General features: G+C 47.4%; 44 protein-coding genes. 32 read left to right on the top strand and 12 right to left on the bottom strand.

The window, feature by feature from the left end; translation table 11 throughout:
- Window positions 1-128: 128 nt before the first annotated feature.
- The 5 genes from Q0224_RS01030 to Q0224_RS01010 form a co-directional block, all read right to left on the bottom strand.
- A complete protein-coding gene (locus Q0224_RS01030) occupies window positions 129-1,406 on the bottom strand; it encodes a M20/M25/M40 family metallo-hydrolase (RefSeq protein ID WP_297948317.1) in 1,278 nt (425 codons plus the stop codon).
- Window positions 1,407-1,688: 282 nt separating this feature from the next.
- Complete coding sequence (locus Q0224_RS01025; RefSeq protein WP_005871832.1) at window positions 1,689-1,949, bottom strand: cation transporter; 261 nt, start codon at window positions 1,947-1,949, stop codon at window positions 1,689-1,691.
- The gene (locus Q0224_RS01020) at window positions 1,942-2,343 is read right to left on the bottom strand and encodes an aryl sulfotransferase (protein WP_297948315.1); all 402 of its coding nucleotides are present in this window, start codon (window positions 2,341-2,343) and stop codon (window positions 1,942-1,944) included. The genes Q0224_RS01025 and Q0224_RS01020 overlap by 8 nt, the downstream gene beginning before the upstream one ends.
- Window positions 2,344-2,742: 399 nt before the next feature.
- Window positions 2,743-3,813, bottom strand: coding sequence for a transglutaminase-like domain-containing protein (locus Q0224_RS01015; RefSeq protein WP_297948312.1), 1,071 nt, complete (start codon window positions 3,811-3,813; stop codon window positions 2,743-2,745).
- Window positions 3,814-4,148: 335 nt separating this feature from the next.
- The gene (locus Q0224_RS01010; RefSeq protein ID WP_297948309.1) at window positions 4,149-5,204 is read right to left on the bottom strand and encodes a transglutaminase-like domain-containing protein; all 1,056 of its coding nucleotides are present in this window, start codon (window positions 5,202-5,204) and stop codon (window positions 4,149-4,151) included.
- 107 nt (window positions 5,205-5,311) lie between these two features.
- On the opposite strand from Q0224_RS01010, the gene cmoB reads away from it, so the two are divergent.
- Window positions 5,312-6,205 carry a tRNA 5-methoxyuridine(34)/uridine 5-oxyacetic acid(34) synthase CmoB gene (gene cmoB / locus Q0224_RS01005; protein ID WP_297948306.1) on the top strand — a complete coding sequence of 298 codons (894 nt, stop codon included), beginning with the start codon at window positions 5,312-5,314 and terminating at the stop codon, window positions 6,203-6,205.
- Between the two features lie 562 nt (window positions 6,206-6,767).
- Here the strand turns inward: cmoB and Q0224_RS01000 are convergent.
- Entirely contained in the window at window positions 6,768-7,367 is a 600-nt protein-coding gene (locus tag Q0224_RS01000) for an MBL fold metallo-hydrolase (RefSeq protein WP_297948304.1), read from the bottom strand.
- A gap of 95 nt (window positions 7,368-7,462) precedes the next feature.
- On the opposite strand from Q0224_RS01000, the gene nadE reads away from it, so the two are divergent.
- The 13 genes from nadE to cmoA all read left to right on the top strand — a co-directional run bounded on the left by nadE (window position 7,463) and on the right by cmoA (window position 21,262).
- Entirely contained in the window at window positions 7,463-8,266 is an 804-nt protein-coding gene (gene nadE, locus Q0224_RS00995; protein WP_297948301.1) for an NAD(+) synthase, read from the top strand.
- Window positions 8,267-8,276: 10 nt separating this feature from the next.
- Window positions 8,277-9,413 carry a DegT/DnrJ/EryC1/StrS aminotransferase family protein gene (locus Q0224_RS00990; RefSeq protein ID WP_297948298.1) on the top strand — a complete coding sequence of 379 codons (1,137 nt, stop codon included), beginning with the start codon at window positions 8,277-8,279 and terminating at the stop codon, window positions 9,411-9,413.
- Window positions 9,406-10,473, top strand: coding sequence for a tetraacyldisaccharide 4'-kinase (locus tag Q0224_RS00985; protein WP_297948296.1), 1,068 nt, complete (start codon window positions 9,406-9,408; stop codon window positions 10,471-10,473). Before Q0224_RS00990 ends, Q0224_RS00985 begins: the two co-directional genes overlap by 8 nt.
- 18 nt (window positions 10,474-10,491) lie before the next feature.
- On the top strand, window positions 10,492-11,349 hold the full coding sequence (gene argB / locus Q0224_RS00980; protein ID WP_297948293.1) for an acetylglutamate kinase: 858 nt from the start codon (window positions 10,492-10,494) through the stop codon (window positions 11,347-11,349).
- 120 nt (window positions 11,350-11,469) lie between these two features.
- Entirely contained in the window at window positions 11,470-13,047 is a 1,578-nt protein-coding gene (gene thrC / locus Q0224_RS00975) for a threonine synthase (protein ID WP_297948291.1), read from the top strand.
- A complete protein-coding gene (gene kdsB / locus Q0224_RS00970) occupies window positions 13,044-13,766 on the top strand; it encodes a 3-deoxy-manno-octulosonate cytidylyltransferase (protein WP_297948288.1) in 723 nt (240 codons plus the stop codon). The genes thrC and kdsB overlap by 4 nt, the downstream gene beginning before the upstream one ends.
- Window positions 13,756-13,911 (top strand): hypothetical protein, encoded by a 156-nt coding sequence (locus Q0224_RS00965; RefSeq protein ID WP_297948285.1) that lies wholly within the window; start codon window positions 13,756-13,758, stop codon window positions 13,909-13,911. The genes kdsB and Q0224_RS00965 overlap by 11 nt, the downstream gene beginning before the upstream one ends.
- Window positions 13,908-15,914: an NAD-dependent DNA ligase LigA gene (gene ligA, locus Q0224_RS00960; protein ID WP_297948284.1), complete on the top strand. Its 2,007-nt coding sequence runs from the start codon at window positions 13,908-13,910 to the stop codon at window positions 15,912-15,914. Before Q0224_RS00965 ends, ligA begins: the two co-directional genes overlap by 4 nt.
- Entirely contained in the window at window positions 15,911-16,498 is a 588-nt protein-coding gene (locus Q0224_RS00955; protein ID WP_297948281.1) for a hypothetical protein, read from the top strand. Before ligA ends, Q0224_RS00955 begins: the two co-directional genes overlap by 4 nt.
- On the top strand, window positions 16,495-17,715 hold the full coding sequence (locus tag Q0224_RS00950) for an SAM-dependent methyltransferase (protein WP_297948278.1): 1,221 nt from the start codon (window positions 16,495-16,497) through the stop codon (window positions 17,713-17,715). Before Q0224_RS00955 ends, Q0224_RS00950 begins: the two co-directional genes overlap by 4 nt.
- Window positions 17,705-18,220: a lipocalin family protein gene (locus Q0224_RS00945; protein WP_297948274.1), complete on the top strand. Its 516-nt coding sequence runs from the start codon at window positions 17,705-17,707 to the stop codon at window positions 18,218-18,220. Before Q0224_RS00950 ends, Q0224_RS00945 begins: the two co-directional genes overlap by 11 nt.
- The gene (locus tag Q0224_RS00940; RefSeq protein WP_297948271.1) at window positions 18,220-19,620 is read left to right on the top strand and encodes a riboflavin kinase; all 1,401 of its coding nucleotides are present in this window, start codon (window positions 18,220-18,222) and stop codon (window positions 19,618-19,620) included. The genes Q0224_RS00945 and Q0224_RS00940 overlap by 1 nt, the downstream gene beginning before the upstream one ends.
- Window positions 19,621-20,557: 937 nt before the next feature.
- Entirely contained in the window at window positions 20,558-21,262 is a 705-nt protein-coding gene (gene cmoA, locus Q0224_RS00935) for a carboxy-S-adenosyl-L-methionine synthase CmoA (protein ID WP_297948268.1), read from the top strand.
- A gap of 316 nt (window positions 21,263-21,578) precedes the next feature.
- Here cmoA and Q0224_RS00930 read toward each other — a convergent pair whose 3' ends face one another.
- Together Q0224_RS00930 and rpsO are read right to left on the bottom strand one after the other, a co-directional pair.
- Window positions 21,579-22,331: a hypothetical protein gene (locus Q0224_RS00930; protein ID WP_297948265.1), complete on the bottom strand. Its 753-nt coding sequence runs from the start codon at window positions 22,329-22,331 to the stop codon at window positions 21,579-21,581.
- A gap of 480 nt (window positions 22,332-22,811) precedes the next feature.
- Window positions 22,812-23,084 carry a 30S ribosomal protein S15 gene (gene rpsO / locus Q0224_RS00925; protein ID WP_005871877.1) on the bottom strand — a complete coding sequence of 91 codons (273 nt, stop codon included), beginning with the start codon at window positions 23,082-23,084 and terminating at the stop codon, window positions 22,812-22,814.
- A gap of 104 nt (window positions 23,085-23,188) precedes the next feature.
- Here rpsO and Q0224_RS00920 point away from each other — a divergent pair, with 104 nt between their 5' ends.
- From Q0224_RS00920 to dctP, 4 genes are all read left to right on the top strand, one after another.
- Complete coding sequence (locus Q0224_RS00920) at window positions 23,189-23,602, top strand: Rrf2 family transcriptional regulator (RefSeq protein ID WP_297948262.1); 414 nt, start codon at window positions 23,189-23,191, stop codon at window positions 23,600-23,602.
- Window positions 23,599-24,651, top strand: coding sequence for a DHH family phosphoesterase (locus Q0224_RS00915; protein ID WP_297948259.1), 1,053 nt, complete (start codon window positions 23,599-23,601; stop codon window positions 24,649-24,651). The genes Q0224_RS00920 and Q0224_RS00915 overlap by 4 nt, the downstream gene beginning before the upstream one ends.
- Window positions 24,641-24,883 carry a hypothetical protein gene (locus tag Q0224_RS00910; RefSeq protein ID WP_297948256.1) on the top strand — a complete coding sequence of 81 codons (243 nt, stop codon included), beginning with the start codon at window positions 24,641-24,643 and terminating at the stop codon, window positions 24,881-24,883. The genes Q0224_RS00915 and Q0224_RS00910 overlap by 11 nt, the downstream gene beginning before the upstream one ends.
- A 1,073-nt stretch (window positions 24,884-25,956) precedes the next feature.
- Complete coding sequence (gene dctP, locus Q0224_RS00905; protein ID WP_297948253.1) at window positions 25,957-27,150, top strand: TRAP transporter substrate-binding protein; 1,194 nt, start codon at window positions 25,957-25,959, stop codon at window positions 27,148-27,150.
- A 971-nt stretch (window positions 27,151-28,121) separates the two neighbouring features.
- On the opposite strand, the gene Q0224_RS10935 is transcribed toward dctP, so the two are convergent.
- The gene (locus Q0224_RS10935) at window positions 28,122-30,389 is read right to left on the bottom strand and encodes a molybdopterin-dependent oxidoreductase (RefSeq protein WP_366939492.1); all 2,268 of its coding nucleotides are present in this window, start codon (window positions 30,387-30,389) and stop codon (window positions 28,122-28,124) included.
- 394 nt (window positions 30,390-30,783) lie between these two features.
- Here Q0224_RS10935 and Q0224_RS00890 point away from each other — a divergent pair, with 394 nt between their 5' ends.
- The 11 genes from Q0224_RS00890 to Q0224_RS00840 are packed head-to-tail and all read left to right on the top strand — an operon-like array spanning window position 30,784 to window position 41,185.
- A complete protein-coding gene (locus tag Q0224_RS00890; protein ID WP_005871891.1) occupies window positions 30,784-31,383 on the top strand; it encodes a 4Fe-4S dicluster domain-containing protein in 600 nt (199 codons plus the stop codon).
- Window positions 31,380-33,353 (top strand): proton-conducting transporter membrane subunit, encoded by a 1,974-nt coding sequence (locus tag Q0224_RS00885; protein WP_297948250.1) that lies wholly within the window; start codon window positions 31,380-31,382, stop codon window positions 33,351-33,353. Before Q0224_RS00890 ends, Q0224_RS00885 begins: the two co-directional genes overlap by 4 nt.
- Before the next feature lie 10 nt (window positions 33,354-33,363).
- Entirely contained in the window at window positions 33,364-34,302 is a 939-nt protein-coding gene (locus Q0224_RS00880) for an NADH-quinone oxidoreductase subunit H (RefSeq protein WP_291936444.1), read from the top strand.
- A 1-nt stretch (window position 34,303) separates the two neighbouring features.
- Window positions 34,304-34,948, top strand: coding sequence for a hydrogenase 4 membrane subunit (gene hyfE, locus Q0224_RS00875; protein ID WP_291936441.1), 645 nt, complete (start codon window positions 34,304-34,306; stop codon window positions 34,946-34,948).
- Window positions 34,949-34,950: 2 nt separating this feature from the next.
- Complete coding sequence (locus Q0224_RS00870; protein WP_297948247.1) at window positions 34,951-36,432, top strand: hydrogenase 4 subunit F; 1,482 nt, start codon at window positions 34,951-34,953, stop codon at window positions 36,430-36,432.
- Between the two features lie 2 nt (window positions 36,433-36,434).
- Complete coding sequence (locus tag Q0224_RS00865) at window positions 36,435-38,171, top strand: NADH-quinone oxidoreductase subunit C (RefSeq protein WP_005871901.1); 1,737 nt, start codon at window positions 36,435-36,437, stop codon at window positions 38,169-38,171.
- Entirely contained in the window at window positions 38,168-38,707 is a 540-nt protein-coding gene (locus Q0224_RS00860) for a formate hydrogenlyase complex iron-sulfur subunit (RefSeq protein ID WP_177386902.1), read from the top strand. The genes Q0224_RS00865 and Q0224_RS00860 overlap by 4 nt, the downstream gene beginning before the upstream one ends.
- Complete coding sequence (locus Q0224_RS00855; RefSeq protein ID WP_177386901.1) at window positions 38,704-39,528, top strand: NADH-quinone oxidoreductase subunit B family protein; 825 nt, start codon at window positions 38,704-38,706, stop codon at window positions 39,526-39,528. Before Q0224_RS00860 ends, Q0224_RS00855 begins: the two co-directional genes overlap by 4 nt.
- Complete coding sequence (locus Q0224_RS00850) at window positions 39,525-39,869, top strand: formate hydrogenlyase maturation HycH family protein (RefSeq protein WP_005871907.1); 345 nt, start codon at window positions 39,525-39,527, stop codon at window positions 39,867-39,869. Before Q0224_RS00855 ends, Q0224_RS00850 begins: the two co-directional genes overlap by 4 nt.
- On the top strand, window positions 39,869-40,321 hold the full coding sequence (locus tag Q0224_RS00845; RefSeq protein WP_297948245.1) for a hydrogenase 3 maturation endopeptidase HyCI: 453 nt from the start codon (window positions 39,869-39,871) through the stop codon (window positions 40,319-40,321). Before Q0224_RS00850 ends, Q0224_RS00845 begins: the two co-directional genes overlap by 1 nt.
- Window positions 40,322-41,185 (top strand): formate/nitrite transporter family protein, encoded by an 864-nt coding sequence (locus Q0224_RS00840; RefSeq protein WP_005871911.1) that lies wholly within the window; start codon window positions 40,322-40,324, stop codon window positions 41,183-41,185.
- Window positions 41,186-41,661: 476 nt separating this feature from the next.
- On the opposite strand, the gene Q0224_RS00835 is transcribed toward Q0224_RS00840, so the two are convergent.
- The gene (locus tag Q0224_RS00835; protein WP_005871915.1) at window positions 41,662-42,300 is read right to left on the bottom strand and encodes a Crp/Fnr family transcriptional regulator; all 639 of its coding nucleotides are present in this window, start codon (window positions 42,298-42,300) and stop codon (window positions 41,662-41,664) included.
- A 353-nt stretch (window positions 42,301-42,653) separates the two neighbouring features.
- Here Q0224_RS00835 and Q0224_RS00830 point away from each other — a divergent pair, with 353 nt between their 5' ends.
- From Q0224_RS00830 to Q0224_RS00820, 3 genes are all read left to right on the top strand, one after another.
- Window positions 42,654-43,484 (top strand): class I SAM-dependent methyltransferase, encoded by an 831-nt coding sequence (locus Q0224_RS00830; protein WP_297948242.1) that lies wholly within the window; start codon window positions 42,654-42,656, stop codon window positions 43,482-43,484.
- 229 nt (window positions 43,485-43,713) lie between these two features.
- A complete protein-coding gene (locus Q0224_RS00825; RefSeq protein WP_297948239.1) occupies window positions 43,714-45,126 on the top strand; it encodes a sodium:alanine symporter family protein in 1,413 nt (470 codons plus the stop codon).
- Between the two features lie 146 nt (window positions 45,127-45,272).
- Window positions 45,273-45,959, top strand: a complete 687-nt coding sequence (locus Q0224_RS00820) for an MOSC domain-containing protein (protein ID WP_297948236.1) — start codon at window positions 45,273-45,275, stop codon at window positions 45,957-45,959.
- A gap of 553 nt (window positions 45,960-46,512) precedes the next feature.
- Here Q0224_RS00820 and Q0224_RS00815 read toward each other — a convergent pair.
- Both Q0224_RS00815 and Q0224_RS00810 read right to left on the bottom strand, forming a co-directional pair.
- On the bottom strand, window positions 46,513-47,079 hold the full coding sequence (locus Q0224_RS00815) for a hypothetical protein (RefSeq protein WP_297948233.1): 567 nt from the start codon (window positions 47,077-47,079) through the stop codon (window positions 46,513-46,515).
- Between the two features lie 215 nt (window positions 47,080-47,294).
- A complete protein-coding gene (locus Q0224_RS00810; protein WP_297948230.1) occupies window positions 47,295-47,669 on the bottom strand; it encodes a RidA family protein in 375 nt (124 codons plus the stop codon).
- Window positions 47,670-48,003 lie beyond the last annotated feature (334 nt).

Below are 48,003 nucleotides of genomic sequence, written 5' to 3'. Positions count from 1 at the left end.
GAAATTTTAAGTCAAGGCTAGACAAGTAGTCTGCCGCAGACTTAAAATTTCAAACTCATTCAAAACCAGCGTAGCGACACCGCAGGCGGGGTTTCTGTAAAGACGCTCAAAAGACAAGCCGTTCCGAGCTACTGAAGCCTAGCGATTATATTTCTTACGACTTCCGCCACCATCTCCACCGACGCTATCTCGCAGTGCTCGTTTACGGAGTGAGGCGAGTGGATGTTTGGGCCTATGGAGCAGGCTTGCAGCTCGGGTTGTTTTGCGACCAGCACGCCGCACTCAAGGCCTGCGTGCACGGCGGCAAATTTCGCCTGCGGCTTTTGTTTTTGCAGTTCCTCAAGCACCAGATGGGCAAAGTCGCTGATGCACGGCGCCCAGTTCGCCGAGCGGTCGGCTATTCTAACCTCAAAGCCCAGCGCGCTAGCTAGCGTAGCGGTCTCAAAGCCCAAATTTTCTAGCCCCTCTCGCTTCATCGCGCGAGCGAAAAAGTCAAACTCGATCACTTCACCCTTCTGCTTGACGGTCGAGAGATTTATGCTTTCGTTTACCATGCCAAGCTGCGTGTCGTAGCTGCGCACACCCTGGGCAAAGGAGTTAATTAGCGCCAAAATTTTGCCGCTGTTTACCAGTACGTCCGCTTCGCCCTCGCCGAGGCTCTTTACCCACGCCAGGCCGCGCTGCTTCGGCTCATGCGCGCACAGCGCCTTACATACGGCATTTGCGGGGATCGAGTTGCTCCTCTCGCCAAAATCCAAGCTTATGAGCTCACAGCCCTCCTCGGCGAGGAATTTCGCCAGCAGCTTCGTTGCATTTGGGATATTTTTATGTATCTCGTTGCCCGAGTGCCCGCCGCTAAGCCCGGTGACGCCGATCTCGTAAATTTTACCGCTCTTTTTGACGCTCGCGGCGCCGATTTTTGCGCTTACGTTTATGCCTCCGGCGCATCCTAGCGTCACGCGGTCATCCTCTTCGCTGTCTAAATTTAGCAAATTTGGAGATAGAATTTTACCCTTAAAGGCATTTGCGCCCACGAGCCCTACCTCTTCGTCGTTGGTAAATAGGCACTCTAGGTTCGCAAACTCCCGCATCGCGCCCATCATCATCGCCACGCCGATGCCATCATCAGCGCCCAGAGTTGAGTTTTTCGCCCTTAGGATGCCGTCCTCTTCGATGAGCTGCAAATTCGGCGCCGCGCCCACGCAAACCATGTCGTAGTGGCTTTGCAGGCAAATTTTAGGCTCGCCCTTTACGGCGTGGATGTTACCAGCCTCATCGACGTTTACGCTAAAGCCCTGAGAGCGCGCAAAATCCGCCAAAAACTCCCTCATCTGCTCCGTTTCGCAGCTGCAGTGAGGTATCTCGCACAGCTTCTTAAAATCATTCATAACCTCGTTTTTTTGCATGTTTACTCCTTTTGAATTTATTTATATCCGCGCGTTATTGCGACACACCCGTTAAATTTAAAAGCGACCGCGCTCGCTTAAGCGCTTACGAAATTCTGATAAATTTAAACGCGACCGCGCCGGCATAGCGCTTCCGCAAAATACGCGCAGACTTTATCGATTGCACTAGCTTACGCTGCAGGCAAGCCCCGCAAAATGAAATTTTATGCAAAGTCGCATGAATTTTACCGAAATTTAGCAAGAATTTTATTTAAAATTTAGTCAGAATTTTGCCGGGGATTTTTATTTTACGATTACACCTTCATAGCCCGTTTTAGCGATTGCCTCAAGCATCGCGGTCTCGTTTGCATCATCCTTTGCCGCGACGGTCGCGGTTTTGCTCTGCTGTGAAACCTTCGCGCTTATCACGCCTGGCGTTTGCAAAAGCGCCTTTCGCACGATCGTAGTGCAGAGCGGGCAGTGGATTTTTTCCACGTAAATTTTAACCTCTTTGTCGGCAAAAAGTGCCGTAAATCCAAGCATCAAAAACAAAATTTTACGCATAAAGCCCTCCTAAAATTTCGGGATATGTAAGCATAAATGCAAGCAAGGCTCCTAAGAGCGCGTAGATTAGGATCCACTTTTTGCGCCTGCTTTGCAGCGAGCATGCGCGCGGCTTTTTGAAAAAGAAAAATGCAGAAAGCGCGAAGCAAAAAAGCGCTAGCACAGAGAGTGGCGCGCGGTAACCTTCCAGCGCCTCCGCGCCTGAAAAAATGGAAAAGCTCGCGCCGAAAATCAAAAATAAAAGCGCGGGCAGGCAGCAAAACGTCGCCGCAACCGCGCTAAAAATCGCGGCGAATATCAGCCACAGACTGCGCGTGCTGAAGCGATTTTTGCCAGGATATTCTCGCTTTTGCGTCAAGGTTTCTTGCGCGGGATTTTCTAGTTCGGTTTTCAAATTTTACCTTTAAGTATAATCTTAATAATCTTGTCGCACCCTCGTCAGCTTTAGACGTGGAATTTTATCTGCAAATTTTACCGCTACCAAATTTCGCACAGAGTGGCAAAGAGGCGAAATTTTAAATTCCGCAAGCCGTAAATTTCAAAATTTTGCGCGCCGAAAAATTTCAAAATTTTATTCATCTTGGAATTTTAAAATTTCGCCGCTCACAAAATTCTAAAAAATTTTAAAATTCCACGCCAAATAAAGCGCGGAATTTTTTGCCGATGCAGGCGCGGTAGCGCGCAGATTAGGCGCATTTTTATACATTCGCTTTAAAACCGCCTAGCCGAAAGTCCCTCTACATGCCCACTCAAAAAGCCCAAGCTGGCGTGCCGCATAGCAAAATGCGCGCCGCTACAGCTCCTTCGATCTGTAATCGTAGCTGAAATCTTTCGGCGAGTAATAATTAAGCGTGTTGCCGTCCACTTCGCCGTAAGGATAGCCGAAATTATTGATCGGAAACTGCGCCGGGCGTGGGCTTAGCGTAAAGTCTCTGCCGTAGTTAAAGCCGATCCAGCACATCTCCCAGTTGCCGAATAAATATTCGCGGATTTTAGCGAGCTTGCTATCGTCATTGCTTAGCTTCTCGCCCAATCGTACCTTTGTAACGTCTGCGGGATCGACCGGGATCCAGCCGTGGCCTTTTAGATAAAATTCCGCTCTGCAGTGCTGTGCGCCCGAGATATGGCTGACGCCGTCTTTAGGCGCGACGCCCATTTGAGCGCTAAATCTCGACGCGCCGACGCGGATACCAAACATCTCTCTTGCGGCGATGCCTTGCGCGCGGCAAAGTGCAACGAAAACACTATTTATGTCGGTGCATTTGCCGCTTAGCTTGCCGCTACTTAAAATTTGCTTCACGTCCCCTAACCCGCAGCCTAGCACACTGTTATCGCGCTGCATAGTGTTCGCCACCCACGTATAAATCGCGCGCGCCTTTTCCAAATCGCCCTTTATGCCGCCTGCGATCTCGTCTGATTTTTGCTTGACGACGCCGTCGATTTGAATCTGCGCACTAGGCTCTAAAAACTTCGCCACCTCGGGGTTAAGCTTTTCGTTCGGATTAAATTTTACCTTGCTAAAGTCGGTGTTACGCTCAAAGGTCTCGACGCTAAATTTAATATTTAGCGTGGGCTTTGCCACACCGACGTAGCCGGCATAGAGCGTCGGAATTTCGCCGTAGTCCACGGACGGATCGTTGAAATTACCGTCAAATTTTACGTCGCTTACTTTTTGATATTCCGTGATAAGAGGAAGCGGTATCCAAAGCCGCGTCTGCTTGCCCTTCTCCAAAATTTCGTGATTTAGCGAGAGCCCGAAAGTTCTCTTTTTGCCAATGACTTTTTCCCCGCCCAAAATGGTACTCGGAGTTGCCATAACGGCGCCTAAAATCGCAGTGTTTCTTAAAAAATCGCGTCTTTGCATGAAATGCCTTCAAAATAAAATGGCTAAGCCTTAGCCCTAATTACGCGTGGATTTTAACCTTTTGCGGCTTTGAAATCGCTAAATTTAAAATTTCACCAGCTTTAAAATTTTAAAATTTCGCTTCAAGATATAGCGCGAAATTTCGCCAAAGCGGGCATGATAGCCCGCAAACTAGGCGCGCAGGCAGTATGTATCGGCGGCGTAGGCTAAACCACGCAAAAAGCGCCGCTGTCGCAAAAGCCAAGCGTGCGTTTCGATGAAACGGTTAAGCTTTGACGAAGCGCGGCAGCTTAGCTTAAGCAAATCGCGGCAGCAAAATGCAAGCCGTCAGAAGGCTAAATTTCTCGCGAAAAATACTCGTAGATAAAATTTTTAGGCGAGTACGGATCTTTCGGCGTGCCGCCCACTTCGCAATACGGATGCGAAAAAATTTCAATCGGAACGTGCGCCGGGCGCGGATTTAGCACGATTTCGCGAGCATAGTTAAAACCCAGCCAGCACGGCTCCCAGTTACCGAAAAGATACTCGCGCACCTGCGCCAGCTTAGAATCATCCTCGCTTAAGCCTTCGCCGAGTCGCACCTTCGTAACGTCCGCGGGATCGACGGGGATCCAGCCATAGCCTTTTAGATAAAATTCCGCTCTACAGTGCTGCGCGCCCGAAATTTCAAGCGCACCGCCACTTAGGGCGCCCATGACACCCATTTCAGGCGAAAATTTCTGCGCTGCGCCCGTGCGGATGCCGTAAATAGCGCGAGCAGGAATGCCAGCTGCCCTGCAGAGCGATACGAACACGCTATTAATATCGGCGCATTTGCCGCTTAGCTTGCCGCTGCTTAAAATTGTCGCTGCATCGCCGCTGCCGCATGCGATCACGCCATTATCGCGGCTCATATTTTTTGCGACCCATTCATAAATCGCGCGCGCCTTTTCCAGATCGCCTTTAAGCGAGCCGGTGATCTCGTCTGATTTTTGTTTCGCAGCGCCTTCTACCGGAATTAGCTTTGATGGCTTTAAAAACTCCTCGATCTCTGGGCTCAAGCGCTCGTTTTCATTAAAACTTACCTTGCTAAAATCGGTATTTCGCTCCGAAATTTCAATATCAAAGCTAAGCTCAAAATAATCATCCTCTTCGCCTACGACACCTTGCTCGCCGTATTTGCCGACGCCTGCTCTTGCCTCTTTATCGGGTGCGAAGCGCGCGTAGTACGTGCTTATATGATCTCCGCAGATAGCAGACTCTTGCGCATTTGAGCGGGCATGATATTCGCCAAGCAACCTCTGATACGGCTCTTGCAGCACTAACGGCAGCCAAAGCCGTACCTCTGCGCCGCTACTTGAAATTTCGTGATTAAACCTGAGACTAAATTTTCTCGTTTTTGCTTCTTGCATTTTTTGCTCCTTTGCTTGAATTGCAAGTCGATTTTATCTCTTTGCGCCTTAAAATGGATAAAATTTTATGTTAAAATGGCGCTAAATTTGAAATTTTAGGATTAAAAATGGATCTGCAAAAAATCAGAGACGAGAACTTTAAAAAGCTGCAAAGCGGGCAAAACCGCGAAATTTTAAGCGCGATCGAGGCGCTACAAATAGGCGAGTGCGACTGCGAGTGCGGCGACGTCGTGCGGGCTAGCTTTAGCGCTAGCGCGGAGCAAAAGAATGAAATTTCGCGTATCACGCGAGCGCTAAAGCCGTGGCGCAAGGGGCCTTTTGCGCTGAATGACCTTTTTATCGACGCCGAGTGGCGAAGCTTCATGAAATTTAACCTGCTGCGGCCGTTTTTAGATCTGCGCGGCAAAACCGTCGCCGACGTGGGCTGCAACAACGGCTACTATATGTTTCGCGCAAGCGAGCTAGCGCCTGCGCGGCTAGTGGGGTTCGATCCCGGCGCGCTATTTTATCTGCAGTTTCGCTTCATCGAGAAATTCCTCCGCAGCGGCGCGAAATTCGAGCTTTTGGGCGTGGAGCATCTGCCGTTTTACGAGCATAAATTCGATACGATCTTCTGCCTCGGCGTCATCTACCATCGCAGCGACCCCGTAAAGATGCTAAAAGATCTGCGCGCCTCGCTAAATACGGGCGGCGAGGTATTTTTAGACACGATGTATATCGAAGGAGCGGGCGATTTCGCGCTGTGTCCGAAAAACAGCTACTCAAAAATTTCAAATATCTACTTCGTCCCGACCGTCGGCGCGCTACAGAATTGGTGCGAGAGGGCGAAATTTAGAGATTTTGAAATTTTGGCTCAAAAGCCCACGGATGCTAGCGAGCAGCGCAAAACGGAGTGGATCGACGGGCAGAGCTTGGAGAATTTCCTAGATCCGCTCGACGGCTCGCGCACGATCGAGGGCTACCCCGCCCCGAGGCGTATCTACGTGCGGCTTCGGACGTGATGCGCGCCTTTGAAACATTTTTCGCGTACCCGTGCACTGATATGCAATGGGATCTACGCCTTTAAAACGCGTAAAATTTTCGCAAAATTTTATCGAATTTATCGGCTCGCGGGGGAAAATTTTACGTTCGGCAGAGCGCGGAATTTAGCTAAATTTAGCGAGCTTGAATTGGATTAGATCGCATTGTAGCTGCTAGGATCGGTATGGCGGCGCAAATTTTAAATTTCGCCTTTTGCGTTACGCTTTGCGTCTTGCATGCGCAGCGGCGCGGAATTTTGCTAAATTTAATCAAGCGGCGGCAAATTTTAAAATTTTATCTGCGCATCTTCGCCAATGCGCGCGTAGTGCGAACGCAGCGTAGAATTTAACGCCCGCGGCCGTAAATAAAGCGGCAAATTTGACGCCTGTAATGCGAACGAAGTTGCATAAATTCCGCTACCTACAAGCAAAGCGGTATAAATTCTAGCGCCCGCGAACAAAGCGGTATAAATTTTTCGGCGCTGAACAGCTTCACGCCACTTCACCGCTTCTCGCATAGCGAGACGCAATTAAATTTAAACTATCAGCGCTCAAAAAGCTGCAAAAAATATTTTAAATTTTGCCTCTCGGCCGCTAGGCTCGTATTTGCTCCATGCCCCGGATATAGCGTAAAATCGCCCTTTATCTGCAAAATTTTATGCAGAGACTCTCTCATCTGCGCACCGCTTGAAAAGGGAAAATCCCACCTGCCGATCGAGCCTTTAAATATGACATCGCCGCTAAAGATCGCGCCGTCCGCTTCGATCATACAGCTGCCCGGCGTGTGCCCGGCGAAGAGGCTAAATTTAACGTTAAAGCCCGCTATTTCAAGGCTTTGCTCCTGCCCTTTTATGAGCACGTCCGCTTCTATGGATTCTGGCATCGTCTCAAAGGGATCCGCCCGCAACATAAAGGCGTCTTCCTCGTGGATATAAATTTTAGCGCCCGCCCTTTGCAGCTTCGCATCGTCATAAACATGATCGAAATGCCCATGCGTATTCAAAACCGCGGCGATCTTTCCCGTATTTTGCATAACCCAATCAAAACTGCCCTCGCCCGGATCGATCACCAGATCGCCCTGCTCGCCCTTTAGAATGTAGCAGTTCGTCGCGTATTCACCGAAAGCTTTTTTTAAAATTTGCATTTAAATCCTCCTTTTAAGCTTAAATTAAAGCCGTAATTTAGCCAAAAATAGTTAAAATTCGCGCAATTTAACGTAAAATTTTAAGGCTAAATATTATGTTTTTGGACGATTTGCTGCCGCAACTGACCGATTTTTTATCGGAGAGACTCGATGAAACGGGCGCGGATGCCTTTGTAGTGGGTATCAGCGGTGGGCTTGACAGCGCCGTGGTTTCTGCGCTTTGTGCACTTACTGAGATCCCCACTTACGGGCTTATCCTACCCAGTGCGGGTTCAAATTTAGAAAATATGGCAGACGGCATCTTTCACTGCGAATCCTTTAATATCCCCTACGAAATCCAAGAGATCGCGCCATTTGTAGAAAATTTTACCGCTTTAAATCCCGGTGCAAGCGCTCTTCGCATCGGAAATTTCGCCGCGCGCGCAAGAATGAGCTTGCTTTATGATTACAGCGCGGCTAAACGCGGCGTAGTCGTAGGCACGAGCAATCTTAGCGAACGGATGCTCGGCTACGGCACGATCTACGGCGATCTAGCCTGCGCGTTTAATCCAATCGGCGAAATTTTAAAAACCGATCTGTTTAAATTCGCAAAAATTTTATGCATAGACGATGCGATCATCAAAAAAGCCCCAAGCGCCGATCTATGGGAAGACCAAAGCGACGAGCGCGAGCTTGGATACAGCTACGAGATTTTAGATAGCGTGCTAAGAGATATTTTTTCGCACGAAACGCTGCGGACGAAATTTCGCTCAGGCGAGCAAATAACCGCAAACGATCTAAAATATCTGCAAAACTCGCGCCACAATCAAGAGCTGGTGAAATTTATCGTCCGTAGAATTCTTAAAAATAATTTTAAGCTTCGCGCGCCCGCGGTCGCCCGCATAGAGCCCGCACACTAAGGAGATATTTATGAAAGAGATACCGTTTTATAAGGCTCAAATCGATAAAAAAGAGGAAGACTTAATCAAAAGCGCCCTCTACAACAGCGATATAAGATATAGCGAAATTTTTGAAGAGGATATTTGTAAATATTTTGGCGTAAAGCACGCCGTATCTACCACGAGCGGCACGACGGCGCTGCATCTGGCGCTTTGTGCAATGGATATTAAGCGCGGAGATAAAATTTTATGCTCCGTAAATTCCTTCCCCAACGTTGCCGAAGTGATCCGCCACTTCGACGCCGAGCCCGTTTTCGTAGATATCGATCCGATAAGCTTTAACATTACGAGCGAAAGCCTTGCTCGCACGATAGATCAGAACCGCCACAAGAAACTAAAATGCGCTTTCATCTCGCACATCGCTGGGCTTGCTGCGGATATAGACGCCATCAGCGAAGTCGCCAAAAGCGAAAATATCATCCTCATCGACGATGCGTGCCGAGCTATGGGCGCTACCTATAAGGGCGCAAAAATCGGAGCGCTTAAAAGCTCGCTCATATCGTGCTTTCAGATCAATCCTCAAGCGCAAGACGCGATCTCTACAGCGGGCTTTTTCGTTACGAACGACGATGAGATCGCAAACGCCGCACAAATTTTAAGAAACGGCGGCATCGTAGGGGACGCCTTTTACAAAGACGGCAATATGTCCTTTACCTACGACGTCGATCGCATCGGTCAAAAATACGATCTTAACGCTATAAATTCCGCCTACGCCATCGCACAGTTTGAAAAAACCGATACCTTTATAAAGCGCCGCAAGCAGATCGCCGCAGCCTACCGCGAACAGCTCGCAAACTGCCCGCACGTGACGCTTCCAAGCGACAGCGAGGAGCATATCTACACTCAATTCATCGTAAAGATCGACAAAAACCGCGACGATTTCGCCAAAGCGCTGATAGCGCGCGGAGTGAGCGTATCGCTGCACTACGTGCCGGTGCATCTGCTAAGCTACTATAAAAGCAAATATAATTACAAGGTCAATGACTTTCCGAATGCGCTTAAAAACTATCAGCAAATTTTATCCCTGCCGATCTACACGGCGCTTAGCGACGACGATGTGAGCTACATCTGCGAGCAGATTAAAGAGATAGCGCAAAATCGTGTTTAAACTCCTAATCGAGCGAAACTTATACGACCCTAGCCCCGCATGGCTTGCGCTCGGAGTGATTTTAGCGCCGTTATCGCTACTTTATACGCTTATCGTCTGCCTAAAAAGGCTCTTTGCTAAGCCGCAAAAATTTAAAATTCCAATAATCAGCGTCGGAAATTTAACCCTCGGCGGAAGCGGCAAAACCCCGCTGGTGCGGGCGCTTTTTAAAGAATTTAACGGGGGGCTCAAAACATGTATCATCCTTCGCGGATACGGACGCAAAAGTAGAGGCTTGCTCGAAGTAGCGCTCGACGGGCGGATACTTTGCGACGTGGGGCAAAGCGGCGATGAGGCGATGGAATACGCGCTGTTTCTGCGCGGCGCAAACGTGATCGTCAGCGAAGATCGCGCCGCAGGGATTTTGCGCGCGCAAACTCTCGGCTTTGAGCTCGTTATCTTGGACGACGGATTTTCTAAATTTAATATCTTTAAATTTGATATCTTGCTGCGCCCGCAAAGCGCGCCAAAGCTGCCCTTTTGCCTGCCATTCGCCGCGTATCGCTACCCGCCGTTTTTTTATAAATTTGCGGATTTCATACCCGCGCCGAGCGATATTTCGCAGGAGTTTAAAATTGTTTCGGCGGCAGATCTGCAAAGTAAGCTAAACGGCACGGATGAAATTTTAAATCTTGCGGATGAGATTTCAAATTCCACCGCGGATGAAATTTCAAATTTGAACCCCACGGCCGCGGATAAAATTTTAAATTCTAAAGAGGCTGGTTTTGAAAAATCCCGCACGATCTTAATCAGCGCTATCGCCAAGCCTTGGCGCTTGCAAGAGTTTTTACCGCTCGCAAAAGCCCACGCATTTTTCCCCGATCATTACGATTTCAAAAAAGAGCAGATTTTAGAGCTGCTAAGGCGCGAGAGCGTGGAGCATATCCTTTGCACGGCGAAAGATTACGTGAAATTGAGGGATTTGAGCGCAGAAATTTCGGTGATTTTGTTAAATTTGAAGCTAAGCGAAAACTTTATCCGCAAAATTCAAAACTACATAAACCAAGCTATGATAAAATAAGGTTTTTAAAGGAATTTTATGATAAAAAAGAGCAAAACCGCCGAAGTCATCATCTCCGCGCTGCCCTATATCCGTAAATTTAGAGATAAAATTTTCGTCGTCAAATACGGCGGCGCGGCGCAAACCGACGATACGCTTAAGCTTGATTTTGCCCGCGATATCGTGCTTTTGCATATGGTGGGTATCAAGATCATCGTCGTGCACGGCGGCGGCAAAAAGATCAATCAGATCCTGGATAAGATCGGCGTGCGCAGCGAGTTTAAGGACGGGCTTCGCATAACAAATAAAGACGCGATCGAAATTACCGAGATGGTGCTAAGCGGCGCGGTAAATAAAGAGATCACGGCGCTTTTGAACCAAAACGGCGCGCCCGCGATCGGCATCAGCGGCAAGGACGGCGGGCTTTTGAAAGCGAAATTCCTCGATGAGAAAAAATACGGCTTCGTAGGCGAGATCACCGAGGTAAACACCAAGCTGATAAACGACCTGCTGCAAAAGGACTATCTGCCGGTGATCGCCCCGCTTGCGGGCGGCGAGACGGACGAAAACGTGAGCTTTAATATCAACGCCGATCTCTGCGCCAGCAGGATTGCAGCCGCGCTAAAAGCGAGCAAGGCGATATTTTTAAGCGACATTGACGGCGTGCTTGATAAAGATGGAAATTTAATCAGCAAGCTTGATGCCGCGCTCATTTCGAAACTCAAAAAGGACGGTACGATCGCAGGCGGCATGATCCCAAAGGTCGATGCGTGCTTGCAGTGCGTGCGAAACGGCGCAAATGCCGCGCATATCATCAACGGCAAAATTCCGCACTCGATCCTGCTTGAGCTTTTTACCGACGGCGGCATAGGAAGTTTGATAAAGGAAGAAATTTAGGCGCGAGCGCGGAGGCGGTAGGCTTAAAGCGGGATGTCGCGAGTCTGCGCAAGCAGTCTAAGCGATCAAATTTAAAGCGCCTAGGCGGGCGTAAATTTTAAAATTTTAAAAAGGAAAAAGATGAAACTGGTTTGTACGAGAGATTTTTCGCAAAAAGCGGATCTTAGCTACGCGCTGCTAAATCCGAGCGCGAGCGGCGGCGGGCTTTTCAGCCCCGAGCGGCTGCCGCTTTTGAGCGAGGATTTTTTTAAGCAGTGCGAGGAGCTGAGCTACAAACAGATCGCGCTTAAAATCATCGAGAGTTTCGATTTTGACGTAAGCAGCGAGATTTTTGAGAGCGCGCTAAAGCGCTACGATAAATTTGAAAACCCCGCCTGCCCCGTCCAGATCAAAAAACTAAGCGAAAACGCCTATATTTTGGAGCTTTACCACGGCCCGACGCTCGCGTTTAAGGATATGGCGCTACAGCCCTTCGGCGCGCTTTTAAAGAGCATCGCAAAATCCAGGAATGAAAAATTTTTAATAATGTGCGCCACGAGCGGCGACACGGGGCCTGCGACGCTGGAGGCTTTTGCGGACGACGAAAATATCAAAGCGGTCTGCCTCTACCCGCAGGGAGGCACGAGCGAGATACAGCGCCAGCAAATGGTCAAACAAAGCGCGGCAAATCTTAAAATTTTAGGCGTGCGCGGCAACTTCGACGATACGCAACGCGCGCTAAAATCGCTGCTAGCTGATGATGATTTCAAAAACGAACTCGCGCGGGCGAATTTAAATTTAAGCGCCGCAAACTCGGTAAATTTCGGCAGGATTTTATTTCAAATCATCTACTACCTCTACGCTAGTATCTATTTCTCAAAGCACGGCGTATTGAGCCCCGAGCAAAATTTAAAGCAAAGCGATCAGTGCCAGGCGTGCGGCAAAAATTTAAACGCTTCGGGCAGTAAAAATTTTGGCGCCGCAGCGGATGCAAACAGCGCGCAGAGCGTAAAACAGGGCTCTAAATTTAATACTTTCGACGTCATAGTGCCTAGCGGAAATTTCGGCAACGCGCTGGGAGCGTATTTCGCCAAAAAGATGGGCGCAAAGATCGGCAAAATCAAGATCGCTTCAAACGCGAACAATATCCTGACCGAGCTTTTTACGAGCGGGATCTATGATCTACGAAATCGTGAGCTCATCCGCACGATCAGCCCTGCAATGGATATTTTAGTTAGCTCCAATGTCGAGCGGCTGCTTAGCGATATGTTCGGCGATGCGCGCACGAGCGAGCTGATGCAAAGCCTGGCGCGAGATAAATTTTATCAGCTTAGCGCGAGCGAGCTTGCGAAGCTGCGCGAGGTCTTCGAGGCGGATTTTTGCGACGATGCGCAGTGCGCTAAATTTATCAAGCAAGAAAGCAGCCGCGGCGTGCTGATCGACCCGCACACGGCGACCTGCTTCAAGCTGCTTGACGAAAGCCGCCTAAATCTCGTTATCTCGACCGCAAAATGGATCAAATTTACGCCGTCGATGATCGGCGCGATCAAAGGCAGGGCTTGTGAGGACGAGCGAGCCGATATGATCGCGCTTTCGAAGGAATTTCGCAGCGACATTCCGCCGCAGATCTCGCGCCTTTTTAGCGCGCCACAGGTACACTCAAGCGTCGTGGAGCAAAGCGAGATCAAAAATGCCATAATGGAGTGGATCAAAAAATGATAGTAATCCCCGCGCGCCTTGCTTCGACGCGCTTTAAAAATAAAATTTTATGTGAGTTTGACGGCGTGCCGATGTTTATCAAAACGGCTCAAAATGCCGCCAAAGCGGATCGCGTGCTAATAGCCGTGGATGAGCCGCAAATTTTAAAGATCGCGCAAGATTACGGCTTTGACGCCGTTCTTACCGCGCGCGAGCATCAAAGCGGCACCGATCGCATCGCTGAAGCGGTCGCAAACGCAGCGCTTGCGGAGAACGAGATCATCATCAATATCCAAGCCGACGAGCCCTTTTTCGAGAGCGAAAATTTAATTAAATTTAAAGATTTCGCCAACGCCATGATCGCGCAAAATGGCGCATTTATGGCAAGCTGCTACAAATACATAAGCCAGCAGGCGGCAGAGGATCCGAATTTAGTCAAGCTGGTGCTCGATAACGCAGGCTTTGCGATCTATTTTTCGCGCTCGCTCATCCCCTACCCGCGCGCGGCATGCGAGTGCTACCTCGGACACATCGGCATCTACGCATACAGCGTGCGAAATTTAAAGCGGTTTTGCGCCCTGCCCGCCTCAGCGCTGGAAGATACCGAAAAACTCGAGCAGCTTCGCGCCATAAGCGCGGGCGAGAAGATCGCGATGCTAGGTATCGAAACTGCGAGCATCGGCATCGACACGCCGGCTGATTACGAGCGCGCGCTAAAGGAGTTCGGCAATGGAATTTAAAATTTACTCGTTATGCACCGCAGCGTTTGGGGCGTGGGGGGCCGCCGCGGAGCGTAAAATTCTAGCGCAACGTAAAATTTTAGCGGAATGCGGAATTTTAACGGCGCGCGGAATTTTAAAATTTAAAGATGCGAGCGCAAGATGAATTACGATGAATACAGATCCGCCGTAGATACGCTAAATGCGTGGGCGCGGGCATATTACACCGACGATAAGCCGATCGCAAGCGACGAGGAGTACGACGAGCTTTATTCGCAAGCGGAGAAATTCGAGGAGCAAAACCCCGAGCTCGCGCTGCCGTACTCGCCCACAAGGCGCATCGGAGGCGCGATCAGCGAGGGCTTTTCCAAACTCGCTCACGGCGCGCAGATGTGGTCGATGGAGGATATTTTCGACGACGCGGACCTTTTGGCGTGGCTAGCTCGCGGCGAGAAGGGCGGCGCGCAGTTTTACGTCGAGCCGAAATTTGACGGCGCGAGCTTAAATTTGACCTACGAAGGCGGCGTGCTGATAAGCGCGGCGACGCGCGGCGACGGGCTTATAGGCGAGGACGTAACGCAAAACGCAAGAGCGATCAAATCGGTGCCGCTTCAGATCCCATACGAGGGAAGGATCGAGATCCGCGGCGAGACGCTGATCGCAAAGAGCGATTTTGACGCGCTAAACGACGAGCGCGCCGCAAACGGCGAGAGCTTGTTTTCAAACCCGCGCAACGCCGCCGCAGGCAGCCTGAGGCAGCTGGATAGCGCGATCGTAGCGAAGCGGAAGTTAAAATTTATCCCGTGGGGGGTCGGCGAGCATTCGTTAAGCTTTGCGCTGCACTCGCAGATAATGGAGTTCGTGCGCAGTCTCGGCTTTTTGCGCGACGAGTTTTGCCGTATCTGCACGGGCGTAAGCGAGATCAGGAGCGCATACGAGGCGCTGCATAACATGCGCGCGAGCAAAGATCTTATGCTAGACGGCATGGTAATCCGCGTAAATGAACTTTCAAAGTGCGCACAGATGGGCTATACGGTGAAATTTCCGCGCTTTATGGTCGCGTACAAATTCCCCGCGGTCGAAAAGGTAACGCGGCTGCGCGAGATCAATCTGCAGGTCGGCCGCACCGGCGCAGTCACCCCCGTAGCCGTCGTAGATAGCGTAAATATCGACGGCGCGAACGTTTCAAACGCGACGCTTCATAATTTCGACGAGATCGCGCGGCTAGGGCTGATGAAAAACGATTTCGTAGGCATCATTCGCAGCGGCGACGTGATCCCGAAGATCACGAGCGTTTATAAACAGCGCAGAGACGGCACACAGAGCGAAATTTCGCGCCCGGATCGCTGCCCGGTTTGCGGCGAAAGGCTGCTTGACGAAGGCGCGCTCATAAAGTGTCAAAACCTCGATTGCAAGGCGCGCGTGATAGGCTCGCTGATCTATTTCTGCTCCAAAAAATGCATGAATATCGAAGGGCTAAGCGATGCAACGATCACGCAACTTTTTGAAAGCGGTAAAATTTCAAAGATCGGCGACATTTACGCCCTCGGCGCGCAGGATTTGGCGGATCTTGAGGGCTTTGCGGATAAAAAAATTTCAAATCTTTTGAGCGCGATAAATGCGAGCAAAAACGCGCCGCTTGAGCGCTTCATCGCTTCTTTGGGGATCGAGCACATCGGCGAGGTGGCCGCGCGCAAGATCGCCGCGGCATTCGGGCAGGATTGGCTGGATGCGAGCGAGGATGAAATTCTGCGGCTGGAGGGCTTTGGAGAGGCGATGGCAAGGAGCCTAGCGGAGTTTTGCAAGATAAATCGCGAAAAAATTCTAAATCTAAGCGAAATCATCACGCCGCGCGCGCCCGAGATGCAGACCACTAAAAGCGCTTTCACGGACCGCAGCGTCGTCATCACCGGCACGCTCAGCCGTCCGCGCGACGAGTTTAAGGCCAGGCTTTTGGCTATGGGCGCGAAGGTGCAGGGCTCGGTATCTGCCAAGACCGACTTCGTGCTTGCAGGCGCAGAAGCGGGCTCCAAGCTACAAAAAGCTCGCTCGCTTGGCGTGCGGGTGATCGACGAGAGCGAGTTTGAAGCGCTCGCGAGCCTGGCGACGACCGACACGAATTCACCCGGCAAGAGCGAGCCCCAAACGCTCGCGGAGAGCGGCGAGTGAAGGTTTTTTGCTTGGCGCTAAACCCGTACTCAAACGGCGCGAGGTTAAATTTTAAAAGCAACCTCCGTCCTGCGGCGCTTATATCTTTTACAAGGCGCGAGAATTTTAAAAATTTTAAAGAGTGTGAGGAAGCGGTAAATTTGCCGCTAGAAGCGAGGATATCAAATCAAGCGGTCGGCGCGGTATCGTCAGGCTTTGAGGTCTGCGCAAAAGCGGCAGACAGGGAGGCGGTTTCTGCTAAGCGTGCGAGCTCCGCTTGCCGCGGCGCTAAAACGGCGAGCGCGATGTCGATAGGTGCGGCCGCAAGCAAGAATATCTCAAATTTTGCGGCGCTAAAACACTGTGCCGATAGGAAAAATTTTAAAATTTTCGCTAGCGGCAAGATAAAATTTGCAACGCACGGCGAGCCGAAATTTGCAACGCGCAGTATGGCTAAATTTGCGGCGCAGTGCGGGCTAAAATTTGAGCCTTGCGGCACTGCTGCACGCGACTTTGCTATGCGCGATAAAATTTTAAACTCAAGCTCGCGCAAAAATTGCATGAGCTTTAAAATTTCATCGCGGTGCGGAGAAAAGACAAAATGAGATTTGATCTGCTCGTCGCAAACACGCTTAAAATCAGCAGAAATCAGGCTGCCGCGCTGATAAAGCAGGATAAAATTTTGCTGCGAGGCGCCGTGCAAAACAGACCCTCCGCGCAGATAGCGCCCGAGCAGAGCGGCGAAATCAGTACTGCCGAGCAAATTTACGTAAGCAGGGGCGCGCTCAAGCTTGCAGGCTTTTTGGACGAACTCGCCGAAAATGGGCTTTTGGCAAACTGCGACGCAAATTTGCCTAACTCGGCGGCAGAAATTTCAAAGCCGTGCAGCGGCGCGAAGAGCGCAGATAGCAAATCGGTAGCAACGCAAAGAGCGGGCGCAGTAACGACGCAAATTTCAAGTGCAGATTTTGCGGCTACGGATAAAATTTTAGGCGCGGACGAAGCGACTAAAATTCCAAGCGCGGCTGCCGCGACGACAAAGATCGCAAAAGTAGATGTCGCAGCAATCCGTACCGCAAAAACTAGCGCCGAGACTGCTGAGCTTTTGCAAACCGGTGCAGGCAAGCAAACGGTGGAATTTTTACAGACGAGCACAGGAGCCGAAACGGCAGGACTTTTGCAAACGAACGCAGGCGCCGAGACGGCAGAGATTTCAAATGCGGCAGAAGCCTCCAAATCGGGCGGCAAGGCGGGCGCATGCCGCAACGAAAGCGGCGCGGAGCCTATGCAAGCAGAACCCTCGCAAAAAGATATTTTAAATTTAGCGGAAGTCGATGTTTTGGACGTGGGCAGCAGCACTGGCGGGTTCGTGCAGATTTTACTGCAGCGCGGTGCAAAGAGCGTGACCGCGCTTGACGTCGGCAGCTCGCAGCTAAGCGAAATTTTGCGGCGCGATCCTCGCGTGATTGTGCGCGAAAACACCGACATCAGGGAGTTTGAAAGCGAGAAAAAATTTGATCTCATCACCTGCGACGTGAGCTTCATCTCGCTAAATTTGATCCTAAAAAGTCTCGCGAGCCTCGCAAAAAGCGCTCTCATCGTGCTATTTAAGCCGCAATTTGAAGTCGGCACGGAGATCAAGCGAAATAAAAAAGGCGTGCTCAGGGACGAAAAAGCAGTGCGCGCCGCACGGGCGAAATTTGAGCGACTATGCGCCGAGCTGGGGCTTACTGTACTGTACGCTAGCGCCTGCAAAATCACGGGTAAAGAGGGAAATAGGGAATTTTTCTATCTTCTAAAAAGGATGAACGATGAAATTTAAAAACTTAATTATATTGGCGTTTTGCGCGCTATTTTTGGGCTCATGCGTTAAAAGCTTAAACCCCAAAGCGCCGCTGGTAAAAAACTTCGACATAGCTAAATTTAGCGGCGGCTGGTATGAGATCGCCCGTATGAAGGGCAGCGACGACGATCTGCAAAACACCGCATACGAGTGCTTTATCGATAAAAACTCCACGATCAATCTTTTAAAAACCGCCAAAACAAGCTCAGGTAAAATCGAAAACGAGCAGCACGTGTTGGAGTTCGCGGGCGATAAAAACGTAGGTCTGCTCTATCAAAAAGGTCTGATTTCCGACTCCCTCTACCGCGTGGCGCAGGTGGACGGCGACTATCGTTACGCCCTGATCTTCGGCGCCGATACGAGCGAGCTTTACATCCTCTCGCGCACCAAAACCCTGCCCGAGCCGATCCGCATCCTATATCTCAAAAAGGCGAAGCATAGCGGTTACGACACCAAAAAAATTATCTGGACGAAGCAAAAGTAATGGCTAATCAAAAATCATGTAAAGACCATACAGAGGCTTCGCTACGGAATTTTAAAGAGCAAAATTTCGTATCGCAGAATTCCAACTTGAAAAATTTTACGGAACAGAATTCCACAAGCAATGGAGAAAATTCATCTCAAAATATCAAACGTACAAAGCAAGAGTTCAGTGAAAATAAAACCAGCAATGCGCACCGCGCAGATGAAGCAGACACCGACACCTCTTGCAGAAATGAAACGACTTTTGGCAGTAAAACGGCTTATAACGACGCTTGCAGCAATGACGTAGACGTGCAGGCTCAAAGCGCGCTTCCTGCTTGTGCGGAAGTGCTGCGTGCGCGCCTAAGCGAGCAGTTCGCACGAGGCGAGATTTTCGCAACGCTGCAAGGCGCAAACCGCGATAATGTGCACGCCGTAGCGATCGGTAACTTCGACGGCATGCACCTTGGACATCAAAAATTATTTGAGCGCCTAGGCGAGCAAGGCGCAATAATCGTAATCCTAGCAGGTGGTGGCACGAAGCTCACCCCTTTTGCGTCGCGGCAGGCATTTACGAACAAAAAGATTTTTTATTGCGATCTACGCGCTATCAAAAGCCTTAGCGGAGGCGAATTTATCGCACTTTTAAGGCAGAATTTCATAAATTTACAAAAAATTGTCGTCGGCGAGGACTTTAGATTTGGGCGTGATCGGGCGTGGGGCGTGGAGTTTTTAAGGCGCGAATTTCGCAGACAAACCTGCGTCGTAGGGGAGTTTTGCTTAAGCGGCGGCGGCGTACATTCAAGCAGGATCAAAGAGCTTTTATCGCGCGGCCGGTGCGAAGAGGCGGCGGAGCTTTTGGGGCGAAATTACGAGATCTGCGGACGCGTAGTGCGCGGTCAGGGGCGCGGGGTGCGAGAGTTCGTAGCGACGCTAAATCTTGATGCGAGCGGCTATTTTATACCAAAAAGCGGCGTGTATGCGAGCCTAGCACGCGCCGGAAGCAAGGAATTTGCAAGCGTGAGCTTCTTGGGGCACAGGCTCAGCACCGACGGAGCTTTTGCGATTGAAACGCACATTTTAGGGGACTTTGAAGGCTTTGAGGCTGGTTTAAATTCCGCGCAAGATTACGCGCCGTGCTGCGGGGGGCAAGCCGCACATTTTGCGCAAAATTTAGATGAAATTTCGGCGTGTAATTCAGTAGAAATTTCTACACAAAATTTTGCGTCGAGCGAGAGCTTGGACGCCGAAAATAAAAATTTAGAGGCTGCGGACAAAAACAGCGGCGCGAAATTTACTTGCGTGAAATTTATAAAGTTCCTACGTGAAAATCGCAAATTTAGCGATCTAGCGCAGCTTAAAGAGCAGATTTTAAAAGACGTTTCAGAGGCGGAGGCGGTACTACGAAGCCGCAAATTTTAATCTACGGCTTGTAAGCTTAAAGATGAAATTTGTGAGCTGTGTGCTTGAAATTTGATGTGTCTGCCCGCGTTTTGCATCTAGGCGCATTAAATGAGCCGTCTGCGTCGTCCCGTATAAAAGTCGTGCGCCCGTTGTCACTGAGAATACTTGGTGCACCGCCTGCGTCTGCGATGCCATATGGGAAGTGTACACAAAAGCGGCGCGCAAGCCGATAAAAAGTCGTTAAATTTTAACGACGTACCGCCTACATGGCTTTAACGCACCTTGGGCCTAGGCTCATGCAAGGTGAGGCAAGTGCAAGCTGCGCCGAGAATCGAGGGTGATAAAAAATCTTAGTTGCGCTGCAAAGCTTTAAAATTTAGCAGGGCTAAGCTGCCGAGCAAGAGTCAAGCAGCTAAATTATGCGCCTAACTAAACGCTGGATTTTGTTAAGCGGGTTCCATTTTACGGCGCGTAAAATCGCAAAATGGGCGCGAAATTCTACCAATATAGCTTTGGCTATGCTTTTAGTTTAAGTTCGTAATTAAAGAATTTAAAGGAGCTGTTTTGGCAGTGCGAGATTTGGCGGCGTAAAATTTAATTCTGAGAAATTCCAAGCCCGCTAAATACGGCGCAAAATTTTAAGGATGTATTTGCGCGGCGCGGAATTTTAGGGTCTGTCAAGCAAGACGTGAAATTTAATCATGCATCGAGCGTGTCCGGGCTAGAAGTTGGGCGCAAACTGGGATACAGCTCGCTTGCATCAAAAGTGCTCATGCTACGTTTAAAATTTAGGCATGCTTCGCGCGGGGCAAACTAAGTGCAAAAATTCCATGCGTAACGGTCGCAAATAGAGTGTCGCGTAAGTACAGAAAGCACGGCGTGAGAATTCTGCGTTTAGCATGCGTAGGAAGTATAAATCGAGTGCTGCGTAAATAGCAAAACTAAAAGGAAATGGATGAAAGACGAAATTTTTAAAGAGCCTATCAAAAAACAGTTTGAGTTTGACGCCAGCGTCGCGTCGGTTTTTGATGATATGATCGGGCGCAGCGTGCCGTTTTATGAGGCCAGCACGCGGCTTAGCAGCGAGCTTTTGGCGCGGATGCTGCCGCAAAAGGCGCGCGTGATCGATCTTGGCTGCTCGACTGCGACCGCGCTGCTGGCGCTGTTTGCGCTGCGCCCCGATCTGCGGCTGTGCGGCATCGACAGCTCGGAGGCGATGATACAAAACGCCCGCGCCAAGGCGGCGGCGTTCGGCGCGAAGCTCGATCTTAGCGTATCGGACGTGCTGGATGCGAGCCTCGCGGACTGCGACGCCATGATTTTAAACTACACCCTGCAGTTCATCAGACCGCCGCGCCGCGCCGCACTAGTGAGTAGAATTTACGACGGATTGCGCGAGGGCGGGGTTTTGATCTTTAGCGAAAAGATCGTCTACGAAGAGCCTGCGCTCGCGCGTCAGATGATCGAAATTTACGAGGATTACAAGCGCGCGCAGGGCTACTCGCGCTACGAAATCGCGCAAAAACGCGAGGCGCTTGAAAACGTGCTCGTGCCATACACCGAGGCAGAAAACCGCGCCTTGGCGCTAAGCGCGGGCTTTAAGCGCGTCGAGAGTATTTTTAAATGGGCGAATTTTATGAGCTTCGCGGCGTTTAAATAGCGATAATTTAAATTTACAAGAAGTATAAATTTTAGAATTCTATGAATTTAAAAATTTCACTGATTTCCGAAGTTTTTTACTTTCCAAAACTCTTGCATTATAAAATTTGAAGCAAAATGCAGAGTGCAAATTTTAAATTTTATTCTGTACGCAAAAGCGCTCCCGTATTTCAAAGGCATAAAACCTAAAATATCTTCTCGTACACGCAACTTTTGGAATGTGAGCGCCCAAAAGCCTTTTATTTTACGTAAAATTTTAACAGTCTAGAAATAATTGATACAAATTCCAATTAAACTAAATTTTACTTCATTTCTATTTACTGCGCTTTTTGGGTTGTTTCGGCGATTTGGACTTGCGGGCTTACTTTTGTGATTAACCCCGTTTCTTCATCTATTTTTTCGCTAGCGATACGATTTTCAAAATCGTCTAAAAAACGTTTCGTATCGGCTAGGATATTTTTATATTTACGCCGTTTATTTTTATAAATCGATCGGCAAACCATGAACGTTAAAATAAAACTACTTCCAATACATGCCAAAAACGGCAAAAGCTCGAAATAAAGTATTTGAAAATAACATATACATATAAATAGCAGTATTCCACCTATAAATGTACCGCAGCCGACGACATAATAATCAAATCTGGGTTTATAACTTTCTGCATTAGCCCAGAATTGATCCTCATTGCTTACTTTTCTAGTTATGTTTTTAGTTAGACCGCAATCGATATAACCGCCATTTTTTTCGGCATAACCAGCCATCTCATCGCCATCCAAAATCAAAAAATTTTTATCTAAAACCGCTCTAAACAAATCTTTACCTTGTCCCTTAAGCTGAAATGTCCATATATGAGTATGCGTAGTGCTTGTTTTAGTGGTCGTATTTGTCGTCGTATTGCTGCTAAAACTGCCGCGAACGGCGAACGGATTGATAGGCAAAAAGGGATAACCCAAGCCTCCGCTACTTACATCGCCACTATTTACAGTATTTACAGTAGTATTAGTTACACTACTCATGTCTGTTAGAACTTCTTTTTTAGCATTGATTGCGATGCCGTGAAAATAATCCATTAATAATCCTTTAATTAAAAATAAAATTTGTGAATAATACGCCCCCCCCATTAAAATTTGCTGAAATTTTATACTCGCCGTATTTTTCAGGCGTTACGGCAAGGATTTTTATCTAAATTCTTTGGAATTTGACAATTAAATTTTGATGCAGATTAAATGATCCAAACAGCGCGAATGTATAATCTGGCTGCATGCAAGACAGCGCAGATAAAATTTTATCGCCGCTTGTAATTTCAAAATTCCGTCGCGGATGTGAACTACGCAAATTATTAGAATTCGGCAAAATTCCAAAAATTCTATGAATTTTTGGAATTTCATAGCCCAAGCAGAATTCATAAATTTTACAAAATTCTCAAAAAATTCAAAAACTGAAAAAGTGTGGCTGTCTAAATTTAGGGTATAAAAAAAGCGCCCGCCGTTTGACGGACGCCGCGTATAAGTCACGGCGACGAAAATAAACGCCGCCGCGAACAAAGGAGCTTATTTATCTCTTAAATTTAACTCGCTAACGAGCTTGGAGTAAACTGCGTAGTCTTTGTTTTTAAGATATTTCATCATTCTTTTGCGCTGACCTACTAGCTTTAGTAGTCCTAAGCGAGATGAAAAATCTTTCGGATTTGCTTGCAAATGAGTGGTAAGAAGCGTGATCCTCTCGGTAAGAAGCGCGATTTGCACCTCTGCAGAGCCCGTATCTTTCTCTCTTCTAGCGAATTTCGCAACTATCTGTGCTTTTTGAGCCGTGTCTAAAGCCATGATGACCTCCTGATCGGTAAAATAGGAAGCGATTATACTTAATTAACCTAAATTTTTGCTTTCTTTGTGTAAAATGCACGCTTTGACACCAAAGGAGAGAATAAATGCTTTTTACAAAAGCAAGCGAATACGCCCTGCTTTCAATGATCTGCATCGCGGGTAAGGAGGAATCGATGGATGTCGATTCGATCTCTAGCGAGCTTGAAATTTCACGCAGCTTTTTGGCTAAAATTTTACAAAATTTAGCTCGCGCGGGACTTTTAAATTCCTTCAAAGGCGCCAAGGGCGGCTTTGTGCTCGCGCGCAATGCGGATGAGATCACGCTAAGCGAGATCATCAAAAGCGCCGAAAGACGCAAGGCGACGGTGTTTGACTGCACCGCCGAGGGGATCGACGTTTGCCCGAACGGTCGCACGCTGTGCCGCGTCAATCTAATGTTCGGCGAGCTTCAGGAGAAGGTCGATGAGTATATGGATACGATCACGCTAGCAAACATCATCGGCAAAGAGCGCAAATGAAAATATATCACCTCAGCCACACCGATCTGGATGGCTACGGTGCGCAGTTCGTCGCGGCGCACTATTTGACGGACGTGGAATTTTTCAACGCCAACTACGGCAAGGAGATAAACGAAAAATTTGAGCTCATCCTCGAGCGCATTGATGAGCGGCTTGCCGCAGACGTAGACGAAAAAAGCCTAGTTTTAATCACCGATCTAAATTTACTGCCCGCGCAGTGCGAGAAATTTAGCAGCGAGCTGGCACGTCGCAACGCTCGCGTGATCCTTCTGGATCATCATCAAAGCGGACTTGAGTGCGCGAAAAAATTCCCGTGGTATTTCCTAGACTCTTCGCGCTGCGCTACGAAGATCACCTATGATTTTTTCAGTGCGATGTTCGGCGGCGCGGCGCGGCTGGATAAGCTCGTGCGCGTCGTAAACGCCGTGGATATCTGGCTAAAAGACGAGAGCGAGTTTGAGCTCGGCAAAGTCTGCCTCGGCATGGTCTCGGGCGCGAAAGAGATCAATAAGATCATGTTTGAGCGGGAGAGCAGGGATTATACCTTCTTCCTGTTAGAAAAAATTTTTAAATTTCAAGACGAGCCGAATGCACACATCGCGCTAGATAGCGCGCTGCACGGCATAAAAAAGGAATTTTTTAAAAGCGAGCGCGACGATACGCTAAGCAATCTCGTCTCGCATTTCGTAGTCGCCCGTCTAAGCGCGCAAAAGCAGCGCTTTGAGATCAGATATCTCGATAAAAAGGGCATTTTGACCTACAATATCGGCAACGTAAGCGTCATCGGCAACGACTTTTTGACGCAAAACCCCGATGTCGATTTTTTCATCGACGTAACAAGCAAAAAAACGCTTAGCTTCCGCGCAGACGGCAAAACCGACGTTAGCGAAATGGCAAAGCTGCTCCTTGGCGGCGGCGGGCACGTAAACGCGAGCGGCGGTATGTTTGCGGGCTTTAAGGACGCGAGCTCATACGAAGCCGTAAAGGCGCAAATCGTGGATCTAATCGAGAAAAAAACTCAAATTTCAAAGGAAGAAGATGAAAAATAATGACGAAAAAATCGCCGAGCAGGACCTCATCTACGAGATTAATATCCTGCTTGACGCGATGCTGCTTTATGCGGGCGTGAAACGCGATCGGCTCGCCGACGCGGCGCAGCTGTATATCGAAAACATCGATACGGTGCTTGCGAACTCTGACGCTAGCGGCGCGGATGAGGTAATCGCCGTGGTCGAGTTTTTGCGCGGTAAACACGCGGAGCTATTCGAAAATAAGGGCTAAGCGCGAAATTTTAAGCGAAATTTTGCGAGCTAGAATTTTACGAAGCGCAAACTATGCGAAGTAGAATTTCATTTAGCGCAGAAATTTATGGAGCGAAATCTGCGAGATAAAATTTTGCGAAATAGAATTTCTAAAATACGGAATGCGAAATACGGAATTTTGCGGACTTAGGCTTAAAATTTTAAAATTTAGCAAGTAGGCTTTGCGAATAAAATTTTAAGGCATGGGGCTGCAGAATTTTGTTTTAAAATTTTATGCTGTCAAACAAGAGCAAAATTTCAAGGTCTGGAATTTACGCTAAGAAATTCCGCGCAATAGCAAATTTAAAATTTTAAGTGCATTTTGCGGCACGGAATTTTGCAAAAAATTTTAGACAACGCGGGGTGGCTCTGCGTAAAATTCTAATCTAGGCTTCGCGCGGAATTTGCATCAAAACTCCGCGCGGAATTTTGCGCTCAACTAAGGCGCAAAATTTAAATATAAAGGCGCACTCTCCGCTTGCCAGTGTGGCGCGAAGATTGTGCAGATTGCGGAATTTTAAATTTAAAAGCACGATTCTGCCGTCTAAGATCAAAAAATGGCGTAGCGTCTAAGCTTACCGATAATGACAAAGCTCGCTTTGAAAGAAAAAGAGAATTTTATCTGCAAAAGCGCAAAGATAGCATTTTAAGATACTTTTGTTGTTTCTAAGCAAAATAGGTCTGCTGCCAGAGGTTTTTAAATAAGCGCGCTTGATAAAATATTATCGCTAGATATGATGCAGGTGTAAGTAAGTACGCCCGAATGCGGCGAAATAAAACTAACACGGCGCTCTATAGTCGCAAAGCCAGGCATCGAAAATAAAAAACTTGGGCAGGGCGCTAAGAAGTAAAATGTCGCGAAATAAGATATTTGCAGAGCAAGGCGCCGATAGGATGAAGCGTCGTAAAATAGAATAGAAAGCAACACGTGGATAAAATAAGTACCGTGAATCAGAATTTCATAGCAGTGACGCAGGACGCGATTAAATTTTAAGCCGGCGGCGCGCTAAATTTTGAAATTTTATGAATTTAAAACTTTATGAAAGGATATAAATGAAAAAGATTTTTTTGTTTGCATGTCTCATGCTTTTGGGCTCGCAGCTTTTCGGCGACGATAAGGTTTATCGCCTAAGACTTGCTAGTACGTGGGAGGCGACTACGCCCGTTTTGGGCGCTGCTGCTGAGGATTTTAAAAACTATGCCGAAAGCCTTAGTGGCGGTAGGCTTCAGATCCGCATCGATACGCCGAGCAAGCACAAGGCAAGCTTTGGCGTATTCGACTTCGTCAAAAGCGGTCAATACGATCTAGGATATACTTCGCTTTATTATTATAAAGGCAAAGACGCCAAAACTATGCTCTGGACGGCGGTGCCTTTCGGTATGACTACTGATGAGCAGCACGCGTGGTATTACTATGGTGGTGGACGAGAGCTTAACGATAAGATGTTCGCACAATACGGCATGAAGACCTTTTTGATGGGATCTACCGGCATGCAAATGGGCGGCTGGTTTAAAAAAGAGATCAACTCAGTCGCAGATTTGCAAGGGCTTAAATTCCGCATACCGGGGCTAGGCGGAGAGGTGATGAGCAAGCTGGGCGCTACTATAAACACGGTGCCTACGGGTGAGCTATTTATGGCGTTAGAAATGGGTACGATCGATGCGGTCGAGTGGGTAAGCCCTGTCTATGATATGCCACTTGGATTTCATAAAGTGGCTAAATACTACTACACAGGCTGGCAAGAACCTATGGGAGACTGCCAGCTGCTGGTAAATCAAAAAGCGCTAGAGAAGCTGCCTGCGGATCTTCAAGCGATCTTAGAGGCTGCAGCAAGACTTGCTGGCGAAAACTTCCAAAATAAGGGCTTTTACGAAAATGCTCGCATTTGGGCGGAGCTAAAAGCGCAGTTTCCGGATGTGCAGGTGCGCGACTTTCCTGCGGACGTGATAGCCGCGCTTAAAAAAGCAACGAATGAAATCTTAGACGAGGAAGCGGCAAAAGATCCGATGTTTAAAGAGATCCTAGACAGCCAGCGCGCATTTTTGAAAATCGGTAGAGAATGGAACAAAATAAGCACCGTAGCCTACATAAATAACGTAAGTGGCATCGCGGGCGAAAGCATAGCAAATCCAATCTCCGCAAGCCCTAGCGGTACGACAAGCTCAGATTCTGCAAGCAGCGAAAATCACGGCGCTGCGAGCGATTCTAATGCGACGGACGGCAAAAATTTAGGAGCGACAAAGTAAAGCGGGTGCTGCGAGCGATAAAAATTAAGGCGCGACGAATAGACCAGCAAAATAAGTAGTTCAGGCGCGACAAGCGGCAGGAATTCTAACTACTTTTGCACGAAGTAAATGGAATTCTGCCGCAGCAGCTTTGGCGCAATAGCTTCAATATCAGAGCCTAGTTTCATAAATCTCGTCCGCAAGCAGGCAGAAGCTTTGGCGCAATAACTTTAACATCGCAAGCGGCGCGATCTGGCACAGCAAAGGGCTCCCGCGTGAAAATAGAACGCCAAAAACACGCGATAAAATAAAATTCTAAAAATTCTAAATTCCAAGCACGACGGAATTCGGAATTTTAAATCTAAAATTTTAAAATCAAAATTTATGGATTTCGGACGGAGCGCGAAACTACTCCGGTTATGCTATAAACCGACATTTGCGACCATTAAGATTAAAAGCCGTGTCTAGCGCTTTAAAAAGCCTATGGGTCTTTTGCATTCATCTATTAAAATCACAAAAATTGCATTTGCGTTATTAAAATTGCAGCGCTACTTGGCAATATAGGCTAATTCGCATAAAATCAGCCTACGCGCGTTAAAATTTAATCAATAATGTAATTTGGTAAGATTTGTTGCGATAAAATAGCCTTATTATCATGCTTATCTTTAAAATTTACTCCATTGCGCCGCTCTGATTAAGACCAAATTTATTAGGATTTGATAAATCGCGAATGCCCAGTTTCTGCAGCCGCATCTATTAACGCAATAGCAGATAAATTTCACACCCTCTTATCGATAGTGCAACTACGCAAAAAAAAGCTTATTAATACCGCGAAATTTATTGAATTCTTGAAATTTTTGATCTTTAAAATATCGCAATACAGCTAGATCGTAAAAATTTCATATTATTTGGATTGTTCATACTATTTGAATTGATTGTTAAAAAATAGATTCGGAAGCATAGCCCCCGAATCTACGGATAAGATTAAATTCTTAGAATTTAATCGGATGGTGGTGGAAGTCGTCGTAAACGACCTTGTTGGTCTGAAACTTAATGCGCTTAAGCTCGCGGATACGCAAGAATTCCGCCTCGTCGATCTTTTTAATCTGAATCGCCGCCTTAAACGTAGGAGTTTTGGCGATTAGATCCCAGCCGCCGCTCGTTAACTCGTTGCAGCAGCTCTCCCAGTAGTGATAAGACATCTGAATGATACCATCCATTATACACTCGGTGATGTCTGCTTTGATCGCGATATAGCCGTAGCGGCTCCACGCGACGATGAAATCGCCTTGCGAAATTCCATATCGCTCGGCGAGTTTCGGATTCATTTCCGCAATCGGTCCTATCGCGTCGCCGCCCTGCTCGACGGTCTTAGAGCGCCTAGTCATCGCGCCTCCTGCGTACTCGTAAACTTTACGCGTAGTTAGAAGCTGGATCGGGAACTCCTCGTCGGTCTTCTCATCGACCGAGCCCGCCATTACAGGATAATCTTTCGGCATATTCATACGCTTTGCGAATTCCTCTTTGGCGCTTTCGATCTTGCTCTTATCATCCACAAATAGAACTGGGACAAAATTTCCTTTACCGTCCGGGGTAAAGAATTTTTTATCAAGGTACAATGCAGGTCCGCCCATAGAATTCTCATCAGGGCACGGCCAGTGAAGTCCGTGGTATTTTTTGATGCGGTAATAGCTCATTCCGCCGTAGTTATGCGGAGCTACCCTGCGCACCTCTTCCCAAATCTGCTCTGGAGATTGGAATGTGAAATAATCTCCTAGACCTAAACGTCTGGCAAGCTCGCAGATGATAGCCCAGTCTTGTCTAGCTTGTCCCGGAGGGGCAACTACAATCTCGCTATGCTGTACGCGGCGCTCGGCGTTAGCATAAGTACCCTCCTTCTCGCCGCTGCAAGCTCCAGGAAGCACGACATCTGCTTTGCGGCTCGTCTCGGTTAAGAAAATATCTTGGATCACATACATCTCTACCTGCGAAATCGCGCGCAAGAAGTGGTTTGCGTTCGGATCGGTCATAACCGGGTTTTCACCCATCGTCCAGAAGAATTTTACCCTACCATCAAGAATTGCGTCAGGCACTTCGGTTTTATGAATACCGATCTTGCCATTTAGATGACCTTTCGGCAAATTCCACTGGCGCTCAAACCAATCACGGGCACTCTCGTCGGTTACAGCTTTATAGCCGGTAAATACGTTAGGAAGCATTCCCATATCGCAGCAGCCTTGGACGTTTTCTTGTCCACGGATCGGTAGATCGCCGCTTCCAAGTTCGCCCACATTGCCCGTTACGAGCATTAAATTTGAAATATCACAAACCGCGCCCACGCCGTGATTGAAGTGAGTTACACCCATTCCGTGCGTGATAACCGCAGGTCGTGTAGTAGCGTAAATTCTAGCCGCTTTTCTAATATCTTCAGCGTTTAGCCTAGTGTATTTGGCTACGGCTTCAGGCGAATAATCCTTAACCGCTTCTTTTACATATTCAAAGCCCTTGGTGTATTTCTCAACGAATTCGTGATTTACCAAATCCTCGTCGATAATAGTATGGATTAAAGCGTTGATGACCGGGATATTATGCTCCGGCTCAAGCTGGAGGTGGATATCTGCGCGATTTGCAAATTCCGTCTTAACCGGGTCTATGACGATGAGTTTGGCGCCTCTATTTAGCGCTCTTTGAACGTGCATAGCTACGATCGGGTGACCATTTTCCGGGTTTGAGCCGATCATCATAATGCAGTTGCTGTGAGTTCCGATCTCAGTAAAGCTATTTGTAGCCGCTCCGTTACCGATTGTTTTGGCAAGACCTGCCACAGTCGGAGCGTGTCAAATGCGCGCGCAGTGATCGATATTATTCGTGCCTAAAATTCTAAGTAGCTTCTGCGCTACGTAGTTATCCTCATGCGTACAGCGTGCGGAATAGTTTCCGGCTATCGCGTCAGCGCCGTATTTTTCTTTAACCTCGAGCATCTTTTTAGCAACCAAATCAAGCGCTTCGTCCCAGCTAGCCTCGACCAAATCGCCATCTTTACTAAATTTGCCATTCTTTTTACGAATTAGCGGAGTAGTAAGCCTATCTCTAGAGCCTACGTAATTCCATCCGTAATAACCTTTCAAACATAAACAACCTTGATTTACGGGGTTGTCGCTTACTCCGGTTGCGGATTTAATATAATTGTCTTCCGCAGTCAGCTCGATTTGACAGCCTGTGCCACAATAAGGGCATATGACCTTGCCTTTATTCGCCATATTTTCTCCTTTCGAAAATACTAAACATGCAAAATTACCATATATGCAATTTCGGCACAATTATATAAATTCTTACCTAAAATAAAATTGAAATTTTGCCTTAAGCTAAAAGAATTTTTTCAATTATAATTAGGAGTAAGTTGGGGTAATTTAAGTAGTAATTTAAATTTTAAAATATACTTTAATACTGATATACTAGACTTTTAAAGCAAATAATCAACGAACCGGTTTAAAAAAGAAATTAGTTTTCAAATTTAAGCTTTGAAAGCAAATTTATCAAATAAATTCCAAATATCGTCAGATAAATGACGGAATTTTTTTACGGACTTAAATATAATTACACCAAAATTTTTAGTAAAAAATTTTTAAAATTCCTTAAGTCAAGGAGAAAGGTATGAAACAACATAAATTTGTAATCTGTGATTACAAACGATGTATCGGTTGCACGACGTGCATGGCGGCCTGTTACTCAAGTGCCTACGAGCGCGGCAAGCTTGCTAAATCGCGACTTACCGTGCTTAGACAGGCTTACGGCGTTATGCCTACGCAGTGCAGGCAGTGCGATGACGGACCATGCGCAAATGTCTGCCCTACCGGTGCGCTTCGCTTCGATAATAACTATATCGAATTACACGAAGAAATTTGCATCGGATGTAAGATGTGTACGCTCGCCTGTCCTTATGGCGCGATCAGCTCGAATGCCGAGCTTATGCCGTCAGTAAATTATGCGGTCGAGCCGAAGTATTATCTCGAGATCGAAAGCCAAGCGGGTGCCAAAAGCACCGCCATCAAATGCGATCTATGCAACGGACGCGAGAACGGTCCTGCATGCGTCGAGGTTTGCCCAACTAGCGCTATCATTATGATAGATCCTAAAGAAGGTAAGCATAAATTGGGCTTTGCGATAGACTACGATGCGGCTAATGCTTTTGCAAAAGACGTGTTAAACGGCGAAATCAGTTGCGTCGCCAAAAAAGAAGGAGGCGCAAAATGATAAGCGTCTATACTTTATTTATCGTCAGTGCAGTAATTAGTATCCTTTTATACTGCGCTCCAAAAACTGCCGTTAAGGTGGGATTTGGATTAGGTGCTATCAGCTGTTTTTACGCGATGTGTCATTTCGTAGCCAATATGGGCGTAAGCGATAGCTTCGTTTTGGGCGGCACTTTCTTATATGCGCCAAAATTTGCTTTAAGTCCGCTTGGAAATTTCTTCAGTTTCGTAGTCGTTTTCATAGGCTTTGCAAGCAGCGTTTACGGTATGAGCTACGCTGAGGAATATATCGGAAAGGCAAATATCGGCGTTTTTGCATGTTTATTTAATACCTTCATCTTATCTATGCTTTTAGTCATCAGCGCAGATAATGTATTTTGCTTCGCCGTTTTATGGGAGCTTATGACACTAATCTCGTCATTTCTAATCATAGTAAACGATGGCAAAGGCACGCTCAAAGCCGTTATGGTATATCTAGGTATAGCGCAGATCGGTGCATTTTGTATCACCTGTGGATTACTTATCATTGCAAACTACGCAGGAAGCTTCGAATTTGCGAAGTGGGAAAACGTAAATATGCCGATGGGTGCTTCCGTAGCAGCATTCATCTTGTTTTTGGTCGGCTTCGGCTCAAAAGCAGGAATGTGGCCTTTTCACGTTTGGCTACCGCAAGCTCACCCTGCGGCTCCATCAAATGTCTCTGCGCTAATGAGCGGCGTTATGATTAAAGTAGCGCTCTTTACCCTTGTTAAATTTACACTATTTTTACCGCTAAGCATCTATTTTGGGCTTGCAGTTTTGATCCTAGGAGCAGCTAGCTCGCTTTTTGGCGTTTTATACGCGTTGTGCCAGCACGACTTTAAAGCACTTCTTGCGTATCACTCGGTTGAAAATATCGGCATTATCTTGCTAGGTCTTGGCACTGGAATTTACGGCGTCGCAGCAGGCAATGTAACACTAGCCGCAGTCGGATTTTTAGCAGGCTGCTACCACGTAGTAAATCACGCGATATTCAAAGGCTTACTATTCTTATGTGCAGGCTCTGTAATCCACGCTACTCATACGCAAAATATGGACGTGCTAGGAGGGCTAGCTAAAAAAATGCCTCTAACTGCAGTCGGTATGTTTATCGGCATCATGGGTATTGCAGCACTTCCTCCGGTAAACGGCTTCGTTTCAGAGTGGTTTACCTATCAAGGAATGCTTCAAGGCGCTAAGGAAAGCGGAATTTTCATTAGATACGCTTTCTCGCTAGCAGTAGTCGCACTTGCGCTTACGGGCGTTTTAGTCGGTATGCACTTAAAACTATATGCGGTAATCTTTGCAGGAACCCCAAGAGATGAAAAAATTTGGGAAAATGCAAAAGAAAGTCCTCTTGGAATGGTTTTAGGAATGATCATTTTGATGATAGGCTGCGTGGGATTTGGTGTAGGCGCACACTTCATAGTCGATTACATCATGCAGGCGGTAAATTCTATCACTTCCAATAGCGGGTATGTTGCAAGCCTAGGCGCTTCGTCAATCACTTCACCTTTGGGAAGTATCGTTTCAACTCCTCTTATTGCAGTGATTTTGTGTTCTACAATGTTGCTTCCGTTTATCATCCTAGCGGTTATGAAAGCAAATCGCGACAAACCTCGTGAGACAGATCCTTGGGCATGCGGTTTTAAATATAGCCCTCGCATGCAGATGACCGGCGGTCCTTTTACCGGCGATTTAAGAAAGATTATGGACTGGTTATTTAGAGGTCATAAACGCAGAATAGAGCAAAACGGCTACTTCGGACCGATCGAGTATCACAACCACCCACAAGACATTTGGTGGACGATAATTTATCAACCGGTAATCGATTGGAGTAAGAAGATCGCCGATAAGATAGGAATTATTCAAAGCGGCTATGCAAATTTATATACGCTTTACATCCTAATCTATCTTTGCGCGATACTGGGCGTCGGATATTTCTTGATCTAGGAGGTTTGAGATGCAGACTATACAAACTATATTTTTAATGATATTTCAAGTCGCGGTTATCGTCCTAGTCGCTCCACTCTTCGACGGTATGGCTAGAAAACTTCGAGCCAAGCTTCAGTCGAAACAAGGAAGTGATTTTTTCCAGACTTACCGCGATATTATTAAGCTTTTTAAGCGCGGCAGAACCGTTCCTGCGTGCAGCCACTGGGTATTTAGATGGGCGCCGTTTTTCCTTTTCGCTACTTCGGCAGCGATTTTGGCGGCTATTCCTATTACATACAGCGATCCAACCACCGATAAAATTTTCGGAGCATATTCGGATATTTTCGTTATCCTATATCTAGGCGCGCTTTTGCGCTTCGTATTCGGTGCGGCTTCGATAGATAGCGGTAACCCGTTTGCGGCAACCGGCGGCGGACGCGAGCAGATGCTTGCCGTTTTTGTCGAACCTGTGATGATGATGTGCCTAATCGTAGTAATGATGGCTGCGGGAACTTCAAATTTGGTTGAGATTCAGGGGATGGTACGCAGCGGTCAGATCGGCTATCAAATTCCAAGCTTTGCTGTCGCTTCGATTGCGTTTTTATGGTGCATGTATGTCGAGACCGGCAGAAAGCCATTTGATCTTGCCGAAGCCGAGCAAGAGCTTCAAGAAGGTCTACTTGGCGAATATGCAGGCAGCGATCTCGGCTTAGTGCAAGCGGCGCTTATTTTGAAGCAATTTGCGATGATCGGATTATTCCTAACGATATTTGAGCCGTGGAATTTTAGCAATCCGTTTTTGGCAATCATAATCTTTGTGCTAAAAACTGGCGTATTTTACGTAGCAGCCGTTTTCATCGACAACTTTGGACCACGCTTCAGAATGACTTCGAGCATGCGCAAAATTTCATGCGGCGCTCTTGCCATTGCTTTTGCGGCATTAACGCTTTACGTAGTAGGATTTTAAGATGAATAGTATCGATATTTTAGCAATTTGTATGATCGTAACGTCACTCGCGGTATTCGGACTTAGAAATTTAAAACTTTCGATCGGAATTTACGCGATTCAGACGCTATTTTTGGTAAGCATATTTTTTATGCTGTATTCTAACTTCAATGCGCCGCAGCTTAGAATTTGGGCGATAGTGGCGTTTTTTACGAAGGTTATTTTCGTGCCAGGAATTTTATTTTGGCTAGTTAAAAAGCTGGATGTGATCAGCGAGGATGAGCCGGTAGGCGGCTTTTTCGTAAGCCCCGTTATTGCGATGGGATTTTCGCTAGCGATTGCGATGACAATCAATCCGATCTTGCTTAAATTCTCTCTTATTCAAGAAAGAATCGTTCTAATAGCGGCGGTAACCGTATTTATGATGGGAATTTTCGGCTTCATGCTAAGAAATTCTTTCATCAAGCAAATTCTAGCCTACTGCCTCTTTGAAAACGGCATACACCTAAGCCTTGCACTTATGGCTTACAACTCTCACGAGCTAGTCGAGCTTGGAATTTTAACCGATGCAATCTTTGCGGTTATTATTATGAGCATTTTGGCGGTTAGATTTTACAAAGCTTATGACGGGCTTGATACGTCTAAAGCTTCGAATTTAAGGGGTTAATGATGAATAGTTTAGCTTTTATATTAATTTTTCCGTTGCTCGGAGCGCTGATATTATTCTTATGCCCTAAGAATTTCAAGCTCCTAAGCTCGCTACACGTTTTGATTTCTGCAGTTACATCCGCAGGACTACTCTGTAACGTAGGCAAGCTTATCAGCGGCAACTTCGAGGCGTTTTACGCATACGATAAATTCCTATTCCTAGATAGCCTAGGTTGCGTATTTTTAGTGCTAATCGCCGTAACGGGCTTTTTGGTAAATTTATACTCCACCACCTATATGAAATGGGAGATACAGGGCGGCCATCTGGATCTTAGCGATCTTAGAAAATACTACGCGCTCTGCCACGTTTTCGTTTTTACGATGACGCTTAGCGTGATCTGTAACAACGTTGCGTTTATGTGGGCTGCGGTAGAGGCTACTACGTTAGCATCGGTATTTTTGGTCGCTATTCATAAAGATAAAAAATCCACCGAGAGCGGTTACAAATATATCGTTATCTGCTCGATCGGCTTAGCGTTTGCGCTTTATGCGACCGTTTTACTATATGCGGCTACATTCAAAATCACGGGCGATGGCGAGGCTTCGATGCTTTGGACGAGCATTATGGATAATGCCAAAAATTTAAACGGCGATGCTGCTAAGCTTATCTTTATATTCGCTCTAATAGGCTTTGGAACCAAAGCAGGACTTGCTCCTACTCACACTTGGCTTCCTGACGTTCACGCAGAAGGTCCGGCTCCGATTTCGGCACTACTTTCGGGTGTGCTTTTAAAATGTGCGATGCTAGCGATATTTAGATATTACGCGGTAACCGCCGAAGCGGTAGGGCCAGACTTCGTTAAGCACGTGATGCTGATTTCGGGCACGATCACGCTATTTATAGCAGGAATTTTCCTAGTTCGTCAGCACGACGTGAAAAGGATGTTTGCTTACCACTCGGTCGTTCATATGGGTGTTATTGCATTTGCGCTAGGTATCGGCGGATATTTCGGCTTGCTTGCCGCGATCTTTCACTGCTTAGCTCATAGCTTTACTAAGGCTCTTGCATTCTGCTCTACCGGTAATATCGCTAGAATTTACGGTCACAAAGATATGACTAGAATGGGCGGTATGGTAAAAATCGCTCCGCTTACTACGATAATGTTTGGTGCTGCGGTTTGCTCGCTCGTAGGCGTTCCTGCGTTTGCGATCTTTGTAAGCGAATTTAACGTTTTCAAAGGCGCGATAGCCAGCGGTCAATACATAGCCGTAGCATTATTTGCGATCGCGCTCGTAATTATTTTCATTGCGGACTTCGCACACTTTAATCTAGCGAGCTTCGGTACGCCTAAAGGTGAAGTGGTTTATGCTAAAGAGATGAGCTTGTTTGAAAATTTACCGCTAATCTTGCTTTGCGCTTTAGTGATAATTTTCGGCGTATGGCACGTAGGCGATTTTTGGATGCTCGTCGAAAACGGCGTTAGAATAATGATGAGAGGTTAAAAATGAGAGGCGATAAATTTATAGAAATTTTAAAGACCAAAGTCAAGGTCTTAGAAGTTACCCGCCAAGCCGAGGATCAAATCACCGTTTTAGTGGATAGAAATGATCTGCCGCTTGCGGTTAAGACGCTATATTATGACATCGGCGGTTTTATCAGCACGATGATCCCTAACGATGAGCGCGAGCTAAACGGAAATTTCGCGCTTTACTATGCGATATCTATGGAAGGTGGCAAAATGACCGAAGCGGAGGATTTCGCCGCAGAGGATAAATGCTTCATCACCGTTAGGACGCTAATTCCTGGATCGGATCCGACATTCCCGTCGGTTACTCCTTTAGTGCCTGCTTGCGTATGGTACGAAAGAGAAGCTTTCGATATGTTCGGCTTAATCGCCGAAGGCTTGCCTGATAAACGTCGTTTGGTGTTAAGCGACGATTGGCCCGATGGGCTTCATCCACTTCGCAAAGACGCGATGGACTATCGCTATAGACCCGATCCTGTAGATCATAAAGACGAACCTAATGCAGAGTTTTTATTTCCTAGCGGTGATGGCGTAGTAGATGTTCCACTTGGACCTCTTCACGTAACGAGCGATGAGCCGGGACACTTTAGACTATTTTGCGACGGCGATGAGATTATCGATGCAGACTACCGCTTGTTTTATCAACACCGCGGTATGGAGAAGCTAGCTGAAAACCGAATGAATTACGATCAGATGGGCTATTTAGCAGAGCGCGTCTGTGGAATTTGCGGCTACGCTCACGCGATTGCGTGTATTGAAGCAGCAGAGAAAGCCATCAAGCTTGAAATTCCGCTTCGTGCGCAAGCCATCCGCGTCATCTGCCTTGAGATCGAACGCCTTCACAGCCATCTTTTAAATATCGGTCTAGCCTGCGAGGTAACAGGTAACTACAACGCCTTCATGCATATCTTTAGGGTGCGCGAATACTCTATGGAGTTAGCTCAGCTCGTAACCGGCGGCCGCAAGACCTACGGCAATGTAATTATGGGCGGACTTCGCCGCGATATGACCGACAATGAAATTCGCAAGAGCATCGAGATCATCAACAAGCTCGACGTTCAAATTTCTGAAATTTGGGACGCCGTTATGGAGGATAAACGCCAAATCGGTCGCTGGAAAGGTGTGGGCGTATTAGATCGCAAAGTGGCGCGTGATTTTAGCCCGGTAGGTCCAAATATGAGAGCTTCCGGCTTTAAACGCGACAACCGCTACGATCATCCTTATGATTTCTTCAACAAGATAGAATTCGAAGTAGCCGTAGAGCACGGTGGCGATGTATTCAGCCGCGAAGTCGTAAGATATAAAGAGCTTAAACAATCGATCCACATCATCAGGCAGTGCTTGCATCAAATGCCGCAAACTCCGATAATGATCGATCCACAGACTATGATCAGACCGGAAAACTACGCTTTAGGTCACGACGAAGCACCGCGCGGCGAAAATGTCCACTGGATCATGCAAGGAAACGCTCAGAAGGTTTACCGCTGGAGATGTCGCGCCGCTACGTATAACAACTGGCCGAGCTTGCGATTTCAATTCCGCGGAAATAACATCTCCGATGCGGCGCTAATCGTATGCTCGATGGATCCGTGCTACTCATGCACCGAGCGCGTAACTTTAGTCGATATTAATAGCGGAAAGAGTAAAATTCTAACCGAAAAAGACCTTAAGAAATTTTGCCAAGACGGCAAGGTTAGCAAAAAGGATTTAAGATGATGAAATTATTCGACATTACCGAAAAATATGGTAAGGCGACCTATGCTTATCCGTTTGAGCCATACATCGTGCCCGAGAATTTTCGCGGGCAGCCTGAATACACCTATGAGCTTTGCATAGGCTGTGCCGCGTGCGGTATCGCCTGCCCATCCAATGCGATCGAGCTTAAGATGAATGAAGCTCAAACCAAGCTTATTTGGGAATTTGATTGCGGACGCTGCATATTTTGCGGTCGCTGCGACGAGGTATGCCCTACGGGAGCGGTAAGGCTAGGCAATAGCTTTGAGCTAGCGGTAAAATTTGATAAAAGCGCGCTTATCCAACACGGCGAGCTTGAGATGGAGAAATGCAGCTGCTGCGGCAAGCCGATGACCCCAAAAAGGCTCATCAATTACACGCTAGAAAAGCTAAGTACTGCAAATTTGCTCCCAGGCAGATTAGAAGAAGCTAAAAAATATCTCTATATCTGTCCTGAATGCAAAAAAGCTCAAGCGGTCGAAAGAGTGACCAAAGGTATAGAGGAGGCAATAAAATGAGTTTGTATCAAGTCCCCGAAAATATTAAAAACGCAAACGATCTAACCGCAAAATTGGAGCTTTTGAAAAATATCAAACGAAGCTTCAGCGTTTATCGTATCGATTGCGGAAGTTGCAATGGCTGTGAAATCGAAATTTTTGCTTCTATCACGCCGATGTGGGATCCGGAGCGCTTCGGATTTAAACTCGTAGCTAACCCTCGCCACGCAGATATCTTAGTCTGCACCGGCCCGGTTACTCGACAGATGTATTATCCGCTGCTCCGCGCTTATGAGGCTGCACCTGATCCAAAGATCGTAGTAGCTCTTGGGGCCTGCGGAAGCACTGGCGGAATTTTTCATGACGCATATAGCGTATGGAGTGGTATCGATAAGATTGTACCGGTAGATGTTTATATCCCAGGCTGCCCTCCGCATCCTGCTAGCATCATCTATGGTCTTGGCATGGCGCTTGGCATCATTGATCAAAAGCTTCAAAAGAAGAGCTATGAGCAAGATAGCACTCTTCCGCCACCGGTTAAGAGTTCAGTTATCGGCGATATTTTATTCGAGCGCGATCTGCAAGCTGAAGCTAAGAGGCTGATGAGCTATATTTTCGGAAGAGTTTTATTCGCAAAATATATGGATGCGATCAAAACCTCATCTGACGTTCACGATCCAAAAGCTTCTCGCGAGGCTCTACTTAACGCTATCCACACCGAAGAGGATCCTAGATACGCGGAGTGCATGGCACTATTGCACAATGACGTATATCTAAAATACGCCCGCGCTACGGAGGAATTTAAGATCGATCCGCAAAAAGAGGTCTGGAGCAAACGATGATTGAGGTTTTTAAGCTTACAAAGCGGCATATGGACGAAAACGAAAATTTACCCAAAGAACTAAAGGATATCAAGGTTTTTTCCACCTGCGTCGGTCACGGCGTAGGTACGATAGATTTTAGCGAAAAGGTACTTGAGATAGACGATGAAGAATTTAAACGCATCATCGAAAACTCGGGCGACTACGTTAAATTTAAGATCGGTAACCTAAGCAAGTATTTCGAGATTGAAATTTTTGCCGAGCACGCAGCTAAGCTAATCCCTCAGCTTTGCGAATGTGAGCTTAAAGATCTGCTAAAAAATATGCGCGAAGGATATTTCGTGCTAAGGAAGGATTTTTGATGCGAAAGGCGTTGCTTTGTATCGGCAATCCCCTTCGCGGCGACGATGACGTGGGCAATGAAACAGGGCGAATAGTCGAGGCAAACTTAAAAGATTGGCGCGTTTTTTATGGGCAGGATGTGCCCGAAAACGAATTTGCAGCACTTAGGGAATTCGCCCCTGAAATTCTGATCGTAGTAGATGCGATGAGCGGCTTTGATGAGGATAAGATAGAATTTTTCGACCTCAGCAACGATCGCGACTATATCTACTCGACGCATAACCTACCTACGCCGGTGCTTCTAAGCTATCTGCGCAAAATTTGCCCAAAGACGTTGTTTTTGGGCATAAGCGTGCTACTCGATAATGTCCTTGATTTCAAAGAAGGGCTGAGCGAGAGCGCAAAAAAAAGCGCGCAAAGAGCTTATGAGCGTATCTTAGAAATTGATTCAAATTTAAATGAGGAGGAGTAAATGTTAAATCCTGCAGAAACCGCGCAAGCGGTGTCTAGTTCGATGCAACACAAGGCGCATACCCCGCTAATTAGCATAATTTTTCTAGCTATAATGGCGGGCGCTGCAATCGCTATGGGTGATATTTTCTGGGCTCACTCGACCGTCGGAATGGCTGAAAAGCAATCTATTGGCTTATCGAATTTCATCGGCGGTATTACCTTTAGCTGCGGTCTGATGATGGTGGTTTTTTACGGTGGGCATCTATTTACCAGCTCGGTTTTAACGGGCGTACCTGCTGCCGATGGCAAATTACCGCTAGGTAAAACAATCGGCTATTGGGCTATCGTTTGGTGCTTTAACTTTGTAGGTGGCGCGTTAATCGCGTATATGTATTATTACTCAGGACTTCCGCTTAAATATGATGGCTACATCTTGCAGCACTTCATTCCTGCAGCAGCAGGCAAAATAAACGCACCTTTTCATGAGCTATTCATCCGCGGAATTTTTTGTAACGTGTTTGTATGTATGTCTATCTGGACTGCAACCAGCGAGAGCAATCTATCGGGTAAATTCTTTGCAATTATGTGGATGATCGGCGCATTCGTAGCTTGCTCGATGGAACACTGCGTTGCAAATATGTTTATCCTAACTGAAGGTATCATCGCTAAAGGCCACTACCTTGCGGCTGCAGGTGGCGATGTAAATGCTCTTGCAAGCTCGCTTCACGGTGTAACGGCGGCTCAAATAGATTCAATAAACTGGGGAAATTTCATCGTTAAAAATATGATCCCAGTTACGCTAGGTAACATCTGCGGCGGTCTATTTTTCGTAGGCTTGGTCGGATTTATGGTAAATAAATACGATATGAAAAAGAAAGACTAATCTATCGCGCTTCGGCACGATATAAACAAAATATGGCGCGGCACTTTGCCGCGCATTTTTAGTTTCTTAAATTTTGATGCGTAAAATTTCGCTCGATCCAAAATTTTAAATTCCATTGCAATACATAAAATTACAGCTTGATTTAAAATTTTAAATTCCATAGCTTGCCGCTAAATTTAAAATTCTAAAGCTTCGCGTTTCAGGATAGTGGATAAAATTCAAAAGTGAACTACGTGTTAAAATTTTAAGCAAATTCAAAACAGAATTTTAAACGAGACCACAAACCCAAATTTTATATAAGTTAAAATTTTAGACGAAATCCTAACGAAATTCGGGATGAAATTCTAAAACCAAGCTCTTGATAAAAATTTTACGCTGTAAATTTAGGCAAAATTCTACTCTGCAACTTTAGACAAAATTTCGCGCCTAAGCCGTAACGTAAGCCGCATAAATGCTTTAAAAACTCTAGCCCGCGCCTAAACACAGTAGCTAAGCAATCTGTCGTAGTCTAGGATCAAAAACTCGTGCTGGCTGATTTTTTGAATTACGTTATCTTTTACGAGCTCGTTAAACGCGGTACTCGCGCTTTGGCGCTTGAGCCCCACAAAGGATGAAAGCACCTTTAGCGAAAAGGGCAAAAAGACGTATTTGTAGCCGTTTTGATGAAAATTCTGCTCGTTTGCAAGCTCGATCAAAAAGCTCGCGATGCGCCCTTTTGCATTTTCAAAAAGTATAGAGCGTGTGATTTTGCGCTGCAGCAGAATTATCTCTGTTAAAATTTTTATATATGCCTCGCAAAAGCTGCGATTTGCCAAGATCTCCCCTAGTCCGCTCGCATCGATCGTGTAAATCTCGCTGTCCTCTAAAAACTCAAGCGCGCAAATTTCATTAAGAATGGTAATATTGTCCTTATTTAGGTAGTTGATGATGAATTCCTCGCCGTCTTCAAAAAACGAAAGCTTCGCCTGTCCACTTTTAAAAATAAAAACTTTAGGCGCCTCGCTATAAAAAACATAGCCTTTTTTGATGACTTGGTGCTCGAACATTGCAAGCTCCTCGTCGCTAAGCGTGGCGATAGCCTCGGTTTGCAGTAGTCCCAGCCGCGATTTTTCCATATAACCTCCAAAAGCTAAGAATTATACAATGAAATATTTAGACAAAGATAAAGCTGCGCGGATTAAATTTACCATCCGCACTATGGCTGCGCATCTGGGTCGCCTAAGCTAATAAATTTTATAGCTTTTAAAATTCTAAATTTTACCCGCGCTTTGCATCGCGTAAAATTTCAAAAATTTATTGAGCCTTATGTGGCGAAATTATAGCCAAAACCCGCGGCGCGAATTTAAAATTCTGTCTCTAAATAAAAATTCATATCATTTCATTGAAATTTTATTTAGCAAGGATATAATAATGCATATTAAAAATAAGCGGTATTTTGCTCGCGATGACACCGCAAGAAAGGCACTTCATGCAAAAGTTAAATTTTAAAGATAACGTCTCCGAGACGCTACTAATCAACGTCTATATGCGCCATCTGGATTTCAAAGACGCGGATCCGATCCTAAACGATCCGTTTTCAAGCGCCGTCGTAGAGCAGATCGATTATGATTTTGCAAAATTCGACGACGCGCACCTTAGCAAGACGGGCACCGTGATCCGCGCGAAATTTTTCGACGACGAGACGCTGCGGCTCGCGGCGGAGCTTGATCGCCCTATCATCGTGCAGCTCGGTGCCGGGCTCGACACCCGCCCGCTTAGGCTCCAACACGCCCTGCCGAACGCCCTATTTTACGACCTCGACCTACCCGATGTCATCGCCGCACGCGATGCGCTGCTACCCAAAGCTCAGAACAACTTTAGCTTGCCCTACTCGATGCTAGATCCCTCGTGGATGGACAAGCTAGTCGCAAAGCACGGCAGCGCGGGCTACATCTTTATCTTAGAGGGCGTGAGTATGTATTTTGAAAAGGAGGAATTTAAAAAATTTTTTATCGCGCTTGCGCGTAAATTTTGCGGCTACGTGCTGAGTGACTTTATGAGCGAGTTTTCGGTAAGAAAATTCGACTCCAAACGCCACGACGCGATGCGGCACATGCAAAACGCACCTTTTAAAATGGGTATCGGCAGCGGCGCAGAGGTGCAGAGCTGGGAGCCCGCGCGTATCCGCTTCATAAAAGAAGCCGCGATGATGAAAATGTATCGCGACCACTGGAGCCTCAAAGCGCGCCTCTTTAGCCTGATCCCCGCCTTTTGTAACGCTTGCAAGATGTTCGTTTTCAAAATCGGCGGTGATGAATAATAAGGCTTAAAATTTCAGTTGATTGCTTTTCAAATTTCGACAGCTAAGGCGGGAATTCTAAGCTGCTTATCTGGCAAGCTGGCATGCAGCAAACGGCACATACCGCTTTGCTTAATACTTGAGTAAAATTATAAAGACGCTTTAAAATTTCGCTTAAATTTCTCTCGATTTATAGGAATTTAAGAGTTTTTAAAATATATTTTCGCATCTTAAATTCACGGAAAAGATCATGCAAAATTTTCTCGACAAATTCACCGCCACAATTGACGCGATCAACTCCTTTTTGTGGGGTCCGTACTTTCTAATCGCCCTACTTTGCGGCACCGGCGCATATTTTACGGCGCGCTTGCATCTGGTGCAGATTTTTAAATTTAAAATGGGCGCGCGCAAGCTTTTCAGCAACTTCTCCCTGCACGGCGAGGCTGCGGGTAAAAGCGGCATGAGCTCGTTCCAAGCCGTCGCCACGGCGATCGCGGCGCAGGTAGGCACCGGCAACCTGGTAGGCGCCAGCACCGCGTTAGTGATGGGCGGGCCGGGCGCGATATTTTGGATGTGGTGCGCGGCGTTTTTGGGTATGGCGACGAATTTCGCAGAGATCTGCCTGGCTCAAATTTACCGCACCAAGGACGACAGCGGGCATATGATCGGAGGGCCCGCGTTTTACATCAGCCGCGGACTTAAAAGTCCATTTGCCAAGCCTTTAGCGGCGTTTTTTGCGCTAGCCATCATCTTTGCTTTGGGTTTCATGGGCAATATGGTGCAGGCAAACTCCATCTCAGACGGCTTTAGCGGCGCATTCGGGATTCCGAAGTGGGTGAGCGGCGCAGCCTTAGCACTCATCTGCTGCGTCATCTTTTTCGGCGGCGTCAAGGCAATCGCGCGCGTAGCCGAAAAGGTCGTGCCACTAATGGCGATCTGCTACGTGCTGGTGGGTCTCGTCATCATCGGCTCAAATTTCGATAAAATTCCATCCGCCATCGCGCTGATATTCAAAGCTGCGTTCGATCCATCGGCTGCCTGGGGCGGCGCTACGGGCGCTACGATCGCCACTGCGATGAGATACGGCATCGCGCGCGGGCTCTTTTCAAACGAAGCGGGCATGGGCTCGACGCCGCACGCACACGCCGCGGCAAACGTCAAACACCCCGTAGATCAAGCCGTGCTCGGCATAATGGGCGTTTTCGTCGATACATTCATCGTGCTTAACATCACCGTTTTCGTCGTACTCAGCACCGACGTAGTCACCTTCGAAAACGGCAAGGCAGTATTTTCGGGCATCTCGCTGGTGCAGGAGGCCTTCGGATCGCAAATTTTGGGTCGCAGCGGCGGCTACGGCTTCGTGGCGATCTGCCTGTTTTTCTTCGCATTTACCACGATTTTGGGCTGGTATTACTTCGCCGAGATCAACGTGCGATACCTCCTGGGCGCAAAATTCGTCAAGCTCTTGCAAATTTTGGTCGTCGCATTCGTATTCATAGGAAGCGTGCAAAAGATCGACCTAGTCTGGGGGCTAGCCGATATGTTTAACGGACTGATGGTGATCCCAAACTTAATCGCAATCATCCTACTTAGCCCCGTCGTCGTGCGGCTTTTGAGCGACTTTAACGACGGCAAAAGCTACGACGCAAACGACTACAAATAACGCCGCGCGCTAAATTTCAAGCCCGCACTTGGAATTTAGCGCAAAATCGCTGTAAAATTTAGAATTTTAAAATTCTTTTCTAGCTAAAATCCTAGCCTAAATTTTATGATTTAAGGAGAACGCATGCAAATTTTAAGGAGCGAAAAATGCCCGTTTTAAAGGCATTGCTGACCGGGCAACCGCGCGCTTACGGCGACGAGCGCGCTACGCAGCCTCTAAAAAGGCGCTGGAAGACGGCGATTTTTAAGCAAGCTAGAGCTGGCGAAGTGCACGCAAATGAGCTTGGATTCGAGGGCGACGCGGTAGCCGACACGCTGCATCACGGCGGAGAGGAAAAGGCTATTTTTGCCAACTCGCTGCAAAATTACGCCGCGTGGGAGAGGTTTTTGGGGCTTAAAAATCTAGCCTATGGCGCAATGGGCGAAAACCTCACGATCAGCGGATTACACGAGCAAAACGTCTGCATCGGCGATGTGCACCGCATAGGCTCGCTGGTGCTGCAAGTAAGCCAGCCGCGCAAGCCCTGCTACAAGCTCTCGATGCGCTGGGGTAACGCGGAGATGACGGCGGAGATCGCGCGCAGCGGACTTACAGGCTGGTACTACCGCGTACTAGAGACCGGCTCGTGCCGCGCAGGCGACGAGATCTACGTCGTAGAGCGCGACCCCGCTATGATGAGCGTGATGGAGCTCAACCGCCTATTTTACGGCGAGCGTATCGATGAAGGGCTGTTAGCAAAATTTAACCTGCTTACGACGCTTACTCCAAAATGGCGCGAGGATATGCGCCGCAAGCTAGAGGGCAGCTACGACGACGGCTTTATGCGGCTATGAAATTTAGCCTCGAAGCGGCGCGATAAAACCAGCAAAGCAGCGCCGCGCCTTGTTGTTTTAAAACACACTCTTGGCGCGGATTTCAAAATACTTTCTAAGCCGCCGATGCTAAGTTTCAAGACACTTCTTGGCTACTCAATATCGGCTTACAAAAAATACTTTCTTGATGCAAGCTGCAAATTCAGACTAAATTCCAAAGACGAAATTTTAATTTGATCCGCGCTGATCGCGCACAAATGCGATCTATTTTCGCACTCTGTTTTGCAGTGCGACACAGGCTGCAAGCGAAATTAAAGAAGCGAATTTAACCGCACTTAGAATTTAATCTTTTATGAAATCTAAATTTAGCCGCACATTCAAAGCCGCAAGTGCCGCTCTTTGTAAATTTTAAAATTTAAAAGCGGTAAATTTAATCCCCTTGCTACGCAGCGATTTTTTCCAAAATTAAAAAGCGAACTATTTTTACTCGCGCAACACACTCATCTCGCAAATTTAGCGGCGTGGCTCTTACGCTGCAAACGAGCTTCCGCAAAGCTTTGTAACGCGCGCCAAATTAAGCGCCAAATGCTTGCCAGCCGCATTCAAAGCCGTTTATAGCGCTAGCTATAAATAGAATTTTGCGCGGCGCGTCGTCTGCCCGCTCGCTTGCTATCTCTTTCGTCGCTCCACTTGCTGCGTCATCTGCCGCCTCGCTTGTTGTTGCGCCCGCCGTTTTACACGTCGTTTCATCTGCCGCTTCGGCATTCATATCGTGCGCCGTGTTGGGCGAGCCGTCCGCTATACCGCCGTCGTCGCTTGCGGGCGAAATTTTAAAATAATACTCCTCGTCCTCGAGCTGCAAAAATACGAGCTCATCCGCGGCGAATAGGTCGTTTTTGAGATTTATCTTATACGTGTAGCAGATGCCCTCATCGGCACTATCCGCAAACTCGGGCGGTGCGATCGTTTTTAGCTCCGTCCCCGCCGCGCTGATGCTAGCGTATCTTAGCAGTATCTGCTTGTAGCTCACAGGCAGCGCAAAACCAAGCCGCCGCTGCGCCTGCACGATCCACGCGGGCTCTATGTCGCTGCGCCCCGCGGCCGTGATATTTTTAGATTTTTGAATAAGCTTTTCTATCATTTTGATCTCATTTTGAGCGAGAAATTTTAACGCCTTAGCACACCAGACGCGCTGTTTGCATAGACCTGCGGGCGTTTGGCGCGGCTTTGAAAATCTAAATTTAAAAGCTCGGGCAGCTACAAAACCAAAGCGAGCCGTTTAAAATTTCGGCGGCCCGCGTCTAAATTTTAACCGCAAGCGCAAACCCGCAATGTCCTAGTGATCCAAATTTAGCGCTACTTAGCCAGCGCTATTACTTCGATCTCCACAAGTGCCCCTTTGGGTAGTTTGGCGACCTGCACCGTGCTGCGAGCTGGCTTGTGCGCGCCGAATGCCGCCGCGTATATCTCGTTCACCGCGGCGAAATCGCCCATATCGGCTAGGAAAATCGTCGTTTTGACGGCATCTTGCAGCGTCGCGCCCGCTTCTTTTAGGATCGCGGCGAGGTTTTGCAAAACCTGCCTTGCCTGCGCCTCCACGCCGCCAGCGACAAACTCGCCGCCCGGTTTAAGCGCGATCTGCCCCGAGGTAAAGATGAGCCCGCCCGCCTTGATCGCCTGGGAGTACGGTCCGATGGCCTGCGCCGCATCGGGAGTTGAGATGATCTGCATACTAAATCCTTCGTGAAAAATTTAGCCCATTTTATCGCAAAATATTTTAGCATTGCTTTAGGCGGCGGAATTTTGCGAGCGGACGGACAAGATTGCGGGTGTGGCGGGTGTGAGGAAATTTAACGGGTGCAAATTTCATCGGCGATAGCGGAGTGGAACAGCATGCGCAGCGGTGCGGTTAAATTTATCGCGCAAATACAGCTAGCAATATGGCGAGGGGCTAGCGCGGAAAGCGAGCCGTGGCGACGGAACGGCAAAATTTAAAATAACAGACGGGCGCGGAAACAGCGCGTAGAAATGCGGCTAAATTTAACCGGTGCGAGTGGATTTGGTA

Source organism: uncultured Campylobacter sp. (assembly GCF_938002845.1).
Classification (GTDB): domain Bacteria; phylum Campylobacterota; class Campylobacteria; order Campylobacterales; family Campylobacteraceae; genus Campylobacter_B.
This window is presented reverse-complemented; position numbering and strand designations above follow the sequence as displayed.

Bases quoted from the DNA above. Each gene is read 5' to 3' on its own strand.
- Q0224_RS01030 (WP_297948317.1), bottom strand. From the start codon at position 1,406: ATGCAAAAAAACGAGGTTATGAATGATTTTAAGAAGCTGTGCGAGATA.
- Q0224_RS01025 (WP_005871832.1), bottom strand. From the start codon at position 1,949: ATGCGTAAAATTTTGTTTTTGATGCTTGGATTTACGGCACTTTTTGCC.
- Q0224_RS01015 (WP_297948312.1), bottom strand. From the start codon at position 3,813: ATGCAAAGACGCGATTTTTTAAGAAACACTGCGATTTTAGGCGCCGTT.
- Q0224_RS01010 (WP_297948309.1), bottom strand. From the start codon at position 5,204: ATGCAAGAAGCAAAAACGAGAAAATTTAGTCTCAGGTTTAATCACGAA.
- cmoB (WP_297948306.1), top strand. From the start codon at position 5,312: ATGGATCTGCAAAAAATCAGAGACGAGAACTTTAAAAAGCTGCAAAGC.
- Q0224_RS01000 (WP_297948304.1), bottom strand. From the start codon at position 7,367: ATGCAAATTTTAAAAAAAGCTTTCGGTGAATACGCGACGAACTGCTAC.
- nadE (WP_297948301.1), top strand. From the start codon at position 7,463: ATGTTTTTGGACGATTTGCTGCCGCAACTGACCGATTTTTTATCGGAG.
- Q0224_RS00990 (WP_297948298.1), top strand. From the start codon at position 8,277: ATGAAAGAGATACCGTTTTATAAGGCTCAAATCGATAAAAAAGAGGAA.
- argB (WP_297948293.1), top strand. From the start codon at position 10,492: ATGATAAAAAAGAGCAAAACCGCCGAAGTCATCATCTCCGCGCTGCCC.
- thrC (WP_297948291.1), top strand. From the start codon at position 11,470: ATGAAACTGGTTTGTACGAGAGATTTTTCGCAAAAAGCGGATCTTAGC.
- kdsB (WP_297948288.1), top strand. From the start codon at position 13,044: ATGATAGTAATCCCCGCGCGCCTTGCTTCGACGCGCTTTAAAAATAAA.
- Q0224_RS00965 (WP_297948285.1), top strand. From the start codon at position 13,756: ATGGAATTTAAAATTTACTCGTTATGCACCGCAGCGTTTGGGGCGTGG.
- ligA (WP_297948284.1), top strand. From the start codon at position 13,908: ATGAATTACGATGAATACAGATCCGCCGTAGATACGCTAAATGCGTGG.
- Q0224_RS00950 (WP_297948278.1), top strand. From the start codon at position 16,495: ATGAGATTTGATCTGCTCGTCGCAAACACGCTTAAAATCAGCAGAAAT.
- Q0224_RS00945 (WP_297948274.1), top strand. From the start codon at position 17,705: ATGAAATTTAAAAACTTAATTATATTGGCGTTTTGCGCGCTATTTTTG.
- Q0224_RS00940 (WP_297948271.1), top strand. From the start codon at position 18,220: ATGGCTAATCAAAAATCATGTAAAGACCATACAGAGGCTTCGCTACGG.
- cmoA (WP_297948268.1), top strand. From the start codon at position 20,558: ATGAAAGACGAAATTTTTAAAGAGCCTATCAAAAAACAGTTTGAGTTT.
- Q0224_RS00930 (WP_297948265.1), bottom strand. From the start codon at position 22,331: ATGGATTATTTTCACGGCATCGCAATCAATGCTAAAAAAGAAGTTCTA.
- rpsO (WP_005871877.1), bottom strand. From the start codon at position 23,084: ATGGCTTTAGACACGGCTCAAAAAGCACAGATAGTTGCGAAATTCGCT.
- Q0224_RS00920 (WP_297948262.1), top strand. From the start codon at position 23,189: ATGCTTTTTACAAAAGCAAGCGAATACGCCCTGCTTTCAATGATCTGC.
- Q0224_RS00915 (WP_297948259.1), top strand. From the start codon at position 23,599: ATGAAAATATATCACCTCAGCCACACCGATCTGGATGGCTACGGTGCG.
- Q0224_RS00910 (WP_297948256.1), top strand. From the start codon at position 24,641: ATGAAAAATAATGACGAAAAAATCGCCGAGCAGGACCTCATCTACGAG.
- dctP (WP_297948253.1), top strand. From the start codon at position 25,957: ATGAAAAAGATTTTTTTGTTTGCATGTCTCATGCTTTTGGGCTCGCAG.
- Q0224_RS00890 (WP_005871891.1), top strand. From the start codon at position 30,784: ATGAAACAACATAAATTTGTAATCTGTGATTACAAACGATGTATCGGT.
- Q0224_RS00885 (WP_297948250.1), top strand. From the start codon at position 31,380: ATGATAAGCGTCTATACTTTATTTATCGTCAGTGCAGTAATTAGTATC.
- Q0224_RS00880 (WP_291936444.1), top strand. From the start codon at position 33,364: ATGCAGACTATACAAACTATATTTTTAATGATATTTCAAGTCGCGGTT.
- hyfE (WP_291936441.1), top strand. From the start codon at position 34,304: ATGAATAGTATCGATATTTTAGCAATTTGTATGATCGTAACGTCACTC.
- Q0224_RS00870 (WP_297948247.1), top strand. From the start codon at position 34,951: ATGAATAGTTTAGCTTTTATATTAATTTTTCCGTTGCTCGGAGCGCTG.
- Q0224_RS00865 (WP_005871901.1), top strand. From the start codon at position 36,435: ATGAGAGGCGATAAATTTATAGAAATTTTAAAGACCAAAGTCAAGGTC.
- Q0224_RS00860 (WP_177386902.1), top strand. From the start codon at position 38,168: ATGATGAAATTATTCGACATTACCGAAAAATATGGTAAGGCGACCTAT.
- Q0224_RS00855 (WP_177386901.1), top strand. From the start codon at position 38,704: ATGAGTTTGTATCAAGTCCCCGAAAATATTAAAAACGCAAACGATCTA.
- Q0224_RS00850 (WP_005871907.1), top strand. From the start codon at position 39,525: ATGATTGAGGTTTTTAAGCTTACAAAGCGGCATATGGACGAAAACGAA.
- Q0224_RS00845 (WP_297948245.1), top strand. From the start codon at position 39,869: ATGCGAAAGGCGTTGCTTTGTATCGGCAATCCCCTTCGCGGCGACGAT.
- Q0224_RS00840 (WP_005871911.1), top strand. From the start codon at position 40,322: ATGTTAAATCCTGCAGAAACCGCGCAAGCGGTGTCTAGTTCGATGCAA.
- Q0224_RS00835 (WP_005871915.1), bottom strand. From the start codon at position 42,300: ATGGAAAAATCGCGGCTGGGACTACTGCAAACCGAGGCTATCGCCACG.
- Q0224_RS00830 (WP_297948242.1), top strand. From the start codon at position 42,654: ATGCAAAAGTTAAATTTTAAAGATAACGTCTCCGAGACGCTACTAATC.
- Q0224_RS00825 (WP_297948239.1), top strand. From the start codon at position 43,714: ATGCAAAATTTTCTCGACAAATTCACCGCCACAATTGACGCGATCAAC.
- Q0224_RS00820 (WP_297948236.1), top strand. From the start codon at position 45,273: ATGCCCGTTTTAAAGGCATTGCTGACCGGGCAACCGCGCGCTTACGGC.
- Q0224_RS00815 (WP_297948233.1), bottom strand. From the start codon at position 47,079: ATGATAGAAAAGCTTATTCAAAAATCTAAAAATATCACGGCCGCGGGG.
- Q0224_RS00810 (WP_297948230.1), bottom strand. From the start codon at position 47,669: ATGCAGATCATCTCAACTCCCGATGCGGCGCAGGCCATCGGACCGTAC.